35 protein-coding genes and 1 other annotated feature are annotated in these 47,245 nt (G+C 60.9%); of the genes, 22 read left to right on the forward strand and 13 right to left on the reverse strand.

Translation table 11 applies throughout. The features are described 5' to 3' along the window. Positions 1–637 precede the first annotated feature (637 nt). The 6 genes from B5F22_RS08595 to nspC all read left to right on the forward strand — a co-directional run bounded on the left by B5F22_RS08595 (position 638) and on the right by nspC (position 7,279). Entirely contained in the window at positions 638–2,107 is a 1,470-nt protein-coding gene (locus B5F22_RS08595) for an aminotransferase class V-fold PLP-dependent enzyme (RefSeq protein WP_087234450.1), read from the forward strand. Then, on the forward strand, positions 2,107–2,958 hold the full coding sequence (speE, locus tag B5F22_RS08600; RefSeq protein WP_087234448.1) for a polyamine aminopropyltransferase: 852 nt from the start codon (positions 2,107–2,109) through the stop codon (positions 2,956–2,958). The genes B5F22_RS08595 and speE overlap by 1 nt, the downstream gene beginning before the upstream one ends. Before the next feature lies 1 nt (position 2,959). Next, positions 2,960–3,823 (forward strand): agmatinase, encoded by an 864-nt coding sequence (speB, locus tag B5F22_RS08605; RefSeq protein ID WP_087392247.1) that lies wholly within the window; start codon positions 2,960–2,962, stop codon positions 3,821–3,823. A gap of 12 nt (positions 3,824–3,835) precedes the next feature. Then, positions 3,836–4,579, forward strand: a complete 744-nt coding sequence (locus tag B5F22_RS08610; protein WP_242955090.1) for an aspartate kinase — start codon at positions 3,836–3,838, stop codon at positions 4,577–4,579. Between the two features lie 231 nt (positions 4,580–4,810). After that, positions 4,811–6,070 (forward strand): saccharopine dehydrogenase family protein, encoded by a 1,260-nt coding sequence (locus B5F22_RS08615; RefSeq protein WP_087392249.1) that lies wholly within the window; start codon positions 4,811–4,813, stop codon positions 6,068–6,070. Continuing rightward, positions 6,071–7,279, forward strand: a complete 1,209-nt coding sequence (gene nspC, locus B5F22_RS08620) for a carboxynorspermidine decarboxylase (protein ID WP_087392250.1) — start codon at positions 6,071–6,073, stop codon at positions 7,277–7,279. A gap of 999 nt (positions 7,280–8,278) precedes the next feature. Here nspC and B5F22_RS08625 read toward each other — a convergent pair. Both B5F22_RS08625 and B5F22_RS08630 read right to left on the reverse strand, forming a co-directional pair. After that, positions 8,279–8,488 (reverse strand): helix-turn-helix transcriptional regulator, encoded by a 210-nt coding sequence (locus tag B5F22_RS08625; protein ID WP_087372277.1) that lies wholly within the window; start codon positions 8,486–8,488, stop codon positions 8,279–8,281. A 137-nt stretch (positions 8,489–8,625) separates the two neighbouring features. Further along, positions 8,626–8,817: a ribbon-helix-helix domain-containing protein gene (locus B5F22_RS08630; RefSeq protein WP_087392251.1), complete on the reverse strand. Its 192-nt coding sequence runs from the start codon at positions 8,815–8,817 to the stop codon at positions 8,626–8,628. A gap of 158 nt (positions 8,818–8,975) precedes the next feature. On the opposite strand from B5F22_RS08630, the gene B5F22_RS12775 reads away from it, so the two are divergent. The 11 genes from B5F22_RS12775 (at position 8,976) to B5F22_RS08680 (ending at position 25,198) form a co-directional block, all read left to right on the forward strand. Next, entirely contained in the window at positions 8,976–9,107 is a 132-nt protein-coding gene (locus tag B5F22_RS12775; RefSeq protein WP_275532482.1) for a hypothetical protein, read from the forward strand. A 466-nt stretch (positions 9,108–9,573) separates the two neighbouring features. Next, positions 9,574–10,077: a shikimate kinase gene (locus B5F22_RS08635; protein WP_087392252.1), complete on the forward strand. Its 504-nt coding sequence runs from the start codon at positions 9,574–9,576 to the stop codon at positions 10,075–10,077. Positions 10,078–10,089: 12 nt separating this feature from the next. Next, a complete protein-coding gene (locus B5F22_RS08640; protein WP_087392253.1) occupies positions 10,090–11,976 on the forward strand; it encodes a DEAD/DEAH box helicase in 1,887 nt (628 codons plus the stop codon). Further along, complete coding sequence (locus B5F22_RS08645) at positions 11,966–12,820, forward strand: metallophosphoesterase (RefSeq protein WP_087392254.1); 855 nt, start codon at positions 11,966–11,968, stop codon at positions 12,818–12,820. The genes B5F22_RS08640 and B5F22_RS08645 overlap by 11 nt, the downstream gene beginning before the upstream one ends. A 672-nt stretch (positions 12,821–13,492) precedes the next feature. Next, positions 13,493–15,376 (forward strand): tRNA uridine-5-carboxymethylaminomethyl(34) synthesis enzyme MnmG, encoded by a 1,884-nt coding sequence (gene mnmG / locus B5F22_RS08650; RefSeq protein ID WP_087392255.1) that lies wholly within the window; start codon positions 13,493–13,495, stop codon positions 15,374–15,376. A gap of 17 nt (positions 15,377–15,393) precedes the next feature. Next, on the forward strand, positions 15,394–16,725 hold the full coding sequence (locus B5F22_RS08655; RefSeq protein ID WP_087392256.1) for a Mur ligase family protein: 1,332 nt from the start codon (positions 15,394–15,396) through the stop codon (positions 16,723–16,725). Positions 16,726–16,737: 12 nt separating this feature from the next. Then, on the forward strand, positions 16,738–17,466 hold the full coding sequence (locus B5F22_RS08660) for a hypothetical protein (RefSeq protein WP_087392257.1): 729 nt from the start codon (positions 16,738–16,740) through the stop codon (positions 17,464–17,466). Then, the gene (prmA, locus tag B5F22_RS08665) at positions 17,463–18,404 is read left to right on the forward strand and encodes a 50S ribosomal protein L11 methyltransferase (protein WP_087392258.1); all 942 of its coding nucleotides are present in this window, start codon (positions 17,463–17,465) and stop codon (positions 18,402–18,404) included. The genes B5F22_RS08660 and prmA overlap by 4 nt, the downstream gene beginning before the upstream one ends. A gap of 357 nt (positions 18,405–18,761) precedes the next feature. Beyond that, positions 18,762–19,007: a binding site (T-box leader), on the forward strand. 260 nt (positions 19,008–19,267) lie between these two features. Then, entirely contained in the window at positions 19,268–22,075 is a 2,808-nt protein-coding gene (ileS, locus tag B5F22_RS08670) for an isoleucine--tRNA ligase (protein ID WP_087392259.1), read from the forward strand. A 163-nt stretch (positions 22,076–22,238) separates the two neighbouring features. Beyond that, positions 22,239–23,264 (forward strand): hypothetical protein, encoded by a 1,026-nt coding sequence (locus tag B5F22_RS08675; RefSeq protein WP_087392260.1) that lies wholly within the window; start codon positions 22,239–22,241, stop codon positions 23,262–23,264. A gap of 572 nt (positions 23,265–23,836) precedes the next feature. Beyond that, the gene (locus B5F22_RS08680; RefSeq protein ID WP_087392261.1) at positions 23,837–25,198 is read left to right on the forward strand and encodes a hypothetical protein; all 1,362 of its coding nucleotides are present in this window, start codon (positions 23,837–23,839) and stop codon (positions 25,196–25,198) included. A gap of 52 nt (positions 25,199–25,250) precedes the next feature. On the opposite strand, the gene B5F22_RS08685 is transcribed toward B5F22_RS08680, so the two are convergent. Next, complete coding sequence (locus tag B5F22_RS08685) at positions 25,251–25,802, reverse strand: TetR/AcrR family transcriptional regulator (protein WP_087392262.1); 552 nt, start codon at positions 25,800–25,802, stop codon at positions 25,251–25,253. A 200-nt stretch (positions 25,803–26,002) separates the two neighbouring features. Here B5F22_RS08685 and B5F22_RS08690 point away from each other — a divergent pair, with 200 nt between their 5' ends. Beyond that, entirely contained in the window at positions 26,003–28,285 is a 2,283-nt protein-coding gene (locus B5F22_RS08690) for a YhgE/Pip domain-containing protein (protein ID WP_158096667.1), read from the forward strand. 727 nt (positions 28,286–29,012) lie between these two features. Here the strand turns inward: B5F22_RS08690 and gap are convergent. Continuing rightward, the gene (gene gap, locus B5F22_RS08695) at positions 29,013–30,023 is read right to left on the reverse strand and encodes a type I glyceraldehyde-3-phosphate dehydrogenase (RefSeq protein WP_087233254.1); all 1,011 of its coding nucleotides are present in this window, start codon (positions 30,021–30,023) and stop codon (positions 29,013–29,015) included. 377 nt (positions 30,024–30,400) lie between these two features. Here gap and B5F22_RS08700 point away from each other — a divergent pair, with 377 nt between their 5' ends. Beyond that, complete coding sequence (locus B5F22_RS08700) at positions 30,401–31,030, forward strand: hypothetical protein (RefSeq protein WP_087392264.1); 630 nt, start codon at positions 30,401–30,403, stop codon at positions 31,028–31,030. 109 nt (positions 31,031–31,139) lie between these two features. Next, positions 31,140–32,405, forward strand: coding sequence for a chloride channel protein (locus B5F22_RS08705; RefSeq protein WP_087392265.1), 1,266 nt, complete (start codon positions 31,140–31,142; stop codon positions 32,403–32,405). Positions 32,406–32,443: 38 nt separating this feature from the next. Here B5F22_RS08705 and obgE read toward each other — a convergent pair whose 3' ends face one another. The 9 genes from obgE to B5F22_RS08750 form a co-directional block, all read right to left on the reverse strand. Continuing rightward, a complete protein-coding gene (obgE, locus tag B5F22_RS08710; protein ID WP_087392266.1) occupies positions 32,444–33,727 on the reverse strand; it encodes a GTPase ObgE in 1,284 nt (427 codons plus the stop codon). A 335-nt stretch (positions 33,728–34,062) separates the two neighbouring features. Beyond that, positions 34,063–34,347, reverse strand: a complete 285-nt coding sequence (rpmA, locus tag B5F22_RS08715) for a 50S ribosomal protein L27 (RefSeq protein WP_087233266.1) — start codon at positions 34,345–34,347, stop codon at positions 34,063–34,065. A 38-nt stretch (positions 34,348–34,385) separates the two neighbouring features. Then, positions 34,386–34,730, reverse strand: a complete 345-nt coding sequence (locus B5F22_RS08720; RefSeq protein ID WP_087392267.1) for a ribosomal-processing cysteine protease Prp — start codon at positions 34,728–34,730, stop codon at positions 34,386–34,388. 15 nt (positions 34,731–34,745) lie between these two features. After that, the gene (gene rplU / locus B5F22_RS08725) at positions 34,746–35,057 is read right to left on the reverse strand and encodes a 50S ribosomal protein L21 (protein ID WP_087233272.1); all 312 of its coding nucleotides are present in this window, start codon (positions 35,055–35,057) and stop codon (positions 34,746–34,748) included. Between the two features lie 180 nt (positions 35,058–35,237). Continuing rightward, positions 35,238–36,899: a leucine-rich repeat domain-containing protein gene (locus B5F22_RS08730; RefSeq protein WP_158096668.1), complete on the reverse strand. Its 1,662-nt coding sequence runs from the start codon at positions 36,897–36,899 to the stop codon at positions 35,238–35,240. A 581-nt stretch (positions 36,900–37,480) separates the two neighbouring features. Further along, positions 37,481–37,906: a hypothetical protein gene (locus B5F22_RS08735; protein ID WP_087392269.1), complete on the reverse strand. Its 426-nt coding sequence runs from the start codon at positions 37,904–37,906 to the stop codon at positions 37,481–37,483. 270 nt (positions 37,907–38,176) lie between these two features. Continuing rightward, entirely contained in the window at positions 38,177–39,661 is a 1,485-nt protein-coding gene (gene hemZ, locus B5F22_RS08740; protein ID WP_087392270.1) for a coproporphyrinogen dehydrogenase HemZ, read from the reverse strand. Further along, positions 39,658–40,293 carry an MBL fold metallo-hydrolase gene (locus B5F22_RS08745; RefSeq protein WP_087392271.1) on the reverse strand — a complete coding sequence of 212 codons (636 nt, stop codon included), beginning with the start codon at positions 40,291–40,293 and terminating at the stop codon, positions 39,658–39,660. The genes hemZ and B5F22_RS08745 overlap by 4 nt, the downstream gene beginning before the upstream one ends. A gap of 110 nt (positions 40,294–40,403) precedes the next feature. Further along, positions 40,404–41,096: an anaerobic ribonucleoside-triphosphate reductase activating protein gene (locus B5F22_RS08750; protein WP_087392272.1), complete on the reverse strand. Its 693-nt coding sequence runs from the start codon at positions 41,094–41,096 to the stop codon at positions 40,404–40,406. Positions 41,097–41,813: 717 nt separating this feature from the next. Between B5F22_RS08750 and B5F22_RS08755 the strand changes: the two genes are divergently transcribed. Next, positions 41,814–43,880 (forward strand): ribonucleoside triphosphate reductase, encoded by a 2,067-nt coding sequence (locus tag B5F22_RS08755; protein ID WP_242955088.1) that lies wholly within the window; start codon positions 41,814–41,816, stop codon positions 43,878–43,880. A 272-nt stretch (positions 43,881–44,152) separates the two neighbouring features. Then, on the forward strand, positions 44,153–47,245 hold a 3,093-nt coding region (locus tag B5F22_RS08760), incomplete at its 3' end, for an alpha-L-fucosidase (protein WP_242955089.1).

Genomic DNA, 47,245 nt, shown 5'->3' on the forward strand with positions numbered 1-47,245 from the left:
CCAGCGGGGAGCGTCCCCACCAGGCTGGCAAGCCTGAGCCTTGGGCGGTTAGACGGACAACCCCTTACACAGGGGAGCCTTTAGGAGGTCTTCCAGCGGAGCGTCCCTGCCAGGGACGCAGGTTTGCGCCTGAGCAGCAGAAGAAGGCCAAGCCTTCTTCCTCAAATTTTTACCTGAATTTCTCCAAAAAATATTGACACCACCCCCACCCCATGCTATACTCAGCTAGAATTTGACTGGAGTTTATCTGGCCAAGCATACTAGGACCACTCCTCCGGGAGTTAAGGCCATACGGACAGCCGGGTCCACTGCCGATTGGCGGTTTTACCGCCTTATTGATTGAGTTAAAAGCTCAAATTTTATAAGTTGGTTACTTTATAACCGAAATGCGCATTTGCGCAGACTTGTGAAACGGTCAATAACAGAGTAGTAAAAGTATCTTGTTGCTATATAGACTCTATGTACCAAGCCCCCTCCACCCCCCTTTTTTGTCGTCCCGATTTGCGGGGCGGCGCACCCGCTCCCCTGCCCACTCCGGGGATGGGTCTGTCGGAACACGGGCTTTCCCATATTGACCTTGTTTGACACAAGCTGTACAGATGCAGCTTGTGTCTTTTTTTGTATCGAGGTGTGGCATATGAAGAGAAAACACGTCCTTGACCAGAGTCAAGCCCCCATTTACCAAGCCCTCCAGACCTTCCGCCAGATGCGGGTGGTGCCCTTTGACGTGCCCGGCCACAAGCGGGGCCGGGGCAACCCGGAGCTCACCGAGTTTCTGGGCCAGCAGTGCGTGAGCATCGACGTCAACAGCATGAAGCCCCTGGACAACCTGTGCCATCCCATCTCGGTGATTCGCCAGGCCGAGGAGCTGGCCGCCGATGCCTTTGGCGCCGCCCACGCCTTTTTGATGGTGGGCGGCACCACCAGTTCCGTGCAGTCCATGGTGCTGTCCACCTGCAAGCGGGGGGACAAGATCATCATGCCCCGCAACGTCCACCGCAGCGTCATCAACGCCCTGGTGCTGTGCGGCGCCATCCCCGTCTACGTCAACCCCGAGGTGGACCACCAGCTGGGCATCTCCCTGGGCATGAAGCGGGAGCAGGTGGCCAAGGCCATCCGGGAGAACCCGGACGCCGTGGCGGTGCTGGTGAACAACCCCACCTACTACGGCATTTGCAGCGACCTGAAGGCCATTGTGAAGATGGCCCACGAGGCGGGCATGTACTGCCTGGCCGACGAGGCCCACGGCACCCACTTCTACTTCGGGGAAAACATGCCCATCTCCGCCATGGAGGCGGGGGCGGACATGGCCGCCGTGTCCATGCACAAAAGCGGCGGCAGCCTCACCCAGTCCTCCCTGCTGCTCATCGGCCCCAACATCCACGAGGGCCACGTGCGCAAGATCATCAACCTCACCCAGACCACCTCGGGCAGCTATCTGTTGATGTCCAGCCTGGACATCAGCCGCCGCAACCTGGCCTTGCGTGGCCCTGAGGTGTTCCGCCAGGTCACCGCCATGGCGGAGTACGCCCGGGAGGAGATCAACGCCGTGGGCGGCTACTACGCCTTCGGCGGCGAGCTGGTGAATGGAGACTCCATCTTCGCCTTTGACCCCACCAAGCTCAGCGTCCACACCCGGGACATCGGCCTGGCGGGCATTGAGGTGTACGACCTGCTCCGGGATGAGTACGACATTCAGATTGAGTTCGGCGACATCGGCAACATTCTGGCCTATCTCTCCATCGGCGATCGGCCCCAGGAGCTGGAGCGGCTGGTCAGCGCCCTGGCGGAAATCCGGCGGCGGTACCAGACCGACGCCAGCGGGCTGATGAACCAGGAGTACATTGACCCCGAGGTGGTCACCAGCCCCCAAGAGGCCTTTTACGCCGACAAAAAGAGCGTGCGGCTGGAGGACAGCGCCGGGGAAGTGTGCAGCGAGTTCGTCATGTGCTATCCCCCCGGAATCCCCATCCTGGCCCCCGGCGAGCGGATTACCCCCGAGATTTTGGACTACATCCGCTACGCCAAGGCCAAGGGCTGCTCCATGACCGGACCCGAGGACCCGGACATTGAGCACATCAACATTCTCACCCAGGAGGCGCTGTGATGGAACTGTGGTTTAGCGAATTTCATACCCCGGACGTGAAGCACAGCATCCGGGTCCAGCGGCATCTGTACTCCCACAAGAGCGAGTTTCAGCAGATTGACATCTACGACACCCCCGAGTTCGGCAAGGTGCTCACCCTGGACGGCAACGTCATGCTCACCGAGCGGGACGAGTTCATCTACGACGAGATGATCACCCACGTGCCCATGGCGGTACACCCCAACGTCCAGGACGTGCTGGTCATCGGCGCGGGCGACGGCGGCGTGGTGCGGGAGCTGGCCCGGTACGAGTCCATCCGCCGCATCGACCTGGTGGAGATGGACGAGCAGGTGCTGGACGCCTGCCGCCGCTACCTGCCCGGCAACGCCTGCCGTCTGGACGATGACCGGGTGCACATCTACTTCGACAACGCCCTGCGGTTCATCCGCCGCAAGCATGCCCAGTATGATTTGATTATCGTGGACTCCACCGACCCCTTCGGCCCCTCCGAGGGCTACTTCACCCGGGAGTTCTACGGCATCTGCTACAACGCCCTCCGGGAGGACGGCATCATGGTCAACCAGCAGGGCAGCCCCTTCTACCACCAGGACGCCGAGGCCATGCAGCGCAGCCACAAGCGCATCGTCAGCACCTTCCCCATCAGCCGGGTGTACCAGGCCCACATCCCCACCTACGCCGCCGGGTACTGGCTGTTTGGCTTTGCCAGCAAGAAATATCACCCCATCGACGACTTCGACCGGGACAAATGGCTGGCCCTGCACCTGAAAACCAACTATTACACCGTCCGGCTCCACACCGGCGCATTCTGCCTCCCGGCCTTCCTGGAGAGAATGCTGGAGGAGGTAGAATGATATGAAACCCAATATTGAGACCTTTATCGCCTGCGATGCCCCCTTTGAAGAGGCCAAAATCGTCCTCTTTGGGGCCCCCTTTGACTCCACCACCAGCTTCCGCCCTGGAGCCCGGTTCGGCTCCGCGGCCATGCGCCACGAGAGCTTCGGGCTGGAGACCTACAGCCCCTACCAGGACCGGGACCTCACCGACTGCAAGATTTTCGACTCCGGGGACCTGGAGCTGTGCTTCGGCAGCGTCCAGCAGGCCCTGGACGACATCGAGGCCCGGGCCCAGGAGATTCTGGACCATGACAAGCTGCCCCTGCTCATCGGCGGCGAGCACTCCGTCACCCTGGGGGCGGTGCGGGCGGTGCACAAGCGCTACCCGGACTTGCACATCGTCCACTTCGACGCCCACGCCGACCTGCGGCAGGACTACCTGGGCATGCCTCTCAGCCACGCCTGTGTTCTCCGCCGCTGCCACGACCTGGTGGGCGACGGACGCATCCACCAGTTCTGCATCCGCAGCGGCGAGCGGGAGGAGTTCGTCTTCGCCCGCTCCCACACCGATTTTCACCCCTTCACCTTTGACGGCCTGGCAGACCTCACCGCCCAGCTGGCCCAGAGCCAGGTCCCGGTGTACCTCACCATCGACCTGGACTGCCTGGACCCCTCCGTGTTCCCCGGCACCGGCACCCCCGAGGCAGGGGGCGTGACCTTCCTGGAGCTGCTGGAGGCCATTCGCCGCTTCGAGCACGTCAACGTGGTGGGGGCGGACGTCAACGAGCTGGCCCCCATGCTGGACGCCAGCGGGGTGTCCACCGCCACCGCCTGCAAGGTGCTGCGGGAGCTGCTGCTCACCTTGAGCCACGGGGAGGGCTGAGAAGTGGCACTGATGGTACTGAAATTCGGGGGCACCTCGGTGGCAGACAGCCAGCGCATCCGCCACATCTGCTCCCTCATCGCCCGGGCCTATGATGCAGGCAACCAGGTGGTGGTGGTGCTCTCCGCCCAGGGCCACACCACCGACCGCCTCATGGAGCAGGCCCTGGAGCTCAACCCCAACCCCTCCGGCCGGGAGCTGGACATGCTGCTGACCACCGGGGAACAGATCTCCATTTCCCTGGCCGCCCTATGCATGGAGCACATGGGCTATGAGGCCGTGAGCCTCACCGGGTGGCAGGCGGGCATTCGCACCACCGACGACTACACCCAGGCCCAAATCCAGAGCGTCTCCCCTGCCGCCATCAAAAAGGAGCTGGCCCGGGGCCGCATCGTCTTTGTGGCCGGGTTCCAGGGGGTGGACGCCTGGGGCAACCTCACCACCCTGGGCCGGGGCGGCTCGGACACCACCGCCGTGGCTCTGGCCGCCGCCCTGCGGGCGGACGTGTGCCAGATTTACACCGACGTGGATGGGGTGTACACCGCCGACCCCCGGAAGGACCCCACCGCCACCAAGCTGGAGGAAATCTCCTACGAGGCCATGCTGGACATGGCCCAGCATGGGGCCCAGGTGCTCCACGACCGCTGTGTCATCCTGGCCCGCCGCCACAACATCCCCATCGAGGTGCGCTCCTCCTTCCACGACGTGCCCGGCACCTGGGTGCGCAACCTGGTGGCCCAGGAGCACGCCAGTTAGGGGCTTTCTGAAAAGTCGAAATCATTGACTTTTCCAACCATCAACGCCAGCTACTGCGTTAAAAATGCTCGGAATCCACCCAGGATTCCTGTGCTTTTTGCCTGGTATCTGTCTGTTGCTTGTGAAAAATTCTGCGATTTCTTAGTTTTCAGATGCGCCTAAGGTAAAAAAGTTTTCCACAAGATTCCCATAGATTGTTGAAATTTTGATACATAGAAAGGAAGATGGAACATGAGTCGAGTATTGGTCATCGGCTGTGGAGGCGTGGCCTCCGTGGCCATCCGCAAGTGCTGTCAGGTCAGCGAGGTGTTCACCGAGCTGTGCATCGCCAGCCGCACCAAGTCCAAGTGTGACGCCCTGGCCGCCGAGCTGGAGGGCAAGACCGCCACCAAGATCACCACCGCCCAGGTGGATGCCGATAAGGTGGAGGAGGTCATTGCCCTCATCCAGAGCTACAAGCCCGACCTGGTGATGAACATCGCCCTGCCCTATCAGGATTTGACCATCATGGACGCCTGCCTGGCCTGCGGGGTCAACTACATGGACACCGCCAACTACGAGCCCGAGGACATCGAGGACCCCCAGTGGAAGGCCATCTACGAGAAGCGGTGTGAGGAGAAGGGCTTCTCCGCCTACTTCGACTACTCCTGGCAGTGGGCCTATCGGGAGAAGTTCGAGAAGGCCGGGCTCATCGCCCTGCTGGGCTGCGGCTTCGACCCCGGTGTCACCCAGGCCTACTGCGCCTACGCCAAGAAGCACGAGTTTGACACCATCGACACCATTGACATTCTGGACTGCAACGGCGGCGACCACGGCTACCCCTTCGCCACCAACTTCAACCCCGAGGTGAACCTGCGGGAGGTGTCCGCCCCCGGCAGCTACTGGGAGGACGGCCACTGGGTGGAGATCCCCGCCATGAGCATCAAGCGGGAGTACGACTTCGACCAGGTGGGCATGAAGGACATGTACCTGCTCCACCACGAGGAGATCGAGTCCCTGGCCGAGAACATCCCCGAGGTGCAGCGCATCCGCTTCTTCATGACCTTCGGCCAGAGCTACCTGACCCACATGAAGTGTCTGGAGAATGTGGGCATGCTGTCCACCACCCCTGTGGAGTTTGAGGGCCACCAGATCGTGCCCATCAAGTTCCTCAAGGAGCTGCTGCCCGACCCCGCCAGCCTGGGCCCCCGCACCCACGGCAAGACCAACATCGGCTGCATCTTCACTGGCAAGAAGGACGGCAAGGAGAAGACTTACTACATCTACAACGTCTGCGACCACCAGGAGTGCTACCAGGAGGTGGCCAGCCAGGCCATCAGCTACACCACCGGCGTGCCCGCCATGTGCGGCGCCCTCATGCTGCTGACGGGCAAGTGGAACAAGATCGGCGTGCACACCGTGGAGGAGTTCGATCCCGATCCCTTCCTGGACGCCCTGGACCAGTACGGCCTGCCCCGCCGGGAGAACCACAACCCGGTGCTGGTGGACTAAATGGAGTATCTGACTCTGGGCCATCCCCCCTTCCAAGGGCTGGCCACCCACCAACTGGGGGAATTGTTTGGCAGCCTGCCCACCCCCGCCTATGTCATCGACCAGGCCCGGCTGGAACAAAACGGCCAGGTGCTCTCCGCCCTGGCCCAGCGCACAGGCTGCCACATCCTGCTGGCCCAGAAGGCCTTTTCCAACTACGACTTCTACCCCCTCCTCTCCCAGTACCTGGCGGGCACCGAGGCCAGCGGCCTCTATGAGGCCCGGCTGGGCTTCGAGGAGATGGGGGGCAAAGAGGTCCACGTGTTCTGCGCCGGGTACCGGGAGGACGAATTTGGCGAGCTGCTGCGCTACGCCGACCACATCGTGTTCAACTCCATCCACCAGCTGAAAACCCTGGGCCCCCGGGCCAAGGAGGCGGGGAAGAGTGTGGGGCTGCGCATCAACCCCCAGTGCTCCACCCAGGAGGGACACGCCATTTACGACCCCTGCGCCCCCGGCAGCCGCATGGGGGTGACCCGGGAAATCTGGAACGCCCAGATGGACGCGGACACCCTGGAGCTGCTGGACGGGCTGCACTTCCACACCCTGTGCGAGCAAAATGCCGACGACCTGGCCACCACCCTGGAGGCGGTGGAGGAGAACTTCGGGGACGTGCTGCCCGGCATGAAGTGGCTGAACATGGGGGGCGGGCACCACATCACCCGCCCCGACTACCAGATGGACACCCTGGAGGGGTGCATCCGCCGCGCCCAGGACACCTGGGGAGTGGAGGTGTACCTGGAGCCGGGGGAGGCGGTGGCCCTCAACGCCGGGTATCTGGTGAGCCGGGTGGTGGACCTGGTGGAAAACGCCGGGGTGCACATCGCCATTCTGGACGCCAGCGCCGCCTGCCACATGCCCGACGTGCTGGAGATGCCCTACCAGCCCCCCATTCTCCAGGCTGTGGCCCAGTCCGGCGGGGCGCACACCTACCGCCTGGCAGGCCCCACCTGTCTGGCCGGGGACGTGGTGGGGGACTACTCCTTCGCCCAGCCCCTGAAGCGGGGGGACCTGGTGGTGTTTGGGGACATGGCCATCTACACCACCTGCAAAAACAACACCTTCAACGGCATGCCCCTGCCTGACCTCTGGCGGCTGGACCCCCAGGGCGGGCTGGAGCAGCTGACCCAGTTCGGATATCACAACTTCAAGGCCCGGTTGGGCCGATAAGGCAAGAAAACACCCCTCTGGAGCGGAAAACCCGCTCCAGAGGGGTGCGTTGTTTGTGGAAGACCGGAAAACCTCTCCGTCACCGCTGGCGCTGTGCCACCTCTCCCAAAGGGAGAGGTGAGGGGTTGTCCGTCTAACCGCCCCTGTTTCAGGCTTGCCAGCCTGGCAGGGACGCTCCGCTGGGGTAACTTTCTGACTGGGCAGAAAGTTACCAAAGACCCACCAAAGGCGGGGCCTTCCCCCGCCTTGTGGAATCCACCCCGCGGTACTGGGTGGAAGGTGCATCGTTCTCGGTTCGGCCCTTAGTCTGGTAGGGTCACATAGATGGCGTTGCATTCTATGGGTTATATCTGCTCCTCTGTTGGTGCCAGCTTCTACCCCCAGGGCCTTACCCTGGCCAGCAACTGTTCCCAGTTGCCGGGGGCCGGGCGCAAAAAGCCCCTGAACATTACCGAATTTCTTGCGTTGTTGGGTGTAGGGGAGGGGCTTGCCCCTCCCGAATCCCCCAGGGCAATACAAGGGAACCAACGGGCCGGGCAAGCCACGGCCCTTACCGCAGCGCAACAGGATGGTGCAGCAAAACCCCCGGCGGCGGGAACGCCGCTTGGCCAGGGTAGGCCCGGACGTGGAAACCGCCCATCTATAGGGCCAGCTGCCCAAGGTGGCCTGGTGTGGCGGCACAAACAGGGGCCACAGCAAGGGTGACGGGCCGACTATAGCCTTGACGCAGGTTCAGCCTCGTACCCCAGGGAGGTACCTAGGGGGGAACGCCCTAGGCGGGTTTTGGTGACTTTTGCCCGAACAAAAGTCACCCCCAGCGGGGAGCGTCCCAACCGGGCTGGCAAGCCGGAACCCTGGGTGGTTAGAGCCCCGGTTCACGCCGGGCCACTCCCTGAGGGAGGCTTTGGGCCTGGAATAGCCCGGAACATTGCCGAATTTCTTGGGCCGCTGGGGTAGGGGCCGTGGCTTGCCCGGCCCGCTGTATCCTTACCCCAGCGCTCACAGGGGCGTCCGCCTGTCACTGACACATAATAGATAGTCAATGCTGGTGTGATAAAATTTCGCCAACTCAATGAGGACCCGGGTGGGAATGTCATTTTCCCCCGTCTCATATTTGGAGTACCCCGTCTGAGACATGCCCAGAAACTTTGCCACCTGGGTTTGGGTCAAATCGGCGTCTTCTCGTAAATCTCGCAATCGGTTCATCACACATCACCTCTTGCAGAGTATGGCATAACCTGAAACAGAGTATTGACTTCTAACCTGTTTCAGGTTAAATTGAAGGCGGAGGATGCATGAAAAAACGCCCCCTGGAGGGGGATAATCCCTCTGGGGGCGTGGGCAACTCATGTACCTGTATGTTCCTGGTTGGACGATGATGCCTCTTTCTCCTTTTTCAACTGCTCAATGCCAATGCGAATGAGCTCCAACGTGGCGGCAGAACGGCTGGCATATCGGTTCTCAAAGCGAAAATCGTCAATTTCCTTCAAAAGTTCCTCGTCCACAATGACGGTGTAGCGTGGTTTTTGCGTGGGCACTCATACCACCTCCTCACAGTTCATATTATGCGCAGGTTCATAGGTTCTGTCAAGCAGAACCTTTTTCCCAAAAAGTGCTTGACGGGTTCTGAACCTATGAACTATAATACAGCTAGGTTCAGACGTTCAGATGTTCTGACAGGAAGGAGGTATGTTGCATGACCAGCGACTTCAAGCGAATCTCCTTTGCGGTAACGCCCGAGCTGGAAAAATCCCTGGACCGCATGAAACAGGAGTTTTTCTATAATGAAACCCATTCCCACATGATACGGGAGTTGCTGCCCTGCTGATTCTGGCCCAAAACAAGCGCAAAGCGTAACGAAATCGAAATTGCACCCCTGGAGCAAATCCTGCTCCAGGGGTGCTGCTATTTGCCCGGAAAGGCCTCAAACATCGCCACTCCTTGTAGCCCTCTCCGTCACAGCTGGCGCTGTGCCACCTCTCCCAAAGGGAGAGGCAAGGCGGGGTGCCGTACGCTGAAAGGGCTTTAAACAGTTCCACTTTCCCTGGTTTTTCGGCCGTAGGGGAGGGGCTTGCCCCTCCCGAATCCTCCAGAGCAATGCCAGGGAGCCAACGGGCCGGGCAAGCCACGGCCCCTACCACAGCACACCACGGGAAGGGACGCAAAGCCGGGAGCAGGCCCCCCTCCCTCTTGCCTTTTCCAGGTGGAATCTGATATAATAGTCTGTCTTATCATGGGCAAATATCGCCCATCCTCCCACGGGGAGATGGGCCTGCGTATGGGATGTGAGGCAGATGGACAACATCATCTTAATTGGAATGCCCGGTTCGGGAAAGAGCAGCGTGGGTGTGGTACTGGCCAAGACCCTGGGCTACGACTTTCTGGACGTGGATTTGCTCCTTCAGCAGCAGCAGGGGGCACTGCTGCAAGAGCTGTTGGATGAAAAGGGTGTGGAGTGGTTTCTGGACGCGGAGGCGGACGCCATCGCCTCGGTGCACTGTTCCCACACCGTCATCGCCCCCGGCGGCAGCTGCATCTGCCGGGAGCGGGCCATCGAACACATGCGCAGTTTGGGTACCGTGGTCTATTTGCAGCTGACGCTGGAGGAAGTGGAAGGGCGCATCCACAACATGGCCACCCGGGGCATTGCCCTCCAGCCCGGCCAGACCTTGGCCGACGTCTACGCCTACCGTACCCCGCTCTATGAAGCTTGCGCCCATCTCACCGTCCCCGTGCACAACCAGAGCCTGGCGGAGACGGTCGTATCCGTGCAACAGGCTTTGACGCAATACAAGTAAAGGAACGATCACATGAATTTCAAACAACTGGGTCTTTGTGACCCCATCTTGAAGGCCCTGGCAGAGCAGGAGTACACCGCCCCCACTCCCATCCAGCAAGGGGCCATTCCCCCCGCCCTGGCCGGAAGGGACGTGCTGGGCTGCGCCCAGACGGGCACCGGCAAGACCTGCGCGTTTTCCGCCCCCATTTTGCAGCGTCTGTCCAAGAAGGTCCCCAACCCCCGGGTCATTCGGGCCCTGATCCTCACCCCCACCCGGGAGCTGGCCATCCAGATTCAGGACTCCCTGGTGGCCTACGGAAAGCACCTGCCCCTGAGAAGCGCCGTCATCTTCGGCGGCGTGGGCCAGCAGCCCCAGGTGGATCAAATCAAAAAGGGTCTGGACATTCTGGTGGCCACCCCCGGCCGCCTCTTAGACCTCCACGGCCAGGGCCTGCTGGACCTGAGCCACATTGAGATTTTCGTCCTGGACGAGGCCGACCGGATGCTGGACATGGGCTTTATCCACGACGTGCGCCGAGTGTTGAAGCTGCTGCCCAAGAAGAAGCAGACTCTCTTCTTCTCCGCCACCATGCCCCCCGAGGTGATGGAGCTGGTCAACGCCCTGCTCCACGACTACGCCCGGGTGGCTGTGGACCCGGTGTCCTCCCCGGTGGAGGTCATCGGCCAAAAGCTGTTCTACGTGGACAAGAACAACAAGACCAAGCTGCTGTGCCACTTAATCCAGAAGTGGGACATTCCCGCCGCCCTGGTGTTCTCCCGCACCAAGCACGGGGCCAACCGCATCGCCCGGGACTTAAACGCCCAGGGCATCACCGCCGCCGCCATCCACGGCAACAAGAGCCAGACCGCCCGGGTCCAGGCCCTCAACGACTTCAAGGCGGGGCGGGTACGGGTGCTGGTGGCCACCGACATCGCCGCCCGGGGCATTGACATCGACGAGCTGTCCTGGGTGTTCAACTACAACCTCCCCGATGTGCCCGAGACCTATGTCCACCGCATTGGCCGCACCGGCCGGGCGGGTCACTCCGGCACCGCCATCTCCTTCTGTCAGTTTGACGAGAAGGCCGAGCTGAAAGCCATTGAGAAGCTGCTGGGCCGCTCCATCCCCGTGGTGGAGGACCACCCCTTCCCCATGGTGAATCTGGAGGCCCCCAAGCGGGATAAGAATGGCCGCATCATCAACGCTGAGGACGCCGAGGCCCGTCAGGCCGCCCGGGACCGCCGCCGTCAGCGGCAGGAGGAGGCCCAGGCCCAGAAGGCAGAGAAGGCCGCCAAAGCGGAGCAGGCCCCCAAGCCGGAGAAGCCCGCCAAGGCCGACAAGCCCAAACAGGAAAAGCCCCGGAAGGAGAAGCCCCGCCGGGAGAAGGCCCCTCAGCCTGCCCCCGCTCCCGCTCCCATCCCCGAGGAGCCCCACCACCACAAGCGCGGCGTGCGCCAGGGCAAGCTATCCGACACCCTGCCCCAGCAGCCCGCCATGCCCGAGACCGACTTCTACAAGCCCAATCCCCTGGATTCGGACGTGATTATGGACGCCACCGCCCGGCTGCTGGCCCCCCGCCGTCCCGTCCAGCCGCCCCGCAGCGAGAAGCCGCAGCGGGAGCGCAAGCCTCGCAATCAGCAGCCTCCCAGAGGGGAGAAACCCAGACAGGAGAAGCCCCGGAAGGAGCAGCCCAAGCAGGAGCCCCAGCCCCCCAAGGCCCAGGAGAACAAGGGCGGCAAGAAGCACAAGGGGGAGAAACCCTCCATCCTGCCCCCCTCTCTGTCCGGCAAGCGCCGCCGCTCCCGGGGCAACGATCGGCCCCGCCCCATTGAGGCCGCGCCCCGCTCCAACCGCCAGAAGGACTCCACCGAGCACCGCAGCCTGATGCGGCCCTACTACCTCCACGATGAAGATTAAAAAACCACTGCGTACCCTGGGCGCTGCCCTGGGGGTCACCGCGTGTATTTTAGGCGGCGCCGCCTTCCTCAACTGGCAGTTTTGGGGGCTGGAGGTGACCCACACCCAAGTGCCCGTCTCCGGCCTGCCCCAGGGCTTTGAGGGGATGCGGGTGGTGCACCTGTCCGACCTCCACGGCCACCAGTACGGGGAGGACCACCAGGACCTGCTGGAGCAGATTGCCGCCCAGAGCCCGGAGCTCATCGCCCTCACCGGGGACATCATCGACCAGGCCAGCCAGCGGGGTATGCTCCCCGCCCTGGCCCGGGGCCTGTCCGCCATCGCCCCCACTTACTTCGTCACCGGAAACCACGAGTGGGCGGTGGGAGACATCCGTCAGACCAAGGACCTGCTGACCGACAACGGGGTGACGGTGCTGTCCAACCAGTATGTGGTGCTGGAGCGGGGCGGCGACCAGCTGGTGCTGGCGGGCGTGGACGACGCCAACGGCTACGCCGACCAGAAGACCCCCCAGGAGCTGTACGAGGAGATTCAGCAGGACCATCCGGGCCTGTGCACCCTGCTCCTGGCCCACCGCAACAACTACTTTGACCGATACGCCGCCTGTGGCTACGCCCTGGTGCTGTCCGGCCACGCCCACGGGGGGCTCATTCGCCTGCCCTTCACCGACGGGGTGTTTGGCTCGGGCGGGGACCTCTTCCCCACCTGGACCGCCGGGGTGTACACCCTGGGAGAGAGCACCCTGTATGCCACCCGAGGGCTGGGCAATAACACCACCCCCATCCCGGGATTTCGGATGTTCAATCGGCCGGAAATTTCGGTACTGGAACTGACGAAAAAATGAATAACGAAGAATGAATAATGAAGAATTGTGGTGTGCCACTGGTGCGGCACGGATTTATAAAAGAGCGCAGTTCCGGTAGACTGTGGTAGGGGCCGGGCTTGCCCGGCCCGCTGGCTTCCACGGTATTGCCCTGGGAGATTCGGGAGGGGCAAGCCCCTCCCCTACAACGCCCTACCGAAAGCCTGGCTCCCAGCGGCGGGAACGCCGCTTCTCTAGAGTAGGCCCGGATATGGAAACCGTCACGCCATAGGGCCAGCTGCCCAAGGGGGCCTGGTGTGGTGGCACGACTAGGCGCCACAGCAAGACAGACGGGCCGAACTGAGACTTGACGCACACCCAGCCTGGTACCCCAGGGGGGTACCTAGGGGGGAACGCCCTAGGCGGGTTTTGGTTCCTTTTGCCCGAACAAAAGGAACCCCCAGCGGGAAGCGTCCCCGCCGGGCTGGCAAGCCAGCGACTGTGCGGTTAGACGGTCCATCCCTCCGCCCCGGCTCACGCCGGGCCACCTCCCTCCCTGAGGGAGGCTTTGGGCCGGGCAAGCCACGGCCCCTACCACAGCACCACAGGGCGTGCGTCAAAGAACAGGCAGCACCCTCTCCGTCAGCCCTGATGGGCTGCCACCTCTCCCAGAGGGAGAGGCAAGCAAATATAGACACAAAAGGACTTGTTTTCATGGCCTATCAAGCAGGACAATTTGATATTGCCGTCATCGGGGCGGGCCACGCCGGTATCGAGGCGGCCCTGGCCGCCGCCCGGCTGGGTCTGCGCACCCTGTGCTTCACCATCAACCTGGACGCCGTGGGCAACATGCCCTGTAACCCCGCCATCGGCGGCACGGGCAAGGGCCACCTGGTGCGGGAAATTGACGCCCTGGGCGGCGAGATGGCCAAGGCCGCCGACGCCGCCTGCATCCAGTACCGGATGCTCAACCGGGGCAAAGGCCCCGCCGTGTGGTCCCTGCGGGCCCAGGCCGACCGCAGACGGTACCAGGAGGTGTGCAAGCACACCCTGGAACTCCAGCCCAACCTGTGGGTGAAACAGGGGGAAATTGTGGACATCCTCACCGACGAGGCGGGGGCAGTGTCCGCCGTGGTCACCGAGACCGGAGCCACCTACCAGGTGAAAGCCGCCATCATCGCCAGCGGCACCTACTTGAAGGGCCGCACCATTGTGGGCCCTGTGGTGCGGGACTCCGGCCCCGACGGCATGGCCGCCGCCCAGTCCCTGTCTACCTGCCTGGAGCGGCTGGGGCTGCGCCTGCGCCGGTTTAAGACGGGCACGCCCCCCAGAGTCCACCGCCGCAGCGTGGACTTCTCCCCCATGGAGCTGCAAGAGGGGGACCAGGAAGTGGTGCCCTTCTCCTTCTCCACAAAGGAGCTGCCGGAAAATCAGGCGGTGTGCTACCTCACCTACACCAACGAGCACACCCACGCCATCATCCGGGCCAACTGGGACCAGTCCCCCCTGTACGATGGCACCATCGAGGGGGTGGGCCCCCGGTATTGCCCCTCCATTGAGACGAAAGTGGAGCGGTTCCCCGACAAACCCCGCCACCAGCTGTTCATTGAGCCCATGGGACTGAACACCGAGGAGCTGTACATCCAGGGCTTTTCCTCCTCTCTTCCCGAGGAGGTGCAGGTCCAGATGCTCCACACCATTCCGGGGCTGGAAGAGGCGGAGATGACCCGCCCCGCCTACGCCATCGAGTACGACTGTGTAGACCCCACCCAGCTGCTGCCCACCCTGGAATGTAAGGGCGTGCCGGGTCTGTACGGGGCGGGCCAGTTCAACGGCTCCTCCGGCTACGAGGAGGCCGCCGCCCAGGGCTTGATTGCTGGCATCAACGCCGCGTTGAAGCTGAAGGGCGAGCCGCCCCTCATTCTCTCCCGGGGAGACGGGTACATCGGGGTCTTGATTGACGATCTGGTCACCAAGGGCACCGACGAGCCCTACCGCATGATGACCTCCCGCACCGAGTACCGCCTCATCCACCGCCAGGACAACGCCGACCAGCGGCTGTGCCACCTGGGGTACCGGGTGGGGCTGGTGAGTGAGGAGCGGATGCGGGCGGTGGAGGCGAAATACGCCGCCGTAGAGCGGGAGGCCAAGCGGCTGGAGCACACCGGAGCCGCCCCCTCCCCCCAGCTGGATGAGATGCTGGCCGCCCGGGGCGAGCCCCCGTGCCCCCACGGGGCACGGCTGGCGGACCTGCTGCGCCGTCCACGGGTGACGTACACCGACCTGACCCCCTTCGACCCGGACCGCCCGAAGATTTCCACAGAAGTGGCGCAGCAAGTGGAAATCTCAGTGAAGTACCAGGGGTACATTGAGCGGCAGAAGCGGCAGGTGGCCGAGATGGCCAAGCTGGAGAGCCGGGCCATTCCCCCCAATACCGACTACAACGCCATCCAGGGCCTGCGGCTGGAGGCCCGGCAGAAGCTGAGCGACATTCAGCCCTTGAACCTGGGCCAGGCAGGGCGCATCAGCGGGGTGAGCCCGGCAGACCTGGCGGCTCTGATGATCTGGCTGGACCGGGGCCACAACCCGTCAAACTGAGAAAAGAGGCTGGTACCATGAGACGATTTTTAGCCATCATTCTGTGTAAATTCATGCGCCTGGTGGGCAAACTGCTGGGCCGGGGTTCCTCCCTGCCCGGCCAGTTCGCCTTAAAGGTGTGTCCCGACGTGCTGAGTCGGGTGAAGCTGCCCCCCTACGTCATCGCCGTCACCGGCTCCAACGGCAAGACCTCCACGGTGGAGATGATCGCCGCCATTTTGAAGGCCGCCGGGAAAAACGTGGTGTACAACGCCGAGGGCTCCAATCAAATCGAGGGTGTCACCACCCTGATCCTGTCCCAGTGCGACCTGGGGGGCCGGGTGCGGGGGGACGTGCTCCTCTTAGAGAGCGACGAGCGGTACGCCCGCCACACCTTCCACTGGTTCCACCCCACCCACTTCGTCATCACCAACCTCTACCGGGACCAGCTCACCCGCAACGGACATCCCCAGTGGGTGTATGACGCCATTCTCCCCGCCATTCACCCCTCCACCACCCTGGTGCTCAACGCCGACGACCCCCAGGTGGCCTGCTTTGCCCACCAGGGCAACCCGGTGAAGTGGTTTGGGCTGGAGGCATGGCCCGGGGCCACAAAAGAGCACCACGGCATGTACCACGACGGGGCCTTCTGCCCGCTGTGCGGCGCGCCCATGGAGTACGAGCTGTACCACTACAACCACATCGGCCACTATCGCTGCACCCGGTGTGACCACCACCGGCCCCACCCCGACTTTGCGGTGACCAGCCTGGACCTGGAGGCGGGACAGCTGGTGCTGGACGGGGACACCCCCATTCAGCTGGCCTTCCGCTCCATCTACAACGTGTACAACATCCTGGCCGCCTGGTCCGCCTGCCGCATGATTGGGGTGGACAAGGCCACCGCCGCCGGGGTCATCAACAACTACATTCTGAAAAACGGGCGCATGGTGCGCTTTACCCTGGGCCAGCACCACGGCACCCTGCTGACCAGCAAGCACGAGAATTCCGTGGCCTACGACACCAACCTGCGGTACATCCGGGACACCAAGACCCCCTGTTCCGTGCTGGTGGTGGTGGACGCCATCTCCCGAAAATATTTCACCGGAGAGACCAGCTGGCTGTGGGACATTGACTTCGACATGCTCGCCGCCCCTCACGTGCAGCGGGTGGTGCTCTCCGGCCGCTACGTCAACGACCTGGCGCTGCGCTTTGCCTGCTCCGCCGTGCCCCAGGACAAGGTGGTGCTGGAAGCCAGCATCCCCCAGGCGGTGGAGTACCTGGAGGGCAGCGGCAGCGAAGATGTGTACGTGGTCACCTGCTTCTCCGACCGGGACAAGGTGTTGGACCGGGTGGAGCTGGAAGACAAGTAAGGGGTGAGAGACATGAAACTGCAATTTGTGCATCTGTGTCCCCAGCGCATGAGCCTGTATGGGGAGTACGCCAACCTGGTGGTGCTCCAGCGCATGGCGGAGGCGCTGGGCCATGAGGTGGAGGTGGTGGCCGGGGAGAACCCCGACCTCTCAAACGCCCACCTCATCTATATGGGCTGCGGCACCGAGCAGGCCCAGAAATTCGCTCTGGAGGGGCTGCGCCCCCAGGTGGAGGACCTGAAAGGGGCCCTGAACCGAGGGGCGGTGGTGCTGTTCACCGGAAACGCCATGGAAATCCTGGGCCAGTCCATCACCGACACCCAGGGCAAGGTGTGGCAGGGGTTGGGTCTGGCAGACTTCACCACCATTGAGACCCGCCAGCGCACCCCCCACGATGTGATTGCCAACACCCCGCCGGGACATTCTCCGGTGGTGGGCTTTCTAAACAAGTGCTCTCTCACCGCCGGGGTGTCCACTCCCCTCTTTGAGAGCCTGGAGATGGGCTTCGGCAACGACTGCCAGCGGGGCCCTGAGGGGTACATCCGGGGCAATCTGATGGCCACCCATCTCACCGGCCCGGTGCTGGTGAAGAATCCCGCCCTGGCCCACGAGGTGCTGCGGCGGGTGCTGACCTGTGCCGGGGCCCAGGTGCCCCAGACCCTGCCGGTGCTCCCCCACCAGCAGGAGGCCTATGACGTGACCTTGCGGGAACTACGCAGCAAAGGAGAGAACGCAGGATGAGCGAGCGCTGGTTGGAAGTGACCCTCCCCGTCCCCGCCAAGGTCATCGACCAGGTGTGCGACACCCTCACCAATAACGGCATGACCGGGCTGGTGGTGGAGGAAGAGGGAGAATTCCTCAAGTTTTTGGAGCAAAACCGCCAATACTGGGACTATGTAGACGAGGATTTGGCCCGCCACATGAAGGGGGCCAGCCGGGTAAAGTTCTATGTCCCTGACAATGAAGAGGGCGAGGCCCAGATGAGAGCCGCCCTCCGGGGCCTGGAGCAGTACGAGCCCCAGACCGTCTCCCTGCGGGAGGAGGACTGGGCCACCTCCTGGCAGAAGTATTATCAGCCCATCCCGGTGGGTCAGCGGGTGTACATCGTCCCCGAGTGGATGAAGGGTCAGCCCATCCCCGACGGCCGGGTGCCCCTGTACCTGAATCCCGGCCTCACCTTCGGCACCGGCTCCCACCCCACCACCCAGCTGTGCCTGGAACTGATGGAGCAGCACATCCACGGCGGTGAGAAGCTGCTGGACCTGGGCTGCGGCTCCGGCATTCTGGCCATTGCTGCCCTGGGACTGGGGGCAGAGCACGCCGTGGGGGTGGACATTGACCCCAAGGCGGTGGATGTGGCCTATGAAAACGCCGCCATGAACGGCATCGGCAAGGACCGCCTCACCGTGCTGGCGGGCAATGTCCTGGCCGACCAGAAGTTTGGCGACCAGCTGCGCCCGGGGCAAAACCAGGTGGTGCTGGCCAACATCGTGGCGGACGTCATCATCCCCCTGTCCGCCGTGGCACACCGCTTCCTCACCCCCGACGGGGTGTTCCTGTGCTCGGGCATCATTGACTCCCGGGCGGAGGAAGTGGCCCAGGCTCTGGAGCAAAACGGCTGGCGGATCACCCGCAAGCTGGAGCGCAAGGGCTGGTTTGCCTACGAGGCCAGAAGATAAACAAACAAGCGGAGAACTTGCCGAAAGAGGTTGCAAGTTCTCCGCTTTTTCCACGTTTGTTGTGTGTGTTGTTGCCCTGTTTTTGGACAATAAAAAGAAGTAACCGCCTAGCTCCCCAGCCCGCGGTTACTTCCAAGTAAACCCAGAGGGGGACAGCCGTCACCGGTGGCACCCCTTTTCTATCTTCGAGTATACCCCGGAAACAGTGTCCTGTCAAGGCGGAATAGAATCATTCTTGGAAATGAAATTTCCCCTCTAGAAAGTGGCCGTATTCCTGGTAGAGACGCTGTGCAAACTTAAAATTTCTGGTCACAAAAACAGTTGACAAACCCCCGCCAACTGGATAAGATATAGAGGTTAAATGCGTGGAACAGGACGAGTACCCATCTGTCCCCCACCAGAGAGCCGCTCACTTGGGTGGAAGAGCGGCAGGGCGGGCCTTGGGGAATATCACCTGGGAGCTGCAAACCCAACGGGCAGGTTTTGCCCCAGTAGGCTTTGCCGGGTTGGTCTCCGTTATCGGGACCCGTCGAGGGGTCTGTGCGTGAAGGCACAGGCAACGAGAGTGGTACCGCAGAGGTTATTCACACCTTTGTCTCTCATTTCAGAGGGACAAAGGTGTTTTTTATTCGTTGAAAAAGGCAAAAGCCTTTTCCAACGGTGATTTACACCCTGCTGCGCGCAAAGTTCGTCCGCAAACATCGCGGCCGAATTCACACTTGCAGGGCGAGAAGTATTTTCTCCCGTGCGCATGTCCCGGGAGAAAATGATTTCAATTTTTTGCGCCTGAGAGGCGCAAACTCTGCGAGGCTTTTGACATCGTTTAAAATGAAATTCTATTATGACACAGGAGGAATCCCACCATGGATTACAACAAGACCGTACACCTCCCCCAGACCGACTTCCCCATGCGGGCGGGCCTTCCCAAGCGGGAGCCTGAGCTGCTCAACGGCAAGTGGGAGGTGGAGACCTATCACAAGCTGATGAAGAAGAACGAGGGCAAGCCCAAGTTTGTCCTCCACGACGGCCCTCCCTACGCCAACGGCCACATCCACATCGGCACCGCCCTGAACAAGATTCTCAAGGACATCATCATCCGCTACAAGAACATGACCGGCTTCCAGGCCCCCTATGTCCCCGGCTGGGACACCCACGGCCTGCCCATCGAGTCCGCCATTTTGAAGGACAAGAAGATCAAGCGGGACGAGCTCACCGACTCCGAGTTCCGGGACAAGTGCCGGGACTTCGCCCTGAACTTCGTGGACATCCAGCGCAGCGAGTTCCAGCGTCTGGGCGTCATCGGCGACTGGGAGAACCCCTACCTCACCCTTAGCCCTGTGTTCGAGGCCAAGCAGGTGGAGATCTTCGGCAAGATGGCCGAGAAGGGCTACATCTACAAGGGCATGAAGCCCGTGTACTGGTGCCCCCACGACCAGACCGCTCTGGCTGAGGCCGAGATCGAGTACGCCGACGACCCCTGCACCACCATCTTCGTGAAGTTCCCCGTGAAGGACGACCAGGGCAAGCTTTCTGGCGTCACCGACCTTTCCAAGACCTACTTCGTCATTTGGACCACCACCCCCTGGACCATCCCCGGCAACTACGCCATTTCCGTCAACCCCGACTTCGACTATGTGCTGCTGCAGGCCGAGAGCGGCGAGGTGTATATCCTGGCTGAGGGCCTGGTGGAGTCCGTGTGCAAGGCCGCTGGCCTGGATCAGGCCGCCTGCACCGTGCTGGCCACCTTCAAGGGCAGCGACTTCGAGCTGATGACCGCCAAGCACCCCCTGTTCGACCGGGAGAGCGTCATCCTCTGCGGCGACCACGTGACCCTGGATGCCGGTACCGGCTGCGTCCACACCGCCCCCGGCTTCGGTGCCGACGACTTCAACATCTGCAAGGCCTACGACGATGCGGGCAAGACCCACATCGGCACCCCCGTGCCTGTCAACGCCAAGGGCGTCATGACCGATGAGCGGTACAACGGCCAGTTCTACGCCAAGGGCAACGACCTGGTGGTGGCCGACCTGGAGGCCGAGGGCTTCCTGCTGGCCAAGGAGAACATCGTCCACTCCTACCCCCACTGCTGGCGCTGCAAGAACCCCATCATCTACCGTGCCACCGAGCAGTGGTTCTGCTCCGTGGACGCCATCAAGGATACCGCTGTGAAGAGCTGCGACAACATCTCCTGGCACCCCTCCTGGGGCAAGGACCGCATGACCTCCATGATCAGCGAGCGCAACGACTGGTGCATCTCCCGTCAGCGCAAGTGGGGCGTGCCCATCCCCATCTTCTACTGCGACCAGTGCGGGGCCGACCTTGTCACCCCCGAGACCATCCAGCGTGTCTCCGAGCTGTTCCGGGAGCACGGGTCGAATGTCTGGTTTGAAAAGACCGCCGACGAGCTGGTGGAGGGTCTGGGCCTGAAGTGCCCCCACTGCGGTGGCGTCCACTTCTCCAAGGAGTCCGACATCATGGACGTGTGGTTCGACTCCGGCTCCACCCACGCCGCCGTGCTGGACGAGCGTCCCGAGCTGACCTTCCCCGCCGACGTGTACCTGGAGGGCGGCGACCAGTACCGTGGCTGGTTCCAGTCCTCCATGCTCACCTCCATCGCCGCCAAGGGTGTGGCCCCCTACAAGCAGATCATCACCCACGGCTGGACCGTGGACGGCGAGGGCAAGGCCATGCACAAGTCCCTGGGCAATGCCGTGTCCCCCGACGAGGTGATCAAAGACTACGGCGCTGACATGCTGCGCCTGTGGGTGGCCTCCGCCGACTACACCCAGGACATGCGCATCTCCCCCGAGATTTTGAAGCAGCTCAGCCAGGCCTACCTGAAGATCCGCAACACCGCCCGCTACATGCTGGGCAACCTGGCCGGCTTCGACCCCAACGCCCCTGTGGCCGTGGCCGACATGATGGAGCTGGACCGCTGGGCCGTGCACCAGTTCAACAACCTGGTGGCCGCCTGCCGCGGGGCCTATGAGCGCTACGAGTTCCACGCCGCCTACCGCGCCATCTACAACTTCTGCGTGGTGGAGATGTCCAACTTCTACCTGGATATCATCAAGGACCGCCTGTACTGTGGGGACGAGGCGGGCCGCCGCTCCGCTCAGACCGCCCTGTATATCATCGTGGACGGTATGACCCGGCTGCTGGCCCCCATCCTGGCCTTCACCAGCCAGGAGATTTGGGCCGCCATGCCCCACGCCGACAGCGATGACACCGAGTGCGTGCTGTTCAACGACATCCCCGCCGTCAATCCCGCCTACGCCATGACCGAGGCCGAGGACGAGAAGTGGAACCGCATCATCGCCCTGCGGGACGACGTGAACAAGGCTCTGGAGATCGCGAGAAGCGAGCAGGGCATCAAGAAGAGCACCGACGCCGCTCTGTCCCTCACCTTCACCGCTGCCGCCTTCGAGCAGTTCCAGGCCATGAACCTCTCCGAGGCCGATCTGGCCACCCTGTGCATCGTCTCCCAGGTCACCGTGGCCCAGGGCGAAGGCCAGGGCTACCAGGGCGAGGAGTTCGAGGGTCTCACTGTGGCTGTCTCTCTGGCCGAGGGCGCCAAGTGCCCCCGCTGCTGGAACCACGACACCAGCATCGGCACCGATCACGGCCATGCCGAGCTGTGCGCTCGCTGCGCCGCCGTGCTGGGCGAGTAAACCATCGCAATACCAAACCCTCCGGGAAATTGTACAATTTCCCGGAGGGTTTTTCTCTCTCGTCCACCCTTGGCCCTAAGGGGTTCATTATGGTATGCTGAACATACAAGAGAAAGCCTGTAAACTGCGCTCAAAAGGCTGCACCAATAAGGAGGGATATCTCATGAAAAAGGCAAGCATACGCAAATCTGCCCTTAAAATTGCAGCGGTGTTGGTGGTCCTTGTGGCGGTGGCCACCGCTGCGTTCTTCCGCTCCAAACCCATGCTGGACCCCGCCGATTCCCCCCGGATTTCCCTCATTACGGCCGACTACGAGAACGGCGGGGAGAGCTACCGCTCTACCATGGAGCAGACGGACATTTCCCAGAAGTTGAACAACGAGCTGGTGGCTCTCTTTCAAGGGACCCAGATGCGAAATGTCCGCTTCCTGCGCCCCCAGTCCTTCCGCATGGAGCCGGGCTCTGTGTATCTCAACGTCTGGGTGGAGACGGACCGCGGGTCCATGCTGGTGAACCTCTCCACCAATTCCGACTACAATTCTGCCCAGTTTGGGGACACCCATTATGCCATTGTGAATGGCCCCGACCTGTACCAAAAGGTGTATGATCGGCTGTCCCCCCTCCTGGTGGCCCATGGCTCCCCTTGGAGCTCCACAGAGCCGCCCACCGCCACGCCAGCTCCCACGCCTACCATGACCCCGCCTCCGGAAGAGCCAGAGGGCCCGCCCTCCCAGTCTCCTACAGACACGCCACCCCAGGTAACCCAGCCAGACCAGTACCAATACAGCACCTTTATGCAGAATATTAAGGTCTATAACGTGGAGGATACCAGCTTAACGCCAGAAGTAGCGGCCCAACAGCTCATGACACTATTTCTGGACGATTTAAGTAGGCCTTCCCAGGTGCGAACATTCCAGATTACTCAATATAAAAACCTGCGGGTGGAGGTGCTGCCCACCACGGAGCTGAAAGCCACCGCTGTGCTGGGATATGGCCTGACCGCAGAGGAAGTGGGCAAGATGTTCTGGATTGTGCTGCCGGAATATGAGTTCCAATATACCGGCACTCTCAGTCCCATCGGAGAATGTCCATCGGGCAAGTGGTTGAATCAGGAAGATCAGGGAAATGTGCGTGGCTTTTTGTTAAAACAGACCGAGCACGGCTATTCTCTGCAATCACGGTATCAATAACGGGTGTGATTTCGCTGGCTTGTGGTCTGTTTGGGACCGGCAAACTCCTGACGTAGCCCACAAATTCACAGGGACTGCGCAGAAATATTCTGCCTCTTACCACAAAGTACCTTGCAGCTACGGTGGGTGTTCTGGATATATTTTGCAGCGGCACTACGCTCAGACTCCCGGAACAAACGTCCGGTGTCTTGGGTGTGGATATGTGGGTAATATTAGCGGTGGAATTATGTCTGTAGGAAACAATGCCAATGAAAATGAATAGTATATTGATTCGATTTTTCCTTCTAAATCACATCAGTAGTTCTTAACTTGATGACGGGGCAATTTATGACTTGGAAAGTGCGGTGAGCAACACGAAAAAGAAGAACTTTGCCAGTGTATTTCTGGCCCTCTCCTCTGGATGACGGAACGATCACCCAGAGCTTTATCCTTATCAAAGAGGGCGAAATCTGGTTTGTGGGGGGTAGCTACTTCCCAGTCTAATCTGGCCCTGCATCAAGGAAAACACATTGCCTCAGAGAATGGTTCCAATCCAAACGCCTGTGAGCTGCACAAGTAAGGAGGGGTATGAAATGAAGCACACAGCAAACACGTGGAAAAAGCCACTGGGAATTGTGACGGTGTTGGTGGTCCTGGTAGCCGTGGCCGCCGCCGCGTTCTTCCGCTCCAAACCCATGCTGGACCCCGCTGACACCCTCCAGGTGCGCTCCATCAGCGCCGACTACTGGAAGGGCGGGGAGACCTATCGCTGTGACATCTCCCAGGAGAATATTCCCCAGAAATTGAGTAGCGATCTGGTGGCCCTCTTCCAGGGGGTCACCATCCGAAACACCCTCTTCCCTCCCCCTAACACCTACACTGTGGAGCCGGACTCGGTGTACATCAGCATCCAGGTGGGGCTGGCTGAGGGGTCCATGCGGGTAAACCTGAGCACCAATTCCGCCTACACATCCGCCCAATTTGGGGACACCCATTACTCCATTGTGGACGGTCAGGACTTGTACCAGAAGGTGTATGATCGGCTGTCCCCCCTCCTGGTGGCCCATGGCTCCCCTGGGGCCCCAGAGGGAGAGCCCAGTCCCACCCCGAGCCAGCTGCCCCAGACGGTGCCCTGGGAGGTGCCTGAGCAGCAGCCCATGACCTATGAAGAGTATTTTGAGCAGGAGCGGGAGTATGACTTTGAGGACCTGGATTATGCGTGGTTTTACGACCAGTGCGACTTTGAGTATCGAGACGGCGCTCTGTATCTGGTGGACAGCCAAAAAACCGGGGAGGCGCTGTGGAAGGTCTGGGACACGGACAACTTGGAGGTCAAGGCGGTGGACCCGGCGTGGATCTACGGCATCGTAGACGGCAAGACCCTCATCCGCATGGACTACAAAGGGAACCACCAGGAGACCCTCTTTGTGGATGACAGCGGCCTCATTTCCACCATGAACCGGGGCATTTCCAACCCTCTGACTGTGGCGTATACCTATCGCTATGATGGAACGCCTGCGCCCGCCTGCATCCAGAATCCCCTGCCTCTGGCCGACCGCTCGGTGCTGTACTTCTGGGCTGGAGCGGAAGATGGGGACGGGGCGGCCCTGTACCGCCTGTATGTGCACGACGGACACACCGACGTGGTGTACCAGTATACCCAGAAGGAGCTGGAACAGTATCGCTTCCCCGACTGCCCGGAGCTGGAGGGCACCGGGCCCTACTACCGTATTTCTGTGCCGAACCCAGTGTCCAATGTGGAGGTGGGCTGGACTGTGGGGAACCCGGAGTTTTTCCACCGCTTTGACGCAGAGATGCAAAATGAGTATACAAAGGTGACCGATACAGAACTTTTATATGAGAAACCCATGGAATACGGCCTTCCCAAGTCGTTTTCCTGCACGAAAAACATGTTGACGGGAGAATTCCAGCAAGTGGAACCCCGGTCCTACTAAAACCCATGAACCCCCAGGAACTCGCCATTTGGCGGGCTCCTGGGGGTCTTTTTTATCGGTGGGTCACCCCGGCGATGAGGTCGTCGGTGCGCCGGGCCATGTCCTGGGGGGACTCGGGGCAGCCCCGGGACAGCCAGTCCTTGATGAGGCCCATGCCCCCCGCCACGCAGAAGGTGTAGCGATAGGCCACATCCGGCTGGGTGCGCTGCAAGGGGGTGAGAATGTACTGGGAGAGCATCTCCTCAATGTGGTGGAGAAAGCCAATGTCCCCCCGGGGGCCCAGCAGAGCGGCGCAGATGTCCCGGTTGGCAAAGAGGATGGAGAACACATCCTCCAAAAAGGCCAGGGTGTCCCCCTGGAACTGCCCGGTGAGGGTCTGCTCCATGGCGTGGCCGATCTGGTCATACAGCTCCTGCTCCACACACTCCAGCATGTGGGGGATGTCCCGGTAGTGGAGATAGAAGGTGGAGCGGTTGATGTCCACCAAATCCACCAGTTCCGTCACCGTCACCTCGTTGACGCTCTTCTCCCCCATCAGCTGGGCCAACCCCTGGCGCAGCTGGGCCCGGGTGCGCCGCACCCGTCGGTCTGGTTTCCGCTCCATCCCAAGCCCCTCCTGTCTTGTAAATCTTTTTTGAACAATGGACATTCTGTCGTCACTCTGTCTAGTAATCCACAGAATGCCGACCAATTGTCGGTTGTGTTGTCTCATCCCCTCCAGTATAATGCCTCTTGTAAAAAATCACAATACCGAGATGTATAGTAGACACTATGTCTACAAAACCTGGAAGGAAGGGTTTGACGTTGAAACGACAAGAATGGAAGCGTTTGCTGCACAATCCGCTGCTGTTGGTGGTGATGGTGGCCATTATCGCCATTCCCACCATCTACACCACCCTGTTTTTGGGCTCCATGTGGGACCCCTACGGGAATGTGGAGCATTTGCCGGTGGCGGTGGTAAATCTGGACCAGCCGGTGACGGTGGAGGGGGAGACCTACCACATCGGGCAGTCCCTGGTGGACAACCTGAAGGAGGACGCCTCCCTGGACTTCCACTTCATGGGCCAGGAGGAGGCCCAGGAGGGGCTGGCGGACGGCACCTACTACATGGTCATCACCATCCCGGAGGACTTCTCCCAGCGGGCCGCCTCCATCACCGAGGCCCACCCCCAGACCATGGAGCTGAAGTACGAGACCAACCCCGGCACCAACTACATCGCCTCCAAGCTCAGTGAGAGCGCCATGAAGGAGATGGAGCTGGGGGTGCGGGAGGAAGTGACCCGTACCTACGCCACCACCATGCTGGAGCAGATCGGCGTGGTGGGAGACGGCATGACCCAGGCCACTGACGGCAGCGGCGAGCTGAAAGACGGGGCAAACACCCTCACCCAGGGAGCCCAGTCCCTCACCGACTATCTGGGGCAGCTGGCAGGGAGCTCCCTCACCTTCGTGGACGGCTCCCAGCGGCTGAGCCAGGGCCTGGGCGAGTATCTGGCGGGGGTAACCCAGGTGGCAGAGGGCAGCGGAGCCCTCAACGACGGCGCCAAGCAGCTGGAGGACGGGCTGGGCCAGCTCCAACAGGCCACCCAGCCCCTCACCCAGGGCGTGGAGCAGCTGCAAGCAGGAGCCCAGAATTTGGCCCAGGGAGCCGGTCAGGCGGCGTCCAGCAGCGGTACCCTATCCCAGGGTGCCGCCCAGGTGGATGAGAGCCTGGGGGCCCTCCTGGCGGGCCTCCAGACCCTGCAAAGCCAGACCGCCGATCTGCCCCAGAACGCCCAGGCCCTGGCCCAAGGAGCCAAGCAGTTGGAGCAGGGCCTACAGGGGCTGTCTCTGGCCATCCAGAGCGGCCAAGTGAGTGGGGAGCAGCTGCAAGCCCTGGTGGGCCAGCTGCAACAGGGGGCGGACCAGCTGTCCCAGGGGCTGGGCCAGCTCAATCAGCAGGCCCCTGCCCTCACCCAGGGCATTGCTCAGGCCGCCCAGGGGGCCGGACAGCTGAAAGACCAGGGCACCACTCCCCTGCGCTCCGGCGCTGCCCAGCTGCAACAGGGCCTCGACACTCTGGCCCAGGGCAGTGAGACGCTGTCCCAGGGCGTGACCCAGATGCAGGGCCAGCTTCCCGCCCTCACCCAGGGGGTGGACAAGCTGTACCAGGGCGCCGCCCAGCTCCACCAGGGCACCCAGAGTCTGGTGGACGGCGCTGGCCAGCTCATGGACAACAAGGCCCAGCTGACGGAGGGCATGGACGCCCTCACCCAGGGCTCGGTGCAGATTCAGGACGCCGCCGGGCAGCTGCACCAGGGGGCTCAGACCCTCACCGACGGGGCAAAGGCTCTGGAGGACGGAGCGGCCACCCTCCAGGACAAGCTGGCCGAGGGCGCTCAGGAGATTGCCGACACCAACACGGGAGACGAGGTGGCGGACATGATGGCCGCCCCGGTGGACACCCAGGAGAGCCAGCTCACCCAGGTGCCCAACAACGGCCACGGCATGGCCCCCTACATGATGTCGGTGGCCCTGTGGGTGGGCTGCATCGCCTTTAGCCTGATGTATCCCCTGACCCAGTACAGCGGCGAGCTGAAAAGCGGCTTTGCCTGGTGGCGGAGCAAGGCCTCGGTGCTGTACACCGTGGCCATTGCGGAGGCCCTGGTGATGCTGGGCAGCCTCCACCTGTTCAACGGATTCCAGCCCGTGGACTGGGGCCGCACGGTGCTGGTGGCCCTGGTGGCCGCCCTCACCTTCATGTCGGTGATGTACTTCTTCACCTGCCTGATGGGCAAGGTGGGCAGCTTCCTGATGCTCATCTTCATGGTACTCCAGCTGGCGGGCTCGGTGGGTACCTATCCCCTGGAACTGTCCGGCTCCTTCGTCCCCGCCCTCAACGGCTGGGTACCCTTCACCTACACCGTGCGGGCCTTCCGCAGCGCCATTGCCGGAGGCCAGGACATCACGGGTTGCCTGGTGTATCTGGGGGTGTGGTTTGTGGTGTTCACCGCCCTGACGCTGGTGGTGTTCCACGTGCGCACCCGCCGCATCCGCCGGGGGCAGCCCACCCTCATGGTGTGGCTGGAAGAGCACAGCCTGGCCTAATTTCATCAAAGGAAAGCCCCGAGACTACGGTCTTGGGGCTTTTTAGTGTGTATGGTATGGCGTGCTGTCCCTATCCGGAAGCTGGTTCAGGCTTGCCAGCCTGGTGGGGACGCTCCGCTGGGCCCGATTTCTCCCCGATGAGAAATCGGGGAAAGAATCGCCAAAGGCGGGGCCTTCCCCCGCCCTGTGGAATCCACCCCGCGGTACTGGATAGAGTGTGCGCCTTCCTCTTTTCAGCCCTTACTCTGGTGGGGTCACATAGATGGCTTGTCCGTCTACGGGTTGCACCTACTTCTCTGCTGGTGCATCCTTCTACCGCCAGAGCCTTGCCCTGGTGAGCCGCTGTTCCCAGCGATCGGTGGCCAGGCTTCCGGCGGCGGGAACGTCGCACACCGGGGTGAGGCCCTAGGAACAGAGGCACCGTCTTACAGAGAAGGGGCGCTTTCCATAGACTTGCCAGGCTATCTATGTGACCCCACCGGGGCCAGGGCCGACGGTGGGATTGACGCAGGTCCAGCCTCGTACCCCAGGGGGGTACTTAGGGGGGAACGCCCTAAGCGGGTTTTGGTTTCTTTTGACCGGGCAAAAGAAACCCCTAGCGGGAAGCGTCCCCACCAGGCTGGCAAGCCTGAACCAAGCCGGTGAGAAGGTCAATCTTCCCCCTTTTGGAACCAAAAAAGCGCAAAAAAAGGGCTCTGCCGAAGCAGAGCCCTTTGAAATGGTTTTCTTACTTGTGGTCCACGGAGTACATGTGCTTGATGAGCTCCAGAACCTTGTTGGAGTAACCCATCTCGTTGTCGTACCAGGACACGACCTTCACGAAGGTGTCGGTCAGAGCGATACCAGCCTTGGCATCGAAGATGGAGGTGCGGGAATCGCCCAGGAAGTCGCTGGACACCACGTCCTCGTCGGTGTAGCCCAGAACGCCCTTCAGCTCGCCCTCGGAAGCCTTCTTCATGGCGTCGCAGATCTCAGCGTAGGTGGCGGGCTTCTCCAGGTTGACAGTCAGGTCGACCACGGACACGTCCAGGGTGGGAACACGCATGGACATACCGGTCAGCTTGCCGTTCAGAGCGGGGATGACCTTGCCCACGGCCTTAGCAGCGCCAGTGGAGGAGGGGATGATGTTGCCGGTAGCAGCACGGCCGCCGCGCCAATCCTTCAGAGAGGGACCGTCAACGGTCTTCTGGGTAGCGGTGACAGAGTGCACGGTGGTCATCAGGCCGTCCTTGATGCCGAAGTTGTCGTTCAGCACCTTAGCGATGGGGGCCAGGCAGTTGGTGGTGCAGGAAGCGTTGGACACGAAGGTCATGTCGGAGGTGTAAGCGTCCAGGTTGACGCCGCACACGAACATGGGGGTGTCGTCCTTGGAAGGAGCGGACATGATGACCTTCTTGGCGCCGGCGTCGATGTGAGCCTGAGCCTTCTCCTTGGTCAGGAACAGGCCGGTGGACTCCACAACGTACTCAGCCTCCAGCTTGCCCCAGGGAATGTCAGCGGGGTTACGCTCGGCGAAGACAGGGATCTCCTTGCCGTTGACAACGATGCCGGTCTCGGTGGCGGAAACCTCGCCCTCGAAGTGGCCGTGCATGGTGTCGTACTTCAGCATATAGGCCAGGTAATCAGCGGGACACAGATCGTTGATACCCACGATCTCGATCTCGGGATGATTGATGCTGGCGCGGAAAACCATTCGGCCGATACGGCCAAAACCGTTAATACCTACTTTAATGCTCATTGGTATCACTCCTTATAAAATTGGATGATCGCGTTTGCGCAAGGCTATTATACATCACATTCCAGCCAAATGGAAGGGGGTTGTGAAAAATTTTTCAAAGTTTCTTTGCCCCAGGCAGCACAGGAACCCTCTGGCTGCAAAAAGCCGGAAAAATCCTCCATATGGCAGAAACTCGGGCCAAAAGAGAGCGGTTGAACCGGCAGCAACCGCGAAAATCCGGGGCAAAACCGCCAAATTCTCCAGACAAATCACGTCAAATAATCCAAAAAATTTGTAACATCCTGGGCCCTGCTTGAAAGATATGCACACGTATGATATGATGGAAGCAAAAAGCGCAGCTATGCGCCCAAGAGAGACGAGGAAAGGAGTTATGAACCATGAAACACAGATGGATGGCATTGCCTCTGGCCTTAGGACTGACTCTGACCCTGGCCGCCTGCGGCGGCAACGACCCCAAGGAGGACCTGGTGGGCGCCTGGTCCGGCCAGGTGGATGTGATGGACCAGGTGGTGGAGGGAATGCGGGTGACCGCCCCCGAGATCGCCGACGAGCTGGAGCTAGAGAACTTCTACATTCCCCTGGAGATGGAGTTCCGGGATGACAACACCTACACCATGACGGTGGACCAGGAGAAGCTGGACGAGAGCATGGATGCGCTGATCCAGAAGACGGTGGACGCCACCCTGGTCTATCTGGAGCAGGAGCTCAAAGACCAGGGGATCACCAACATGACGGTGGATGAGGCCCTGGCCCAGTCCGGCATGGACCGGGAGAGCTTCACACAGCTGATGCGGGACAGCCTGAGCCAGCTGAGCTCCTCCGTAGTCCAGCAGATTCAGACGGAGGGCCAGTACCGGCTGGAGGGGAATCAGATGTACACCTCCGATGACAAGGACACGGAGCCGGGCAGCGATGGGGCCACCCCCTACACTTTGGACGGCGACAAGTTAAATATGGATTTCAGCAACGTCAGTCTGGGTGAAGTGACCTTCACCCGTGGCGGCTGAACCCACATACCCCGGGCGGGGGGAGCTGCGGCTTCCCCCGCCCTTGACAGTCTTTGGGGGGTAGAATATAATCCAAAGTGTCAATGAAACACAAAAAGGGCGGGAGGATATGAGAGAAAAAGCGAGGGATTTCTGGGGCAGGGTCAGCCCCACGGCGGGGGCCTGGGTCCACTGGACCGTGTTGGCGGCCCTCACGGGCGTGGTATGCGGGGCGGCGGGATCCGCCTTTTCTCATGCCATCACTCTGGTGACCGCATGGCGGGGGCAGCACCCCTGGCTGCTGTGGTGTATGCCCCTGGCGGGCCTGGCCATTGTGTGGCTGTACCAGGTCTGTGGCATGGCAAATGACAGCGGCACCAACCAGATCATCGCCAGCGTGCGCTCCGGCCAGCGGCCACCCCTGCGCCTGGCCCCACTCATTTTCATCGGCTCGGTGCTCACCCACCTCACCGGCGGCAGTGCGGGCCGGGAGGGAGCGGCCCTGCAAATTGGCGGCAGTCTGGCCTGCCAGGTGGGCCAGCGGGTGCACCTGGGGGAACGCCAGATGAATGTGGAGGTCATGTGCGGCATGAGCGGCCTGTTTGCCGCCCTGTTTGGCACCCCACTCACCGCCACGGTGTTTGCCATGGAGGTGGTGAGCGTGGGCATCGTCCACTACTCCGCCTTGTTCCCCTGTCTGCTCACCGCCCTGGTGTCCACGGGGGTCACCGTCCTGCTGGGGGTGGAAGGGGAGCACTACACCCTGGACGCCATTCCCACCCTGGGCGCGGCGTCTCTGGCCCAGATCGGGGTACTGGGGGTGGGGTGCGCCCTGCTGGCCATGACCTTCTGCGTGGTGGTGCACCAGACCGGGCACTGGTACGCCCACACCTTCCCCAATCCCTATCTGAGGGCCGTGGTGGGCGGCGTGCTGGTGGTGGCCATCAGCCTGCTGGAGGGCAGCGGCGACTACAACGGGGCAGGGGGACACATCATCGCCCTGGCGGTGGATGAGGGCACCGTGCACGTGCCCTGGGCCTTTGCCTTGAAACTGCTGCTCACCGCCCTCACCCTGGGGGCGGGCTACCGGGGCGGCGAAATCGTGCCCACCTTCTTTGTGGGGGCCACCTTCGGCTGTGCCGTGGCCCCGCTGCTGGGGGTAGACCCGGGCTTTGGGGCGGCGGTGTGTATGATCGCCCTCTTTTGCGGGGTGGTCAACTGCCCCCTGGCCAGCATTTTTTTGAGTGTGGAGCTGTTCGGCAGTGAGGGGCTTCTGTTCTTTGCCCTGGCCTGTGCCCTCAGCTACCTGCTCAGCGGCAAGTTCTCGTTGTACTCCAGCCAGAAAATTGTCTATTCCAAGCTGGAACCCCGGTTTATTGACGAAAATGCGCACTAAAAAACACCCTGGAAGCCATCGCTTCCAGGGTGTTTTTCTCACTTCTGATACTCGAATTCCAGGTTGTACAGGCACACCAGGTCGCCGTCGGTGACGCCCTTGGCCTCCATCTGGTCGAAGACGCCCGCTTCCCGCAGCCGCTTGTCGAACCAGTTGCGGCTCTCGTAGTCGGAGAAGTTGACGTTGGCCATGAGCTGGCGCAGCCAGGGCCCGTCCACCAGCCAGGTGCCGTCGTCGTCCCGGGTGATCTCCAGGGGGGCGGAGGTGTCCACCTCGGGGGGACGCTCCACAAAGGTGGGCTCGAACACCAGGATGGGGGGGAGGTGGGCCAGCTCGTCGGCGGCAGCGTACATCAGCTCTTTGGTGCCCTGGTGGGTGGCCGCCGACATCTCAAAGAGACGGCAGCCCTTGGCCTCCACGTGGGCCCGCAGCCGCTCCAGCAGCTCGGGGTCCTCCATCACGTCCACCTTGTTGGCGGCCACCAGCATTTTGCGGGAAGCCAGCTCGGGGGACCACTGCTCCAGCTCGGTGCAGATGGTGTCGAAGTCCTCCACCGGGTCCCGGCCCTCGCTGCCAGACACGTCCACCACGTGGATCAGGAGGCGGCAGCGGTCAATGTGGCGCAAAAAGTCGTGGCCCAGGCCAGCACCCTCGGCGGCGCCCTCAATGATGCCGGGGATGTCGGCCAGCACGAAGGAGCGGCCCTCCTCCATGGGCACCACGCCCAGGTTGGGGAAGAGGGTGGTGAAGTGGTAGTTGGCGATCTTGGGCTGGGCACGGGTGACCACGCTCAAGAGGGTGGACTTGCCCACGTTGGGGAAGCCCACCAAGCCCACATCGGCCAGCAGCTTCAGCTCCAGGATGACGTCCCGCTCCTGCCCGGGCAGGCCGGCCTTGGCAAACCGGGGCACCTGGCGGGTGGGGGTGGCAAAGTGCTGGTTGCCCCAGCCGCCCTTGCCGCCACGTGCCAGCACAAAGGGCTTGTCATCAGACATGTCGCAGATGATTTCCTTGGTCTCAGCGTCCCGCACCACGGTGCCACGAGGCACCTTGATGACCAGGTCCGCCCCGTCCTTGCCGGTGCAGCGCTTGCCGCTGCCGTTCATGCCGGTTTCGGCCACATACTTGCGCTTGTAGCGGAAGTCCATGAGGGTGGACATGTGGGGGTCCACGGTGAGGACGATGTTGCCGCCCCGTCCGCCGTCACCGCCGTCGGGACCGCCAGCGGCCACGTATTTCTCCCGGTGGAAGGAGACGGCGCCGCCGCCGCCCGCCCCGGCCCGCACCAGGATTCGGGCGGTATCAATGAATTGATTGGCCATGGTAGGCACCTCCATTTCGAAAAAAGTGAATAACGAATAATGAATAATGAAGAAGTATGGTGTGCCTGCGGCACAGATTTCGATTGAGCGCCCAGGTCAAAAAGCCCTCGGCAGAGTTTCCCCGCCTTCAGGCGGGGAAATAAATTAAAATCACGTCTTTTCCCAGGACATGCGCATGGGAAAAGACACTTCTGGAGCCCGCCAGTGTGGAATTGGGTCGTCCTTTGACCCAATTATGCATGCAGCGGGCTGCAAACCCTCGATGGAAATGCTGGCATTTCCATCGACTAAAAAACGTCCCGGACAAGAGCTATGTCCGGGACGTTTTAACAGCATTACTGAGCGATCTCGTACACGGAGACCTTCTTGCGGTCCTTGCCCATGCGCTCGAACTTCACCTTGCCGTCCACCAGGGCGAACAGGGTGTCGTCGGAGCCCTTACCCACGTTGGTGCCGGGGTGGATGTGGCTGCCGCGCTGACGAACCAGAATGTTGCCGGCCAGAACAAACTGACCGTCGGCACGCTTCACGCCCAGGCGCTTGGACTCGGAGTCACGGCCGTTCTTGGTGGAGCCGCCGCCCTTCTTGTGAGCGAAGAGCTGGATGTTGATCTTCAGCATAAGTCGTTACCGTCCTTTCTAAAGGCTGATTGAGGACCTCAGTCCTCGTCATCATCGTCCAGCAGAACGATGAGATTGTCGGGGTATTCCTGGCTCAGAGCCTGGAGATAGACCATCAAGCCAACCATCAGATTCTGGCTGGTGTGCTCATTTCCCTGGCTCAGGCCAGCAGGAAGCCGCAGAGACAGGTGGGCTTCCTCCTCCTTGACCTTTACCGGCGCCCCCAGACCCAGCACCTCATTCAAAGTGCACTCCAGAAGGCCCACGGTAGAGGAGATGGCGGCACAGACGATGTCGGACCCGGCATCGGCGTAGCCGCTGTGTCCATCCACCACAACGCCGTCCATGCGGCCATTGCTTGCGTGGAATGTGACGGTGGTCATATGGCGCCTCCTAAATCAGGCGTTGACCTTGGTGATCTCCACCTTGGTGTAGGGCTGACGATGGCCCTGACGACGGCGGTAGTTCTTCTTGGGCTTGTACTTGAAGACCAGCACCTTCTTGCCCTTGCCGTTCTTCACCACGTTGGCGGTGACGGAGGCACCCTCCACAACGGGAGCGCCGAAGGTAGCGCTGTCGCCGTTCAGGACAGCCAGAACCTTGTCGAAGGTGATGGAGCTACCGGCCTCGGCATCCAGCTTCTCGATGTAGAGGACGTCGCCCTCGGTCACCTTGTACTGCTTGCCGCCGGTCTCGATGATTGCGTGCATACTTTGCACCTGCCTTTCCTTTATTACGGGCTCGCTGTCGGGGGAGGAAGCGTGTGCTTCACTTATGTCCCATTCAAAGCGGCTTTGACATTATATCAACGCCTGGGGGCGTTGTCAATGGTTTCCTGAAAAAAAATCGGGACGCAGCGGCTACTGCGTCCCGATGGGATGATCAGAAAATTATCTGACATTTCGCTTCCAGGCGATCAGGGCAGGAAGCAGGACCGAACACATAGCCAGGGCCGAAATCCACAGCAGCACAGAGGAGGTATCTCCAGTCTGAGGGGGCTGACTGGGGGCAGGCGTGGCGGAGGGAGCAGGATTGGGGGTAGCAGAGGGAGCGGGGGAAGCGGTGGGCAGAGGCTCCGCAGCCAACTGATAGCCGCACACGGTGCACTTCTGGTACTTCTCTCCGGCCTGGGTATCCGTGACCCACTGGAACGTATGGGCAGCGGCATCTGCTTTTTCTCCACAGAACTCACAGCTATGGAAATGACTGGTGTCATCCCACTGCCATGCCTGGCTGTAACTGTGGGACAGCTTGGCCACATCGGCCAGGGTCATAGTCTGGGTCACAGCCCAATCCTGGTCAAACCTAGCGGTATAGGTCGTCTCACCAGCCTGTGTGCACGTGGGCTCCTTGGTCTGCTGCTGGCCAATCACAGCAGTGGCCTGTTCCACATGGGCAGCATTGTCTTCGCACACCCGGGAGGCCGTGCAGGAACTGCCATCCTCCGCCCAGGTATAGGTGGTGGCAGACCAGGTGTGCTGATGATCGGCGTACACATTGATGAACAGCTTACACACCTTAAATTTCCCATTGGATGCGGGCAGCTGATAGTTCACATAGAAGCTCACATCTCCACTCACATGTTCCAGGGTAATCTCGTTTGTCGCCTCGTCATAAGAAATGGTGTAACCAGAGTCATCCGGCTGTCCAAGCACATGGGCAGGCAAAGCCTCTGCGAAGGAAATGGGCTCACCATTGGGCTGCACATAGGGATTTTCAATGGTAAGGGTGCCATTGCCGAGTTCTATGCGGTCAGAGGGATCTCCCACTTGGAATTGGGAGACAAAGGGGAAGCTTTCCGTTCCCTCTTCATGGCGGATGCTACCATTCCCCAGCTGGGGCAACGCAGAAATAAAGCTGAAATCAGTGACATGGTTTCCACTAAAGCCCAACGTCTTCAGATCCTGAAACTTTTTCAGGCTGTCCATGTCGGTAATCTCGTTGCCGTAGAGACCAAGCGTGGTAAGGTTGGCGGACATAGTATCCACAAAGTCCACACTGGTCAGATCATTGACGTTCAGGACAAGAGTTTTCAGCTGAGACAGGGGCGCAAACATTACCTCAGCATCGGCATCCGTAACTCCACAATAAGGCATATATAGGGACTTCAGCGCTGTTAGGCTGGCAACTGCGTTTCGATAGTCCTCACGGTTTTCCTCTGTAATTTTCACCTTCTCCAGGTTTAAATCGGTCAGAGCGGTATATCCACACAGTGCAGAAATGCTGGAAATTTCAGGGCTGTCACCCAAATCCAGTTTGGTCAGCCCAGGGAAGGCTACATGATCCAAAGCAGAAATATCCGCCAAATTGGAGTTCAGAGACAAATCGAGCACGGACAGGGAAGGACAGGTATTGGAAGTCAAGCCTTGGAGAGAGGTCATATTCGGGTTTTCTCCCACAGACAAGGAAGTCAGATTGTGCTTCTCTCCCAAAAAGGTCAAATCTTCCACATTTTCATTTTCCGTTACCGTCAGAGACGTCAAATTCTCCAGCGCAGCAATATCCTCCAAACCGGTTATATCCCCGGATACTGCCAGCCGTTTCAGATTCACTGCAGCAGAAATGCCTTTGATGCTGCTGATCGACTCTTCCGTCCACCGAGTATCGATGGAGGTGAAACTGGCCATTTCTTCTTGGGTAATGGGTGTGTCACTGGGTCTGCTTTCGTCCAGTTCACTGTTCAGGTAGGCCAAAAAAGCAGGGTCAGAAATGTCCACTGTATCGTTGGCGGGAGCAGCTATGGCCTGGTTCCACGCTGTTGCAGGAAACAGCGCAATGAGCAGAACCAAAGCAATGGTCAGAGCAAGGTACCTCTTTGTTTTCATAATCTTTCCCATAAAGCCCCTAAAAAGGAGTCCTATGGTCTCTCCTTTCCTCAAAGTGATGCGGTAAGGTTGTTACCACACATTATACTTCTACAGGAAAATGATGTCAATACATTACAGGTAACCTCCCTTTTTAAGGAAAGTAGTGATATCAAGGAAAATTGAAATATTCCGTCATTTTAACTAAATATCACCTGTAGACATATTGGAAAGGGCAGCCACTTTCTGACATAAAAACAGCTGCCCTAGTTGATGATATTCAATTATTTAATTTGGTGGTCAATCACCCAATAAATGGGAAGTTGCTGTTAGCCTATTCCCATGCTAAAACTTTCGGGATATTGTCCCATTACCTGCTCAAAAAATTCTATATCCGCATCGGCTATTATATCTATTACCATCTCTGTCCCGTAATGCTCGCTCCAGATATCGCATAAATTATTTGCCACATGAATTGTAAAATATTTTGTCATTTTGTTATACATGCTTCTATCGGTAGGTTCTTCTGTCAGCAATTTTTCAAGCATCTCTTTTGTTACCATTCCCTTAATGGATACTTCATATTTATCATCAATGGCAGTACCATATAAAGAAGCTTCCCGAATCTCGGCAGTTTCTTCTCTCCAACAGCGAATTTCAAATGTATCTCCGACTCTTATAAAATGTTCCATTATCTTTTTCCACCATTGTGATGAAATAGAATTATCTATCATTTGAACACCAAATTGCCTCATAAAATGCCCCCTCCACTTCCGATGTCGCTCTGGCAATATAATTTTGAGAAAATTATACCATGGAGCTACAAACAAAGCCATGTCATTTCGGCATGCCAGTATGGCTTTTTTTGATAGACCGTAATATTATGTTCCCGCCATAAAATTTTTTCATTTTAACTTATCATATCTATATGCTACCTACAAGGCCAGCGCCTTAGCCATCCGTGTTTCGTGAAACCGACGGAGTTTAAGCCATCACTACTTATCTTGAAAAGGGACCAGGTAACCTCAACCATTCAAATGAAGTTGAAACTCCGCCGCCTGGGCCTTATGCTGGCAAATCCGCTCCCAGCTCTCCAAATACTCCTTGGGGTACTTGGGGTTGGACAAACGGTCAATCTTCCCCGTGGCGGGGTTGACCAGCTTGGTGATGCCGCCCGCGCCCAGGGAGAGCACCGACTGCAACTCCTCCATCATGATGATGTTGTAGGCGCACTCGGCCCCAGGTTTTGCCCAGCCCACATTTTCAAAAGAGCCGGACATGTACTTCTGCCGGTACAGGTAGTAGGGCACATATCCCGCTCCCCGCAGGGTGTTCTCGGCATAGGCCAGCATGTCCGCCACTTCCTGGGGGGTGCACAGCTTGCCCTGCTCCTCCATGAGCTTGGCCCCCTTTTTCAGGGCCAGGGTGTGGACGGTGATGTTGGCGGGGTCCATGGCCACCACCTGCTCCAGGGTGCGGGCAAAGCCCTCCACGGTGTCGGTGGGCAGGCCTGCAATCAAATCCATATTTACCATGCCGCCGTAGGCGTCCTTGGCCAATGCCATGGCATCCACGATCTGGGCGGCGGTGTGGGCCCGGCCCATCTCGATGAGCACCGAGTCCTCCATGGTCTGGGGGTTGATGGAGATGCGGTGGATGTGGTGGGCCTTCAAGACCTCCAACTTTTCCCGGGTAATGGTATCGGGGCGGCCCGCCTCCACTGTGAACTCCACGCACCCCTCCAGAGGTAAGTGCTGCTCCATGTGAGTGAGCACCCGGTCCATCTGCGCAGCAGACAGGGTGGTGGGGGTGCCGCCTCCCATGTAGGCGGTCTTGACGGTGACGCCGTGGGCTCTGAGCTGCGCCCCGGCCTCCTCAATCTCCCGGCACAGAGCGTCCACGTAGGGCTCCACCAGGGCCAGCGCCCCCTTCACATCGGCGGAGATGAAGGAGCAGTAAGCGCACCGAGTGGGGCAGAAGGGAATACCCACGTAGAGGGAGAGCTGCTTAGGCTCCAGGCTGCGGATGACAGACAGGGCAGCGTGGGCACAGTCCATGGCCAGGTCCGCCCGGGAGGGGCTGACCCGGTAGAGGCTTGTGAGGGTGTCCCGGGCCTGCTGGGGGGTGTCTCCCGCTACCATCTGGCGGGTGGGCAGCTTCACCGGGCGCACCCCGGTAAGGGCTCCCCAGGGGGGCTCTTGGCCCAGGGCGGCCACTCCGGCGTCGTAGAAGGCCAGGCGAACAATGCGCTGGCGCACCCGGTCGTCCTCCAGCCCGCCGGTGAGGTTGGTCTCCGGCTCGCTGCGCTCAGCCTCGTACACACCTCCGTCCCACCACAGCTTGGCATGGGCCACCACGGCATGCCCCCGGGTGAACAGTTCCACCTGGGCCATGGACTGGTCCCAGGTGGGTGGTGTGTCGGGATATTCGGGTTTTTGGCCGGGGAACAGGGTCATCATCATCTGTTCCACGGCGTACTGGTACTGGTGGCCCACCAAATACAGCTTCATCCCCGTCTCATGGCCTCCAGCATGCAGAAGTTGGTGGTGCGCTCCCGCTCCAGGGTCGAGGAGCCCTCATGGCCGGGGAACACCCGCCAGTCCCCGGGCAGCTGGGCCAGGCGCTTGAGAGAATGGAGCAGCTGAGTCTCGCTGCCACCCTCCAAATCGGTGCGGCCCATGGAGCCCTCAAAGAGGGTGTCTCCGGTGAACAGGGCGTCTTCCACCTGGAGCACCACGCCGCCGGGGGTGTGGCCGGGGGTGTGGAGCACGTGGACGGTGAGGCCGCCTACGGGCACGGTGTCCCCCTCCTGGTAGGGCAGCACGTTCCCAAAGGAGCTGACGCTGGGGAAGGTGGTACCGAACAGGGAAGTGGTGGTCTCGTCGGGGTTCACATCCGCCGGGTGGCAGTATACGGGCAGGTTGGGCCACTGAGAACGCAGGCCGGGAATGCCCAGGATGTGGTCAAAGTGGCTGTGGGTGAGGAGGATGGCCACGGGATTCAGGCCACGGCCCTGGATGAAAGCGGCCACCTGCTCCCCGTCGTCGCCGGGGTCCACCACGGCGCAGTCCAGGGTGTTCTCGTCCCAGAAGATATAACAGTTGGTTTGAATCATGCCCAATTGCATGCGTTTGATTTCCATATTGTCACCTCGAACAGTTCCCCCGCCTGGGGCGGGAGAAGGTCATAAATTGTCGGTAACATCATACCTTGTTTGATACAAAATGTAAAGATGGAACCGTTCGACCCCCTTCAACGCACTTCGACGTGGGAGACATAGGGGCGCATTTGGGCGGCAAAGCCCTCCATGGTCTCCCCATCCCAGGCGGAGAGGCCCGGGCGCAGCACCGTGTCCCGGTGGGTGAAGGTCTGGAGGTAATACCGCTTGGCCCCGGCAATCCAGGGCCCAATCTCTGCAAAGGACTGGGCATCGTGGAACTGGCGCACCACGGTGGTACGAAATTCGTAGTCCACCCGGCCCTCCAGCAGCCAGGAAACGCTCTCCCGGATGGGGGAGAGGTCCAGCCCCTCCACGCCCACGGTCTCGGCGTACCGGGCGGGGCTATTTTTGATGTCCATGGCCACGTAGTCCACCAGGCCAGACTTCCACAATTCCACAAGCCGCTGTGGAAAACTCCCGTTGGTGTCCACCTTCACCAGATAGCCCAGGCCCTTGACCAGCTCCAGCAGCTGGGGCAGCTGGGGATTCAACAGGGGCTCGCCGCCGCTGACGCACACCCCGTCCAGCAGCCCCTGCCGCCGTTGGAGAAAGTCCCGGAATTTCTCCAACGCCAGGGGTGGAGCGGACTGCTCCCTCTCCAGCTCCACCAGGGTGGCGTTGTGGCAGAAGGGGCAGCGGAAGTTGCAGCCCTTCAAAAATACGGTGCACCCCACCTTGTTGGGAAAGTCCAGCAGGGTCATGGGCTGAAATCCATCGATGGTCATGGCAATTCCCCCTTTTTTGTTCTCCCATTCATGGTAGACGGGTGGAGCCGGGTTGTCAAGGGTGACGCTCCCCGCTGGGGGTTCCTTTTGTGCGGGCAAAAGGAACCAAAACCCGCTTAGGGCGTTCCCCCCTAAGGACCTCCCTGGGGTACGAGGCTGTAAATATGTCAAGCCTATGTTCGGCCCGTTACCCTTGCTGTGGCTCCTGCCACTGCCACCACACCAGGCCACTATGGCAGCTGGCCCTATGGCTGGGCGGTTTCCACCTCCGGGCCTTCCCTGGAGAAGCGGCGTTCCCGCCGCCGTCAGCCAGGCCACCGATCGCTGGGAACAGCGGCTCACCAGGGTGAGGCCCTGGGAGTAGAAGTAGCATTTTTCAGAGAAGCAGGTGCATTCTGTAGAAAGACAGTCTATCTATGTGACCCCACCGGACCAGGGCCGAGAAGAGAAAGACGCATCAGGCAGCCCCGTACCGGCGGGGTGGATTCCACAAGGCGGGGGAAGGCCCCGCCTTTGGCGATTCTTTCCCCCATTTCTCATCGGCGAGAAATGGGGCCCAGCGGAGCGTCCCTGGCAGGGACACGCTTGAATACACAATATCTTGTGTCCAAAATATAACACAGCAATATATGTTGATTTTCGTCAGGGGGCGTGCTATCATGAAAGAGCACCGCCCGCGGGGCGGCAACCGCAAACACACAGAGAGGAGCGTGGCCTATGTACCAAGTGACCAAGCGGGACGGCTCCACCGTTCCCTTTCAATTAAGCAAGATCATCGCCGCCATGACGAAGGCCTTTGAGGCCCAGGGGCAGCAGGCCCACCCGGAGGTGGTGGAGCTGCTGGCGCTGCGGGTGACGGCAGATTTTCAGCCCAAGATTCAAAACGACCTCATCGCCGTGGAGGACATCCAGGACAGCGTGGAAGTGGTGCTCATCCAGGCGGGGTATGACCAGGTGGCCAAGGCCTACATTCTCTACCGCAAGCAGCGGGAAAACGTGCGCCACGCCTCGTCCACCCTCCTCAACTACAAGGAGCTGGTGGACAACTATCTGCGCATCAACGACTGGCGGGTGAAGGAGAACTCCACCGTCACCTACTCGGTGGGGGGCCTCATTCTGTCCAACTCCGGGGCCATCACCGCCAACTACTGGCTCAGCGAAATCTACGACCAGGAGGTGGCCCAGGCCCACCGGGACGGGGACCTGCACCTCCACGACCTGTCCATGCTCACCGGGTACTGCGCCGGGTGGTCCCTGAAACAGCTCATCTACCAGGGGCTGGGGGGCGTGCCGGGGAAGATCACCTCGTCCCCCGCCCGTCACCTGTCCACCCTGTGCAATCAGATGGTGAACTTCCTGGGCATCATGCAAAACGAGTGGGCTGGAGCCCAGGCCTTCTCCTCCTTCGACACCTATCTGGCCCCCTTTGTCCGGGTGGACCATCTGAGCCAGCACGAGGTAAAACAGTGCATCCAGTCCTTTGTCTACGGGGTGAACACCCCCAGCCGCTGGGGCACCCAGGCCCCCTTTACCAACATCACCCTGGACTGGACGGTGCCCCCCGATCTGGCGGGACAGCCCGCCATTGTGGGCGGGAAGTTCATGGACTTCACCTATGGGGACTGCAAAAAGGAGATGGACATGGTCAACCGGGCCTTTTTGGAGATCATGATTGAGGGGGACGCCAATGGCCGGGGCTTCCAGTACCCCATTCCCACCTACTCCATCACCCGGGACTTCGACTGGTCGGAGACGGAGAACAACAAGCTGCTCTTTGAGATGACCGCCAAGTACGGCACCCCCTATTTCTCCAACTACATCAACTCGGACATGGAGCCCTCCGATGTGCGCTCCATGTGCTGCCGCCTGCGGCTGGACCTGCGGGAGCTGCGCAAGAAGTCCGGGGGCTACTTCGGCTCCGGCGAGTCCACGGGCAGCGTGGGGGTGGTGACCATCAACCTGCCCCGCATCGCCTACCTCTCCAAGGACCCGGAGGAGTTCTATCAGCGGCTGGACCACCTCATGGACCTGGCCGCCCGGTCCCTGCACACCAAGCGCACCGTCATCACCCAGCTGATGGAAAACGGCCTGTATCCCTACACCCGCCACTATCTGGGCACCTTCCGCAACCATTTCTCCACCATCGGCCTGGTGGGGATGAACGAGGTGGGCCTCAACGCCCCCTGGCTGCACCACGACCTCACCCACCCGGACACCCAGGCCTTCGCCGTGGAGGTGCTCACCCACATGCGGGAGCGCCTGTCCGACTACCAGGAGCAGTATGGGGACCTCTTTAACCTGGAGGCCACCCCGGCAGAGTCCACCACCTACCGCTTTGCCAAGCACGACAAGGAGAAATACCCCCTCATCCGCACCGCCAACGACCACGGCACCCCCTACTACACCAACTCCTCCCATCTGCCCGTGGGGTGCACCGACGACCTGTTCGCCGCCCTGGACGTGCAGGACCAGCTCCAGGTGCTCTACACCTCCGGCACGGTGTTCCACGCCTTCCTGGGGGAGAAACTGCCCAGCTGGCAGTCTGCCGCCGCCCTGGTGCGCAAAATCGCCGAGCACTACAAGCTGCCCTACTACACCATTTCCCCCACCTACTCGGTGTGCGCCGACCACGGATACCTGCCCGGGGAGCAGTTCACCTGCCCCCACTGCGGCAAGCCCGCCGAGGTGTACAGCCGCATCACCGGATACTACCGCCCGGTGCAGAACTGGAACGACGGCAAGACCCAGGAGTTCCACGACCGACAAGTCTATCAAGTGGGATAAAATAGCGCCCCGGTCTACCTTATAAACAGGTAGGCCGGGGCGTTGTGCAAGATGCAAAAATATTTGTCCGCCGTGGAACCAGCGGGAATCCCTGTTTCTGGAAGAAATATTATCTAATTTTTACAAAAAATTATACTTAAATCTGCCGAACCTCACAAATTTGGGATTTCGCACAAGAACATGTACCGATGGCAAGTGGGGTATGGTATGATATAAATGAAAAACGGCGCGTGTCCCACAACGTGCCGCACGTATGAAAGGAAGGAATGTACATGAAAGGAAAACGTCCTGCTAAGCGCGGTTTGGCTCTGGCTTTGGCGGGGACCATGCTGGCCTCTACTGTGGTAGGCACCAGCTTCCCGACGGCTTGGGCCGCAGAGCCCACCTACATCGGGGATGCGTCTCTCACCGACAACGCCACCCCAGCCCCCACCCCGGACACCGTTTTGCCCAACGCCAATCAGTATTGGTATCAGAAGGCAGAGCTGTCCGCATTCTGCCACTTTGGCCCCAACACCTTCAACGAGATCGAGTGGGGCGAGCACTACGGGGACAAGACCCCCGATGAGATCTTCAAGCTGGAGACCGACTTCGACGCTGACACCATGGTCAAGACTCTGAAGGACGCCGGCTTCCAGATGCTCATCGTCACCGCCAAGCACCACGACGGCTTCTGTATCTGGAACAGTGCCTACACCGAGTACGATGTGGCCAACACCAGCTACAAAAACGGCCAGGGCGACATTCTGGCTGAGCTGTCCGAGGCCTGCACCAAGTACGACATGAACATGGGCCTGTATCTGTCTCCCTGGGATATCCACGACGACAGCTACGGCTACTACGACGCCAACGGCAACCCCACCAGCAAGGAAAACGACGTGCTGGACTACAACGAGTACTACAACAACCAGCTCCAGGAGATCCTGGGCAACGACAAGTACGGCAACGACGGCCACTTCGTCGAGGTGTGGATGGACGGCGCCAAGGGCTCCGGCGCCAACGCTCAGGAGTACGACTTCCAGAAGTGGTTTAACACCATTCAGAGCAACGAGGGCAAGAAGGCCGGCTATGAGGCCGACTGTATGCTCTTCGGCGCTGAGGCCTACACCACCGTGCGCTGGATCGGCAACGAGAACGGCTACGCCGCCGACGACACCTGGTCCAAGTCCATGGTGAACTACGACAACAACACCATCAACAGCGGCTCTCAGGGCGGCTACACCGTGGGCCTGGAAAACGGCAACCAGTGGACCGTGCCTGAGTGTGACGCCCGCATCACTTCCGGCTGGTTCTGGGGCACCACCAAGAACACCCCCAAGACCATTGCCGCCCTGGGCGAGATGTACTTCCGCTCCGTGGGCCACAACGGCACCTTCCTGCTCAACGTGCCCCCCAACAACCAGGGCACCGTGGACCAGGCCATTCTGGACCGTGTGACCGAGTTCGGCCAGAACGTCCAGGAGACCTTTAAGAAGAACCTGGCCACCTCCGTGCAGGCCACCAACGTCCGTGGCAATGACGTGGCCTACAAGCCCGGCAACACCATCGACGGCAACGACGCCACCTACTGGACCACCGAGGACGGCACCAACGAGGGCACCCTGCTCATCGACCTGGGCGGCGTGAAGAGCTTCGACGTGGTGAGCGTGGAAGAGGCCATCCAGAACGGCCAGCGCATCAACTCCTACAAAGTGGAGTATCGCGATGCCAGCGGCGAGTGGCACGAGATGCAGTCCGGCCAGACCATCGGCGCCAAGCGTCTGGTGCGCACCGGCGCAGTCCGGGGCGACCAGGTGCGGATCACCGTGTCCACCCCCGACGGCAAGGTGCCCATGATCAGCGAGGTGGGCGTGTACAAGGCCAGCGAGGGCTTTGAGCTCTCCGGCGCTGCCCCCGATGGCATGGACGTCATCGACATCAAGAATGGGGCCTTCCAGTTCTCCAGCGGCTGGACCGACGAGACTGGCTCCCAGTTCATCGGCGGCACCAACAAGTGGGCCAACGCCGGTGCTACCTTCACCGTCAACTTCACCGGCTCCAAGATCTACCTGCTGGGTACCAAGGACCCCAACCACGGCAAGGCTGACATCTACATCGACGGCGAGAAGGTGTCCACCATCGACACCAACGCCTCCGCCCGTGCCCTGGGTCAGTACATCTTCGTCTCCGAGGACCTGGCCGACGGCGAGCACACCCTGGAGCTGCGGGTCACCTCCAAGGCCATCGGCATCGAGGCCGCCTACACCATCAACAACGGCGGCAAGGGCATGATCGGCATCGAGGAGAGCCGCTACACCATGAACGAGGACCAGCGCATGGACGTCAAGCTGGTCCGCGTGGGCGGCACCAGCGACGAGCCGGTCACCGTGCGCCTGTCCCCCAACCCCGGCTCCGCCATTCAGGATGACTTCAACACCGAGCTGAACACCGAGGTCACCTTCCAGCCCGGTGAGACCGAGAAAACCGCTCCGGTGGAGACCCGCCGCAACACCAACATCACCGGCGACCGGGAGTTCACCATCGAGCTGTCCTCCGCCGACAAGGACGTCATCCTGGGCTTCAACCCTGTGGCCACCGTCACCATCAAGGATATGGACTCCGCCTCTCGCGAGCAGCTGGAGGCCCTGGTGAATGAGGCCGAGGGCAAGCTGGGCGAGTGGTACTCCTCCGGCTGGGACGCCTACGCCCAGGCCGTGGCTCAGGGCAAGGAGCTGCTGGCTGCCACCGATGCCGACCAGGAGGCTATGGCCCAGGCTGTGGCCGCCATCCAGGCCGCCAAGAGCGCTCTGGTGGAGCGTGAGCAGTACTCCGCTGACGACCCCGTGCCCTTCCCCTGGCAGCCCAACTCCACCTACACCGTGGAAGCTGAGTTCGCCATTCTCAAGAACACCGGCGAGGGCGAGACTTGGCCCCTCCAGGTCTCTGAGGCCAGCTGGGCCAGCCACGGCAAGTTCGTCAACTGCCTGAACCAGAACGACACCATCTCCTTCCCCTATGTGGCCGACCGCACCGGCACCTACACCGTCACCGCCACCTACCGCAGCGGCGACACCAACAACTCCCTGGCTTGGAGCGAGGCGGACGGTAAGATCACCTCCGGCACCGTCTCCGCTGGCGCCGGGGACAGCGCCACCGCCACCCACACCGTCACCTTTGACATCGAGGTCACCGAGGCTGGCGCTGGCACCCTGGTGTTCACCGGCCCCGCCAAGAAGTCTCCCCAGCTGGACAAGCTGGTCATCACCCCCAAGAACATCGACTACCAGACCTGCAACGTCACCGTGACCGCCAATGAGGGCGGCACCGTGTCTCCCGCTGGCACCACCGCTGTCACCGAGGGCGAGTCCTTCACCCTCACCATCACC

The organism is Pseudoflavonifractor sp. An187 (genome assembly GCF_002160275.1).
Taxonomy (GTDB): domain Bacteria; phylum Bacillota; class Clostridia; order Oscillospirales; family Oscillospiraceae; genus Enterenecus; species Enterenecus faecium.

Coding starts and splice junctions, on each gene's coding strand:
- ileS (WP_087392259.1), top strand. CDS start 19,268: ATGGATTACAACAAGACCGTACACCTCCCCCAGACCGACTTCCCCATG.
- B5F22_RS08635 (WP_087392252.1), top strand. CDS start 9,574: ATGGACAACATCATCTTAATTGGAATGCCCGGTTCGGGAAAGAGCAGC.
- B5F22_RS08705 (WP_087392265.1), top strand. CDS start 31,140: ATGAGAGAAAAAGCGAGGGATTTCTGGGGCAGGGTCAGCCCCACGGCG.
- rpmA (WP_087233266.1), bottom strand. CDS start 34,347: ATGCTGAAGATCAACATCCAGCTCTTCGCTCACAAGAAGGGCGGCGGC.
- gap (WP_087233254.1), bottom strand. CDS start 30,023: ATGAGCATTAAAGTAGGTATTAACGGTTTTGGCCGTATCGGCCGAATG.
- B5F22_RS08660 (WP_087392257.1), top strand. CDS start 16,738: ATGAAACTGCAATTTGTGCATCTGTGTCCCCAGCGCATGAGCCTGTAT.
- mnmG (WP_087392255.1), top strand. CDS start 13,493: ATGGCCTATCAAGCAGGACAATTTGATATTGCCGTCATCGGGGCGGGC.
- rplU (WP_087233272.1), bottom strand. CDS start 35,057: ATGCACGCAATCATCGAGACCGGCGGCAAGCAGTACAAGGTGACCGAG.
- B5F22_RS08735 (WP_087392269.1), bottom strand. CDS start 37,906: ATGAGGCAATTTGGTGTTCAAATGATAGATAATTCTATTTCATCACAA.
- speB (WP_087392247.1), top strand. CDS start 2,960: ATGAAACCCAATATTGAGACCTTTATCGCCTGCGATGCCCCCTTTGAA.
- B5F22_RS08720 (WP_087392267.1), bottom strand. CDS start 34,730: ATGACCACCGTCACATTCCACGCAAGCAATGGCCGCATGGACGGCGTT.
- B5F22_RS08655 (WP_087392256.1), top strand. CDS start 15,394: ATGAGACGATTTTTAGCCATCATTCTGTGTAAATTCATGCGCCTGGTG.
- B5F22_RS08640 (WP_087392253.1), top strand. CDS start 10,090: ATGAATTTCAAACAACTGGGTCTTTGTGACCCCATCTTGAAGGCCCTG.
- B5F22_RS08615 (WP_087392249.1), top strand. CDS start 4,811: ATGAGTCGAGTATTGGTCATCGGCTGTGGAGGCGTGGCCTCCGTGGCC.
- B5F22_RS12775 (WP_275532482.1), top strand. CDS start 8,976: ATGACCAGCGACTTCAAGCGAATCTCCTTTGCGGTAACGCCCGAGCTG.
- B5F22_RS08680 (WP_087392261.1), top strand. CDS start 23,837: ATGAAGCACACAGCAAACACGTGGAAAAAGCCACTGGGAATTGTGACG.
- B5F22_RS08745 (WP_087392271.1), bottom strand. CDS start 40,293: ATGGAAATCAAACGCATGCAATTGGGCATGATTCAAACCAACTGTTAT.
- prmA (WP_087392258.1), top strand. CDS start 17,463: ATGAGCGAGCGCTGGTTGGAAGTGACCCTCCCCGTCCCCGCCAAGGTC.
- B5F22_RS08645 (WP_087392254.1), top strand. CDS start 11,966: ATGAAGATTAAAAAACCACTGCGTACCCTGGGCGCTGCCCTGGGGGTC.
- nspC (WP_087392250.1), top strand. CDS start 6,071: ATGGAGTATCTGACTCTGGGCCATCCCCCCTTCCAAGGGCTGGCCACC.
- B5F22_RS08610 (WP_242955090.1), top strand. CDS start 3,836: ATGGTACTGAAATTCGGGGGCACCTCGGTGGCAGACAGCCAGCGCATC.
- B5F22_RS08755 (WP_242955088.1), top strand. CDS start 41,814: ATGTACCAAGTGACCAAGCGGGACGGCTCCACCGTTCCCTTTCAATTA.
- B5F22_RS08675 (WP_087392260.1), top strand. CDS start 22,239: ATGAAAAAGGCAAGCATACGCAAATCTGCCCTTAAAATTGCAGCGGTG.
- B5F22_RS08685 (WP_087392262.1), bottom strand. CDS start 25,802: ATGGAGCGGAAACCAGACCGACGGGTGCGGCGCACCCGGGCCCAGCTG.
- obgE (WP_087392266.1), bottom strand. CDS start 33,727: ATGGCCAATCAATTCATTGATACCGCCCGAATCCTGGTGCGGGCCGGG.
- B5F22_RS08750 (WP_087392272.1), bottom strand. CDS start 41,096: ATGACCATCGATGGATTTCAGCCCATGACCCTGCTGGACTTTCCCAAC.
- B5F22_RS08700 (WP_087392264.1), top strand. CDS start 30,401: ATGAAACACAGATGGATGGCATTGCCTCTGGCCTTAGGACTGACTCTG.
- hemZ (WP_087392270.1), bottom strand. CDS start 39,661: ATGAAGCTGTATTTGGTGGGCCACCAGTACCAGTACGCCGTGGAACAG.
- B5F22_RS08595 (WP_087234450.1), top strand. CDS start 638: ATGAAGAGAAAACACGTCCTTGACCAGAGTCAAGCCCCCATTTACCAA.
- speE (WP_087234448.1), top strand. CDS start 2,107: ATGGAACTGTGGTTTAGCGAATTTCATACCCCGGACGTGAAGCACAGC.